At 71.2% G+C, this 53797-nt stretch carries 62 protein-coding genes, 3 tRNA genes and 1 other RNA gene (1 of these 66 cut by a window edge); 22 read left to right on the forward strand and 44 right to left on the reverse strand.

What is annotated here, in order from left to right; all coding sequences use genetic code 11:
• Positions 1-411 (forward strand): HNH endonuclease signature motif containing protein (locus IEQ44_RS03540; protein WP_193637069.1); only part of this gene is annotated, 411 nt, incomplete at its 5' end.
• A 44-nt stretch (positions 412-455) separates the two neighbouring features.
• Here IEQ44_RS03540 and IEQ44_RS03545 read toward each other — a convergent pair.
• The 6 genes from IEQ44_RS03545 to IEQ44_RS03570 all read right to left on the reverse strand — a co-directional run bounded on the left by IEQ44_RS03545 (position 456) and on the right by IEQ44_RS03570 (position 4366).
• On the reverse strand, positions 456-1022 hold the full coding sequence (locus IEQ44_RS03545; RefSeq protein WP_193637070.1) for a sugar O-acetyltransferase: 567 nt from the start codon (positions 1020-1022) through the stop codon (positions 456-458).
• Positions 1023-1112: 90 nt separating this feature from the next.
• A complete protein-coding gene (locus IEQ44_RS03550; RefSeq protein WP_319804468.1) occupies positions 1113-1691 on the reverse strand; it encodes a sugar O-acetyltransferase in 579 nt (192 codons plus the stop codon).
• 5 nt (positions 1692-1696) lie between these two features.
• Complete coding sequence (locus tag IEQ44_RS03555) at positions 1697-2758, reverse strand: adenosine deaminase (RefSeq protein ID WP_193637071.1); 1062 nt, start codon at positions 2756-2758, stop codon at positions 1697-1699.
• 39 nt (positions 2759-2797) lie between these two features.
• Positions 2798-3052: a hypothetical protein gene (locus tag IEQ44_RS03560; RefSeq protein WP_193637072.1), complete on the reverse strand. Its 255-nt coding sequence runs from the start codon at positions 3050-3052 to the stop codon at positions 2798-2800.
• Positions 3052-3861, reverse strand: coding sequence for a DsbA family protein (locus IEQ44_RS03565; protein WP_193637073.1), 810 nt, complete (start codon positions 3859-3861; stop codon positions 3052-3054). Before IEQ44_RS03565 ends, IEQ44_RS03560 begins: the two co-directional genes overlap by 1 nt.
• Positions 3815-4366 carry a MauE/DoxX family redox-associated membrane protein gene (locus IEQ44_RS03570; protein WP_193637074.1) on the reverse strand — a complete coding sequence of 184 codons (552 nt, stop codon included), beginning with the start codon at positions 4364-4366 and terminating at the stop codon, positions 3815-3817. Before IEQ44_RS03570 ends, IEQ44_RS03565 begins: the two co-directional genes overlap by 47 nt.
• 112 nt (positions 4367-4478) lie before the next feature.
• Between IEQ44_RS03570 and orn the strand changes: the two genes are divergently transcribed.
• Both orn and IEQ44_RS03580 read left to right on the forward strand, forming a co-directional pair.
• The gene (gene orn / locus IEQ44_RS03575; RefSeq protein WP_193637075.1) at positions 4479-5117 is read left to right on the forward strand and encodes an oligoribonuclease; all 639 of its coding nucleotides are present in this window, start codon (positions 4479-4481) and stop codon (positions 5115-5117) included.
• Between the two features lie 42 nt (positions 5118-5159).
• Positions 5160-5235, forward strand: a tRNA-His gene (locus IEQ44_RS03580).
• Between the two features lie 54 nt (positions 5236-5289).
• Here IEQ44_RS03580 and IEQ44_RS03585 read toward each other — a convergent pair.
• Positions 5290-7389, reverse strand: coding sequence for an ATP-binding protein (locus tag IEQ44_RS03585; RefSeq protein WP_193637076.1), 2100 nt, complete (start codon positions 7387-7389; stop codon positions 5290-5292).
• Between IEQ44_RS03585 and IEQ44_RS03590 the strand changes: the two genes are divergently transcribed.
• From IEQ44_RS03590 to IEQ44_RS03600, 3 genes are all read left to right on the forward strand, one after another.
• Entirely contained in the window at positions 7380-7526 is a 147-nt protein-coding gene (locus tag IEQ44_RS03590) for a hypothetical protein (protein ID WP_193637077.1), read from the forward strand. The genes IEQ44_RS03585 and IEQ44_RS03590 overlap by 10 nt on opposite strands.
• A 136-nt stretch (positions 7527-7662) precedes the next feature.
• Positions 7663-7735: transfer RNA gene (locus tag IEQ44_RS03595), tRNA-Lys, on the forward strand.
• A gap of 218 nt (positions 7736-7953) precedes the next feature.
• Entirely contained in the window at positions 7954-9600 is a 1647-nt protein-coding gene (locus IEQ44_RS03600) for a sensor histidine kinase (RefSeq protein WP_193637078.1), read from the forward strand.
• 31 nt (positions 9601-9631) lie between these two features.
• On the opposite strand, the gene IEQ44_RS03605 is transcribed toward IEQ44_RS03600, so the two are convergent.
• Both IEQ44_RS03605 and IEQ44_RS03610 read right to left on the reverse strand, forming a co-directional pair.
• Positions 9632-9931: a GroES family chaperonin gene (locus IEQ44_RS03605; RefSeq protein ID WP_193637305.1), complete on the reverse strand. Its 300-nt coding sequence runs from the start codon at positions 9929-9931 to the stop codon at positions 9632-9634.
• Positions 9932-9986: 55 nt separating this feature from the next.
• Entirely contained in the window at positions 9987-10238 is a 252-nt protein-coding gene (locus IEQ44_RS03610; RefSeq protein WP_193637079.1) for a DUF3618 domain-containing protein, read from the reverse strand.
• Between the two features lie 162 nt (positions 10239-10400).
• On the opposite strand from IEQ44_RS03610, the gene bcp reads away from it, so the two are divergent.
• The gene (gene bcp / locus IEQ44_RS03615; RefSeq protein ID WP_193637080.1) at positions 10401-10871 is read left to right on the forward strand and encodes a thioredoxin-dependent thiol peroxidase; all 471 of its coding nucleotides are present in this window, start codon (positions 10401-10403) and stop codon (positions 10869-10871) included.
• A 16-nt stretch (positions 10872-10887) separates the two neighbouring features.
• Here bcp and IEQ44_RS03620 read toward each other — a convergent pair whose 3' ends face one another.
• Together IEQ44_RS03620 and IEQ44_RS03625 are read right to left on the reverse strand one after the other, a co-directional pair.
• Entirely contained in the window at positions 10888-11703 is an 816-nt protein-coding gene (locus IEQ44_RS03620; RefSeq protein ID WP_227486881.1) for an ABC transporter permease, read from the reverse strand.
• Positions 11700-12662 carry an ATP-binding cassette domain-containing protein gene (locus tag IEQ44_RS03625; protein WP_193637081.1) on the reverse strand — a complete coding sequence of 321 codons (963 nt, stop codon included), beginning with the start codon at positions 12660-12662 and terminating at the stop codon, positions 11700-11702. Before IEQ44_RS03625 ends, IEQ44_RS03620 begins: the two co-directional genes overlap by 4 nt.
• An 18-nt stretch (positions 12663-12680) precedes the next feature.
• Between IEQ44_RS03625 and IEQ44_RS03630 the strand changes: the two genes are divergently transcribed.
• A tRNA-Leu gene (locus IEQ44_RS03630) sits at positions 12681-12763 on the forward strand.
• Positions 12764-12878: 115 nt separating this feature from the next.
• Positions 12879-13763: a bile acid:sodium symporter family protein gene (locus IEQ44_RS03635; RefSeq protein ID WP_193637082.1), complete on the forward strand. Its 885-nt coding sequence runs from the start codon at positions 12879-12881 to the stop codon at positions 13761-13763.
• 22 nt (positions 13764-13785) lie between these two features.
• Here the strand turns inward: IEQ44_RS03635 and rdgB are convergent, their stop codons facing one another.
• Both rdgB and rph read right to left on the reverse strand, forming a co-directional pair.
• Positions 13786-14427 (reverse strand): RdgB/HAM1 family non-canonical purine NTP pyrophosphatase, encoded by a 642-nt coding sequence (rdgB, locus tag IEQ44_RS03640; RefSeq protein WP_193637083.1) that lies wholly within the window; start codon positions 14425-14427, stop codon positions 13786-13788.
• Between the two features lies 1 nt (position 14428).
• Positions 14429-15205 carry a ribonuclease PH gene (gene rph / locus IEQ44_RS03645; protein ID WP_193637084.1) on the reverse strand — a complete coding sequence of 259 codons (777 nt, stop codon included), beginning with the start codon at positions 15203-15205 and terminating at the stop codon, positions 14429-14431.
• 124 nt (positions 15206-15329) lie between these two features.
• Here rph and IEQ44_RS03650 point away from each other — a divergent pair, with 124 nt between their 5' ends.
• Positions 15330-17078: a hypothetical protein gene (locus IEQ44_RS03650; RefSeq protein ID WP_193637085.1), complete on the forward strand. Its 1749-nt coding sequence runs from the start codon at positions 15330-15332 to the stop codon at positions 17076-17078.
• 138 nt (positions 17079-17216) lie between these two features.
• Here the strand turns inward: IEQ44_RS03650 and IEQ44_RS03655 are convergent, their stop codons facing one another.
• The 3 genes from IEQ44_RS03655 to IEQ44_RS03665 form a co-directional block, all read right to left on the reverse strand.
• Entirely contained in the window at positions 17217-18026 is an 810-nt protein-coding gene (locus IEQ44_RS03655) for an ABC transporter permease subunit (protein ID WP_193637086.1), read from the reverse strand.
• Positions 18023-18961 (reverse strand): ABC transporter ATP-binding protein, encoded by a 939-nt coding sequence (locus tag IEQ44_RS03660; RefSeq protein WP_193637087.1) that lies wholly within the window; start codon positions 18959-18961, stop codon positions 18023-18025. The genes IEQ44_RS03655 and IEQ44_RS03660 overlap by 4 nt, the downstream gene beginning before the upstream one ends.
• Before the next feature lie 75 nt (positions 18962-19036).
• Positions 19037-19801: an MBL fold metallo-hydrolase gene (locus IEQ44_RS03665; RefSeq protein ID WP_193637088.1), complete on the reverse strand. Its 765-nt coding sequence runs from the start codon at positions 19799-19801 to the stop codon at positions 19037-19039.
• A 138-nt stretch (positions 19802-19939) separates the two neighbouring features.
• Between IEQ44_RS03665 and IEQ44_RS03670 the strand changes: the two genes are divergently transcribed.
• A complete protein-coding gene (locus IEQ44_RS03670) occupies positions 19940-20980 on the forward strand; it encodes an alkaline phosphatase family protein (protein ID WP_193637089.1) in 1041 nt (346 codons plus the stop codon).
• A 7-nt stretch (positions 20981-20987) separates the two neighbouring features.
• On the opposite strand, the gene IEQ44_RS03675 is transcribed toward IEQ44_RS03670, so the two are convergent.
• Genes IEQ44_RS03675 through clpS form a run of 5 tightly spaced genes read right to left on the reverse strand, consistent with a single transcriptional unit; the run spans position 20988 to position 23618 of the window.
• Positions 20988-21938: a PLP-dependent cysteine synthase family protein gene (locus IEQ44_RS03675; protein ID WP_193637090.1), complete on the reverse strand. Its 951-nt coding sequence runs from the start codon at positions 21936-21938 to the stop codon at positions 20988-20990.
• Between the two features lie 7 nt (positions 21939-21945).
• Positions 21946-22218, reverse strand: coding sequence for a MoaD family protein (locus IEQ44_RS03680; protein ID WP_193637091.1), 273 nt, complete (start codon positions 22216-22218; stop codon positions 21946-21948).
• A 46-nt stretch (positions 22219-22264) separates the two neighbouring features.
• Complete coding sequence (locus IEQ44_RS03685; protein WP_193637092.1) at positions 22265-22684, reverse strand: M67 family metallopeptidase; 420 nt, start codon at positions 22682-22684, stop codon at positions 22265-22267.
• 47 nt (positions 22685-22731) lie between these two features.
• A complete protein-coding gene (locus IEQ44_RS03690) occupies positions 22732-23316 on the reverse strand; it encodes a DUF2017 domain-containing protein (RefSeq protein WP_193637093.1) in 585 nt (194 codons plus the stop codon).
• The gene (clpS, locus tag IEQ44_RS03695) at positions 23316-23618 is read right to left on the reverse strand and encodes an ATP-dependent Clp protease adapter ClpS (RefSeq protein ID WP_193637094.1); all 303 of its coding nucleotides are present in this window, start codon (positions 23616-23618) and stop codon (positions 23316-23318) included. Before clpS ends, IEQ44_RS03690 begins: the two co-directional genes overlap by 1 nt.
• 46 nt (positions 23619-23664) lie before the next feature.
• Here clpS and IEQ44_RS03700 point away from each other — a divergent pair, with 46 nt between their 5' ends.
• The 4 genes from IEQ44_RS03700 (at position 23665) to IEQ44_RS03715 (ending at position 27627) form a co-directional block, all read left to right on the forward strand.
• Positions 23665-24966: a nicotinate phosphoribosyltransferase gene (locus tag IEQ44_RS03700; RefSeq protein ID WP_319804470.1), complete on the forward strand. Its 1302-nt coding sequence runs from the start codon at positions 23665-23667 to the stop codon at positions 24964-24966.
• Between the two features lie 235 nt (positions 24967-25201).
• Positions 25202-26176 carry an endonuclease domain-containing protein gene (locus IEQ44_RS03705; RefSeq protein WP_193637096.1) on the forward strand — a complete coding sequence of 325 codons (975 nt, stop codon included), beginning with the start codon at positions 25202-25204 and terminating at the stop codon, positions 26174-26176.
• A 73-nt stretch (positions 26177-26249) separates the two neighbouring features.
• Positions 26250-26828, forward strand: a complete 579-nt coding sequence (locus tag IEQ44_RS03710) for an isochorismatase family protein (RefSeq protein ID WP_193637097.1) — start codon at positions 26250-26252, stop codon at positions 26826-26828.
• Positions 26821-27627: an enoyl-CoA hydratase gene (locus IEQ44_RS03715; protein WP_193637307.1), complete on the forward strand. Its 807-nt coding sequence runs from the start codon at positions 26821-26823 to the stop codon at positions 27625-27627. Before IEQ44_RS03710 ends, IEQ44_RS03715 begins: the two co-directional genes overlap by 8 nt.
• 13 nt (positions 27628-27640) lie before the next feature.
• On the opposite strand, the gene IEQ44_RS03720 is transcribed toward IEQ44_RS03715, so the two are convergent.
• Entirely contained in the window at positions 27641-28285 is a 645-nt protein-coding gene (locus IEQ44_RS03720) for a hypothetical protein (RefSeq protein ID WP_193637098.1), read from the reverse strand.
• 138 nt (positions 28286-28423) lie between these two features.
• Positions 28424-29344 (reverse strand): LysR family transcriptional regulator ArgP, encoded by a 921-nt coding sequence (locus tag IEQ44_RS03725; protein WP_193637099.1) that lies wholly within the window; start codon positions 29342-29344, stop codon positions 28424-28426.
• Between the two features lie 72 nt (positions 29345-29416).
• On the opposite strand from IEQ44_RS03725, the gene IEQ44_RS03730 reads away from it, so the two are divergent.
• On the forward strand, positions 29417-30016 hold the full coding sequence (locus IEQ44_RS03730; RefSeq protein ID WP_193637100.1) for a LysE/ArgO family amino acid transporter: 600 nt from the start codon (positions 29417-29419) through the stop codon (positions 30014-30016).
• A gap of 31 nt (positions 30017-30047) precedes the next feature.
• Here the strand turns inward: IEQ44_RS03730 and IEQ44_RS03735 are convergent, their stop codons facing one another.
• The 6 genes from IEQ44_RS03735 to IEQ44_RS03760 form a co-directional block, all read right to left on the reverse strand.
• Positions 30048-30689, reverse strand: a complete 642-nt coding sequence (locus IEQ44_RS03735; RefSeq protein ID WP_193637101.1) for an IclR family transcriptional regulator — start codon at positions 30687-30689, stop codon at positions 30048-30050.
• Between the two features lie 51 nt (positions 30690-30740).
• A complete protein-coding gene (locus tag IEQ44_RS03740) occupies positions 30741-31160 on the reverse strand; it encodes a PaaI family thioesterase (RefSeq protein WP_193637102.1) in 420 nt (139 codons plus the stop codon).
• Between the two features lie 12 nt (positions 31161-31172).
• Positions 31173-32981 carry a DEAD/DEAH box helicase gene (locus IEQ44_RS03745; protein ID WP_193637103.1) on the reverse strand — a complete coding sequence of 603 codons (1809 nt, stop codon included), beginning with the start codon at positions 32979-32981 and terminating at the stop codon, positions 31173-31175.
• Positions 32978-33244 carry a DUF3039 domain-containing protein gene (locus IEQ44_RS03750; RefSeq protein ID WP_193637104.1) on the reverse strand — a complete coding sequence of 89 codons (267 nt, stop codon included), beginning with the start codon at positions 33242-33244 and terminating at the stop codon, positions 32978-32980. Before IEQ44_RS03750 ends, IEQ44_RS03745 begins: the two co-directional genes overlap by 4 nt.
• 55 nt (positions 33245-33299) lie before the next feature.
• The gene (locus IEQ44_RS03755) at positions 33300-33896 is read right to left on the reverse strand and encodes a YqgE/AlgH family protein (RefSeq protein ID WP_193637105.1); all 597 of its coding nucleotides are present in this window, start codon (positions 33894-33896) and stop codon (positions 33300-33302) included.
• Between the two features lie 116 nt (positions 33897-34012).
• Positions 34013-34531, reverse strand: a complete 519-nt coding sequence (locus IEQ44_RS03760; protein WP_193637106.1) for a hypothetical protein — start codon at positions 34529-34531, stop codon at positions 34013-34015.
• A gap of 161 nt (positions 34532-34692) precedes the next feature.
• On the opposite strand from IEQ44_RS03760, the gene IEQ44_RS03765 reads away from it, so the two are divergent.
• Positions 34693-35346 (forward strand): TetR/AcrR family transcriptional regulator, encoded by a 654-nt coding sequence (locus IEQ44_RS03765; RefSeq protein WP_193637107.1) that lies wholly within the window; start codon positions 34693-34695, stop codon positions 35344-35346.
• On the opposite strand, the gene IEQ44_RS17595 is transcribed toward IEQ44_RS03765, so the two are convergent.
• The 4 genes from IEQ44_RS17595 to IEQ44_RS03785 form a co-directional block, all read right to left on the reverse strand.
• Complete coding sequence (locus IEQ44_RS17595; protein ID WP_193637108.1) at positions 35336-36331, reverse strand: DUF3048 domain-containing protein; 996 nt, start codon at positions 36329-36331, stop codon at positions 35336-35338. The two genes, IEQ44_RS03765 and IEQ44_RS17595, sit on opposite strands and share 11 nt — an antisense overlap.
• A gap of 89 nt (positions 36332-36420) precedes the next feature.
• Positions 36421-37179, reverse strand: a complete 759-nt coding sequence (locus IEQ44_RS03775) for an SDR family NAD(P)-dependent oxidoreductase (protein ID WP_193637109.1) — start codon at positions 37177-37179, stop codon at positions 36421-36423.
• 115 nt (positions 37180-37294) lie between these two features.
• On the reverse strand, positions 37295-37966 hold the full coding sequence (locus IEQ44_RS03780; RefSeq protein ID WP_193637110.1) for a M15 family metallopeptidase: 672 nt from the start codon (positions 37964-37966) through the stop codon (positions 37295-37297).
• Between the two features lie 153 nt (positions 37967-38119).
• Entirely contained in the window at positions 38120-38572 is a 453-nt protein-coding gene (locus tag IEQ44_RS03785) for a MarR family winged helix-turn-helix transcriptional regulator (protein WP_319804471.1), read from the reverse strand.
• A gap of 49 nt (positions 38573-38621) precedes the next feature.
• Between IEQ44_RS03785 and IEQ44_RS03790 the strand changes: the two genes are divergently transcribed.
• Together IEQ44_RS03790 and IEQ44_RS03795 are read left to right on the forward strand one after the other, a co-directional pair.
• Positions 38622-39038 (forward strand): organic hydroperoxide resistance protein, encoded by a 417-nt coding sequence (locus IEQ44_RS03790; RefSeq protein WP_193637112.1) that lies wholly within the window; start codon positions 38622-38624, stop codon positions 39036-39038.
• Positions 39039-39129: 91 nt separating this feature from the next.
• Entirely contained in the window at positions 39130-42228 is a 3099-nt protein-coding gene (locus IEQ44_RS03795) for an efflux RND transporter permease subunit (protein WP_193637113.1), read from the forward strand.
• A gap of 76 nt (positions 42229-42304) precedes the next feature.
• Here the strand turns inward: IEQ44_RS03795 and IEQ44_RS03800 are convergent, their stop codons facing one another.
• The 3 genes from IEQ44_RS03800 to IEQ44_RS03810 all read right to left on the reverse strand — a co-directional run bounded on the left by IEQ44_RS03800 (position 42305) and on the right by IEQ44_RS03810 (position 43956).
• Complete coding sequence (locus IEQ44_RS03800) at positions 42305-42688, reverse strand: hypothetical protein (RefSeq protein ID WP_193637114.1); 384 nt, start codon at positions 42686-42688, stop codon at positions 42305-42307.
• A 160-nt stretch (positions 42689-42848) separates the two neighbouring features.
• Positions 42849-43451: a hypothetical protein gene (locus tag IEQ44_RS03805; RefSeq protein WP_193637115.1), complete on the reverse strand. Its 603-nt coding sequence runs from the start codon at positions 43449-43451 to the stop codon at positions 42849-42851.
• A 106-nt stretch (positions 43452-43557) separates the two neighbouring features.
• A complete protein-coding gene (locus IEQ44_RS03810) occupies positions 43558-43956 on the reverse strand; it encodes a hypothetical protein (RefSeq protein WP_193637116.1) in 399 nt (132 codons plus the stop codon).
• 147 nt (positions 43957-44103) lie between these two features.
• On the opposite strand from IEQ44_RS03810, the gene IEQ44_RS03815 reads away from it, so the two are divergent.
• On the forward strand, positions 44104-44985 hold the full coding sequence (locus IEQ44_RS03815) for a mechanosensitive ion channel family protein (RefSeq protein WP_319804472.1): 882 nt from the start codon (positions 44104-44106) through the stop codon (positions 44983-44985).
• A complete protein-coding gene (locus tag IEQ44_RS03820; RefSeq protein ID WP_193637117.1) occupies positions 44982-45392 on the forward strand; it encodes an Rv3103c transmembrane domain-containing protein in 411 nt (136 codons plus the stop codon). The genes IEQ44_RS03815 and IEQ44_RS03820 overlap by 4 nt, the downstream gene beginning before the upstream one ends.
• Positions 45393-45458: 66 nt before the next feature.
• Here the strand turns inward: IEQ44_RS03820 and ssrA are convergent.
• From ssrA to ftsE, 7 genes are all read right to left on the reverse strand, one after another.
• Positions 45459-45829, reverse strand: a transfer-messenger RNA (tmRNA) gene (ssrA, locus tag IEQ44_RS03825).
• A 124-nt stretch (positions 45830-45953) separates the two neighbouring features.
• Positions 45954-46448, reverse strand: a complete 495-nt coding sequence (locus IEQ44_RS03830; RefSeq protein WP_193637118.1) for a thioesterase family protein — start codon at positions 46446-46448, stop codon at positions 45954-45956.
• A gap of 57 nt (positions 46449-46505) precedes the next feature.
• The gene (locus tag IEQ44_RS03835; protein WP_319804473.1) at positions 46506-47420 is read right to left on the reverse strand and encodes an amidohydrolase family protein; all 915 of its coding nucleotides are present in this window, start codon (positions 47418-47420) and stop codon (positions 46506-46508) included.
• Between the two features lie 9 nt (positions 47421-47429).
• A complete protein-coding gene (smpB, locus tag IEQ44_RS03840) occupies positions 47430-47909 on the reverse strand; it encodes an SsrA-binding protein SmpB (protein WP_193637119.1) in 480 nt (159 codons plus the stop codon).
• Positions 47910-47951: 42 nt separating this feature from the next.
• Complete coding sequence (locus tag IEQ44_RS17825) at positions 47952-49208, reverse strand: peptidoglycan DD-metalloendopeptidase family protein (RefSeq protein ID WP_193637120.1); 1257 nt, start codon at positions 49206-49208, stop codon at positions 47952-47954.
• A gap of 55 nt (positions 49209-49263) precedes the next feature.
• Positions 49264-50175 carry a permease-like cell division protein FtsX gene (gene ftsX, locus IEQ44_RS03850; RefSeq protein WP_193637121.1) on the reverse strand — a complete coding sequence of 304 codons (912 nt, stop codon included), beginning with the start codon at positions 50173-50175 and terminating at the stop codon, positions 49264-49266.
• A 3-nt stretch (positions 50176-50178) separates the two neighbouring features.
• On the reverse strand, positions 50179-50868 hold the full coding sequence (gene ftsE, locus IEQ44_RS03855) for a cell division ATP-binding protein FtsE (RefSeq protein ID WP_193637122.1): 690 nt from the start codon (positions 50866-50868) through the stop codon (positions 50179-50181).
• 112 nt (positions 50869-50980) lie between these two features.
• Between ftsE and IEQ44_RS03860 the strand changes: the two genes are divergently transcribed.
• A complete protein-coding gene (locus IEQ44_RS03860; RefSeq protein ID WP_193637123.1) occupies positions 50981-53593 on the forward strand; it encodes a hypothetical protein in 2613 nt (870 codons plus the stop codon).
• Between the two features lie 33 nt (positions 53594-53626).
• On the opposite strand, the gene prfB is transcribed toward IEQ44_RS03860, so the two are convergent.
• On the reverse strand, positions 53627-53797 hold the 3' end of the coding sequence (prfB, locus tag IEQ44_RS03865; RefSeq protein WP_193637124.1) for a peptide chain release factor 2. Its footprint extends 948 nt past the window's final position; only the last 171 of its 1119 coding nucleotides appear in the window; its start codon lies off the right edge, out of view — the gene reads right to left on this strand; it ends in the stop codon at positions 53627-53629.

Raw genomic sequence — 53797 nt, forward strand, 5'->3', positions numbered from 1 at the left:
GCACTGAAGACCGGTCTCGGGGTCGCGTCGCTGGACAACGGCACCCCCGGTGACGGGTTCGACACCCTCACCGCCGCCCAGGCCCGGCGCCTGGCGTGCAACGCCCGGATCATCCCCGCCGTGCTCGGCACCCACTCCGAGATCCTCGACCTCGGCCGCGGCGCCCGGCTGTTCACCAAAGCCCAACGTCGGGCCCTGTTGCTACGGGACAAGACATGCCGCGCCGAAGGATGCACGATCCCCGGCACCTGGACCGAAGCCCACCACCTCATCCCGTGGTCACACGGCGGCGCGACCGATCTCGACAACGCACTGTTGCTCTGCTCACGGCACCACCACCGAGCCCACGACGACACCTACGACATGACCCGACTCGCCTCCGGCGACTACCGCTTCCACCGACGGAGGTAGGCATGCCGACGCCGAGACACCGTTACACAGGGCTGGCGGTTCGTTCAGAGCTGGCGGATCACCCTCGCCGGGTTGCCCACGGCCAGCACGTTCGCGGGCAGGTCACTGGCGACCACTGCACCTGCGCCGACGACGGTGTTCTCCCCGATGGTGACGCCGGGACACACGATCACGCCTCCCCCGAGCCAGACGTTGTCGCCGATCGTGATGGGTGCGCCGCCTTCCCACTTCGCGCGCCGTCGTTCGGCGTCCAACGGATGGGTCGGGGTGAGAAGTTGGACGTTGGGGCCGATCTGCACGTCGGAACCAATCGTGATGGGCGCGATGTCCAACGCGACGAGGCCGAAGTTCACGAAGGTGCGGTCACCGATCGAGATGTGGGTGCCCAGGTCGACCCGCATCGGCGGACGGATCACGACGCCCTCCCCCACCGATCCCAGCATGCTGACCAGCAACGCGTGCCGGGCCGCCGGATCACCGGAGGGCGAGGAGTTGTAGCCGGAGGCCTTGGCGGCGGCGGTGTCGGTCAGCTGGTCGACGAGTTCGTCCGCGACGTACTCCTCACCGGCGAGAAGGCGGTCGAGCATGGGCGACGTCGCGGTGGAGTCCATGTCGCCACGCTAACGGCCGCGACCCACCCGGAGTCCTGGGCGCTGACGGATCACTCAGTGCGGGCGGATCAGTCAGAGCGGGCGGACGACTCAGAGCTGGCGGATCACCTTGGCCGGGTTGCCCACGGTGAGCACGCCCTCCGGCACGTCGGTAGCGACCACGGAGCCGGCGCCGACCACCGATCCGGAGCCGACGGTGACGCCCGGGCAGATGATCACGCCGGGGCCCAGCACCACGTCGTCGCCGATTGTGATCGGGGCCGCGCCCTCCCACCGCTCCCGGCGCTTCTCCACGTCGAGGGGGTGCACGGCCGTGACGAGCTGGACGTTGGGACCGACCTGGACCCGGGCACCGATCCGGATCGGTGCCCGGTCCGCTGCCACGAGGTTGGCGTGCACCACGGTGCCTGCGCCCAGGTGCAGGTTGCTGCCCAGGTCGACGTGGAGGGGCGCACGCACCTCCACGCCCTCACCCAGGGTGCCGACGAGGTCGGCCAGGAGCGCACGGCGCGCCTCCTCGTCCTCCACGGGGCTCGCGTTGAAGCGCGCGGCGCGTTGCTGCCCCCGCGCGAGGGCGGCACGCACGGTGCCGTCGACGACGTAGGGCTGACCGGCGACCATCCGGTCACGCATCGTGGGGATCAGGGGACGGGTCCGGGAGTCAGGCACGAGCCTCACTCTGCCCGGTCGGTCGCGGCGGTCGCCGTCCAGGCCTCCACCTCGGCGCGCAAGTCACGCTTCAGCGCGTCGGGCGCGAAGGAGGCGTCGACCGCGGCCAGGGCCAGGTCGGCCACACCCCGCTCGTCCAGCCCGAGCAGGTCCGCGGCGATCTCGTACTCGGCGTTGAGCGTGGTGCCGAACATGGGCGGGTCGTCGGAGTTGATCGTGACCACCACCGCCGCGTCACGGAAGGTCGCGAGAGGGTGCTCGGCCAGGGACCCCACCGCACGGGTCGCGACGTTCGACGACGGACAGACCTCCAGCGGGATGCCTCGCTCCGCCAGGTGGGTCAGCAGCTCCGGGTCCTGCGCCGCGGTGGTGCCGTGGCCGATCCGTTCGGCGCCCAGGAGGTCCAGGGCGTCCCACACGGTCTGCGGCCCCGTCGTCTCCCCGGCGTGGGGCACCGAACGCAGGCCGGCTGCGCGCGCGGCGTCGAAGTGGGGCTGGAACTGCGGGCGGGGCACCCCTACCTCAGGACCGCCCAACCCGAAGCCGACCAGTCCCTCGGGGGCGTGGTCGAGGGCGAAGCGCAGAGTCTCCTCCGCAGCGGGCAGGCCGGACTCCCCCGGGATGTCGTAGATCCACTGCAGGGTGATGCCGAAGTCCCTCTGCGCGGCGACGCGGGCGTCCTCGATGGCCTCGGTGTAGGCCTCGATCGCCATCCCCCGCCCGGGGTCGTGCGGCAGCACCGAGGTGTAGGGCGTGCAGGTCAGCTCGGCGTAGCGCACCTGCTGCCCCACGGCGAGCTCGCGCGCGACCTCGTAGGTGAGCAGACGGATGTCCTCCGGCTCCTTCAGCAGGTCGACCACCGCCAGGTAGACCTCGATGAAGTGCGCGAAGTCGCGGAACTCGTAGAAGCGCCGCAACTCCTCCGGATCGCTCGGCACGTTGCCCGGGTGCCGAGCCGCGAGCTCGGCAACGATCCGCTCCGAGGCCGAGCCGACGTGGTGCACGTGCAGCTCGGCCTTGGGCAGCCCGGCGATGAAGTCGCCCAGCCGGCGGTCGGGGTGGTCCATCCGTGTGCTCCTCACCTGAAGGCTGTCACCTGAAGGCTGTCATCTGAAGTACAGCGCCACGGCGAACGGGATCGCCGCGACCAGCAGCCACGGTGTCAGCACACGCAACTCGTTGAGCACCCGCACCCCGATGATCGAGAGCAGGGAGACGATGGTGGAGATCGTCGTCAGGACCCAGAAGGCGTCGGGACGCCCCAGGGTGACGGCCAGGATCAGCAGCCCGCCCACGAAGTGCAACGCCGTGGTGAGCACCAGCGCGGAGACGATCCACCGCTGCACCCGCACGACGTGCATCAGTCGTCACTCTCCTCGGGCAGCGCCTGGCTCAGCTCGGCGATGCGGGCCGCGGCGGCGTCCGGCTCGAGCTGCTCGTCGTCGATGAAGATCGTCGGCGTGCCCCTCAGGCCCCGCTTCTCCGACTCCTGGGTCGCTCGCTTGAGCCACTCCACGTAGGAGCCATCCTCGACCGCCTCGCGGATCTCCGACTCCTCCGCCCCGGACTCGACGGCCAGGTCGATCAGCCAGTCGTTGTCGGGGTAGCCGCCCTGACCCTCGCTGGGCTGCTGGGCGAAGAGGTTGCGGTTGTACTCGGCGGCGACCTCCGGCCCGGCCGTGTCGAGCACCGCGGCGACGGCGTTGCCGGCCCGCTCGGAGTAGTCGCCGTAACGGTCCAGGATGACCACCGGGTAGTACGTGACACGCGCCGCACCGGCCTCGGCCAGGGCGACCAGCGACGGGTCGACGGCTGCCTCGAAGCTCGCGCAGGCCGGGCAGAGGTAGTCGGCGTAGATGTCGATCTGGGTCTCGGCGTCGTCCTCCCCGATGGAGAAGCCGTAGGTGTCCGTGGCGTTGGCGGGCTCGAGCGCCGGCGCGGAGGTGCGGTTGACCTGGAAGAGGACGCCACCCACGATCAGCGCGAGCACGGCGGCGACGACGCCTCCGACGATCAGGCGTTCCCGGCGCTTGCGACGGGCGGCCTCTGCCTTCGCGGCCGCGGCCTGACGGGCCGCCTTCTCCCGTCGGGCCTCGCGCTTGGCCTCCGTGCTCGCCTTCTGCTCAGCCCGGCTGCCCGGCATGTTCTTCTTGGGGGCGTTCTTCGCCATCCTCGTTCCTTTCCGGTGCCCGCTCGGACGAGCGGAAGAGCAGGTTGTCCACGGCCAGCCGGGTCCGCGGTCGCCAGACCAGCCAGGCCGACGCCAGCAGGAGCCCCACGTCGCGCGCGATCTCCTTGGGGTAGTCCTCCATGGCGCCCTCCTTGGCGCCTCCCCCGCCGAAGCAGCCGCAGTCGATCTCGATGCCGCGCATCCAGACCGAGGCGATGCCGACGATGAAGACCGCGAAGAGCACCGCGGAGGCCAGGCCGGCCCATCGCGTGAGCACGCCGAGGATGAGCATCACGCCGACGACGACCTCGACGATCGGCAGCAGGTGGCCGACCAGCGGGACGACCGCCTCAGGCAGGGCCTGGTAGGCGCGGACGGCGCTGATGCTCTCGTAGGGATCGGGCAGCTTGATGGCGCCGGCGACCACCCACACACCGCCCGTCACCAGACGGGCGAGGGTTCCGATCCAGGGGAGTGCCCCCTGCGGCGCGCGGGACGGTTGCACGTTCCCCACCCTAGGGCAGCAAGGGTCGGCACCACCGGGGTCTGCCCACGTACGTCACGCACCTCACACCGGCGGCCGGTGACGTCGGCGGCGGCGAGTAGTGTGATTGCCCGTGAACGACCGACTGGTGTGGATCGACTGCGAGATGACCGGCCTCGACCTCGAGAACGACGCCCTGATCGAGGTGGCGGCCCTCGTGACGGACTTCGAGCTCAACGTGCTCGGCGAGGGGGTCGACGTCATCATCAAGCCCCCTGCGGAGGCTCTCGACCAGATGATCGACTTCGTGCGGACCATGCACGAGACCTCGGGGCTCCTCGAGCAGCTCGAGTCCGGCACCACGATGGCCGACGCCGAGGCGCAGGTGCTGGCGTACGTCCGTGAGCACTGCCCCGACGGCAGCCGACCGCCGCTCGCCGGCAACACGATCGGCACCGACCGCGCCTTCCTCGCGCGTGACATGCCCGCTCTCGAAGGCCACCTGCACTACCGCAACATCGACGTCTCCTCGATCAAGGAGCTGTCGAAGCGCTGGTTCCCCCGCGCCTACTTCCAGGCGCCGGAGAAGCGCGGCAACCACCGGGCGCTCGCCGACATCCAGGAGAGCATCGAGGAGCTGCGCTACTACCGGGAAGCGGTCTTCGTCGCTCCCCCCGGTCCGGACTCCGCGACCGCGAAGGAGATCGCGCACCGGCACGCCGGCGCGCTGACCGGGCTCGCGTCACCCCCCGATTCCGCGTCGCGCGCCTGAGTCCTCTATGCTTCTCAGCGACTTGTCCAACAGGTCGCCATGGTGGGTGTAGCTCAGCTGGTAGAGCGTCGCGTTGTGGTCGCGGATGTCGCGGGTTCGAGCCCCGTCACTCACCCCAGTCAGCAGGAGCCCCCGGTCGATGACCGGGGGCTCCTGCTGGCGTCGGGGGTGCTCACCCCGTGGGGCGCGGCGCCTCCTGCGGGGCGGCGAGCTCGACCAGGGGGACGCCGGCCTGCTCCACCACCGCCAGAGAGCTCTCCAGCGGGAGCCTGATCTCGAAGGTGGTGCCGGCGTCGACCGTCGAGTCGACCCCGATGCTGCCGCCGTGGGAGTGAACTACGGCGCTCGCGATGGAGAGCCCGAGCCCGCTTCCCTGGGTGGCGCGTTCGCGGGCCGCGTTGGCCCGGAAGAAGCGCTCGAAGAGACCGCCGACCTCCTCGGGCGGGATGCCGATCCCGGTGTCGGCGACCGTCAGCACCGCGTCACGGTCGTCGACGACGAGGTCGACCGTGATGCGTCCGGGCACGTCGGTGAACTTGACCGCGTTGTCCAGCAGGTTGAGCACGACCCGGGTCAACCGGTCGGCGTCACCGATGATCCGCACAGGTTGCTCCGGGAGGGCAGTGCGCACCTCGAGGCCACTGTCGGCCAGCGGAGGCGTGACCCGCGCCAAGGCATCCCCGACGACGTCACGCAGGTCGAGGCGGCCGGCGTCCACGGCCAGCGCATCGCCCTGGATCTGGGAGAGCACCAGGAGGTCGTCGATCAGGGCGAGCAGGCGACGGGAGTTGCCCCGCACCCGCGCCAACGCCCGGAGCTGGTCACTCTCGAGAGGACCGAACCCGCCCTCCTCGAGCACCTCCAGGTAGCCGAGGATCGCGGTGATCGGGGTCCTGAGCTCGTGGCTCACCCCGGAGACCAGGGCGTCCTTGACGTGGTCGATCTCCTTGAGGTTCTCGACCGCGACCCGTTCGGCGGCCAACGCCTCCTCGAGGGCGAGCTCACGCTTCACCCGGTCGGTGACGTCCTCGGCCGTGCTGACGTAGCCCACCAGCTTGCCGTCGGCCCGGCGGATGGCGGTGATGGAGAACTGCAGCGTGAGCGGTGAACCGTCCTTGTGCAGGAACTCCACGTCGACACTCTCGGCATGACCCGTGGCCAGCTCGTGGGCGACCGCCGCGAAGGCAGCTCTCGTGCCCAGCATGTCGGCCAGACGGACGATCTCGGCGACGCTGATGAGCTGGCTGGGCGAGCGTCCGTGCAGCTCGGCGGCCGAGTAGCCGAAGAGCTCCTCGGCTCCCGGGTTGAAGAGGTCGATGTGTCCCCGGGCGTCGGTGCCGATGATCGCCACCGCTGCACTGGAGACCAGCTGGCGCACCCGGGCCTGCTCCTGGCGCGCCAACCAGGACTGGCGCCGCTGGACGCCCACTGCCAGGGAGAAGGGGATCGTGGTCAGGGCACATGCGGCGACGAAGAGCGCCAACGCCATCGTGGTCAGCTCCGCCCGGGCCAACGACATGGAGGCGTCGACGGCGAAGGGCCCCAGGCCGCGCACCGTCATCGTGTGGGCGATGGTGGCCACGACGAGCAGCTGCACCAACGTCTCGCGCATCGGTGCGCGCAGCGCCGACCACCCCAGGAAGGGGATGACGCAGAAGAGGATGCCGGGCCCCAGGTCCAGCGGCAGGAAGGCGAAGACCGTGAAGGTCACGGTGCACCACCACTGGATCACCCGCTCGGTGAGCGGCGCGACGCCGGGGAAACGGGGCCGCCCCATGAAGTGCGGCAGCAGCACCATGTAGGTGGCGAAGTGGGCCAGGCCCACGCCGCCCACCGCGATCCACCACTGCACGTGGTCGGTGAGCACGGCCACCACGCCGGTCATTCCCGCGGCCAGGGCGGCACCCACGAAGGAGTGGGAGACGAAGCGGCGCAGGTCGTCCTCGGTCAGCAGCACAGCGCGACGGCGAGCCCCCTGCCCCACGCCGTGGGCGACGTACGCCGATCCGACGGCAGCCGCGAGAGCCCATCCGAGGGCGACCACGAAGGGACGGTCGTGCACGAGGTACTGCGCCGTGGTCACTGCGACGGTGCCCACGAAGAAGTAGCCGCGGGCCCACCGCGGCACGAAGAGCCAGGCACCGGCGAGCAGACCCACCGGAAACGCCTCGGTCACCAGCAGCGGCGTGGGCTGCACGTGCACCAGGTAGACGGAGATGACCACGGTGCACAGCACCAGCAGGGCGAAGGCAAGACGCGGCCGTGCCGTCATCGCGCCACCCCTCCCTGGGTCTCCCGGTGGTGAGCCCCTCCGACCTGCCACCTCGGTCATTGTGCGTCGGCGCCGGGGCGCTCCGGGGTCAACTGACCCAGGCGCGGCCGACCGACGGAGCAGATGACCCGAAGTGACTAGCCCCGGATCGACGATGGGTTGACTCCCGCGACCGGCCGGCCGGCCGACTGACCGACCGGGCGGGCCCGATTTTGGTGGCCAGATCCCCCGGTGCTAATCTTTCTTCTCGTTGCCCGGCAGGCCGGGCGACGGGCGCCATTAGCTCAATTGGCAGAGCAGCTGACTCTTAATCAGCGGGTTCGGGGTTCGAGTCCCTGATGGCGTACAGCACAGAAGGCCCGACCTCACCGGTCGGGCCTTCTGCTTTGTTCCACGCAGGAAGGCTCGCTGTCCCATGCCCTGTCTCACGCCCCGCGGCCGTGCGTGTTCCACGCCACGTCGCCAGTGACAGTCGCCCCGTTCGCCCACATGACGTCGCCGTTTCGGGCCACAATGGCCGTCGCGTCCGGGTCTCGGACGCCGACCAGTCAGGGAGGAAGTCGGATGTCGGGAGCAGGACGGCCCCTGCTGCTGCTCGTCGGGCTCCTCCTGCTGGGCGTCCTGGCCGACGGGGCCAACGCGCCGGGGGCCTCAGGTCTGGGCCTCTTCCCGCTGGGCGGTCTGGCCCTGGTGCTGCTGCACTGCCCCGAACCGCTGCGGCCGGCCGTGGGCGCCCTCTCGGGCGTCGCCACGGCCTCCCTCCTCTGGCAGCTGGGCACCTCCCCCGTCCTCTCCGTGGCCTTCGCGGGCTCGGGAGTCGCCGCCGCCGTGCTGGCGTTGCGCGTGGTCCGAGCCTCTGACGGGCCGCTCCAGATGCGGACCGAGCGCGACCTGCTGCGCGTGATCCTGGCCGCCAACCTGGGCGGACTCCTCGTCGGTGTCACCGCGGGTCTCGCAGCAGCCGTCGTGGGGATCGACGAGGTGGCTGCCCTGACGCTCGGCGCATTCGTCAACATGACGGCCTCGCTGGTCCTCTTCCTCCCCCTCGCGACCCACGGCCTGGAGGCCCCCTCCCTGGCGCAGTGGTCCGAGCGGGTCACGCAGTGGGTCTGCCTGGTCCTCGCCACCGTCGCCGTCTTCTCGACACCCTGGACGACGGAGTTCCCCTACGTGGTGCTGGTCCTCCTCATGTGGGCCGGCCTGCGCCTCTCCCTCCTCGAGACCCTCATCCAGCTGGTCGTCGTGCGCGTGATCGTCACCTTCTTCACCGCGCAGAACATCGGGCCCTACGTCGGCGCCACGCACAACCGCACGCTTCCGCCCGACCTGGAGATGGTCTACGTCCAGATCTTCCTGATCACCTCCTCGGTGGCAGTGGTGGCGCTCAACATCAGCAGCGCCCGCGCGCGAGCGGAAAGCCAGCGAGAGGCCGTCGCGGAGGCTGACGCCGTCGCGGAGACCAAGCTCAACACGGTCTTCGAGGCGTTGGAGGCGGAGCGCTCGGCCCTGGAGGAGATGCGCGAGGTCGACCGGGTCAAGGACGCGTTCGTCTCCACGGTGAGCCACGAGCTGCGGACCCCGATCACCAACATCATCGGCTACACCGAGATGCTCGAGGACGGCGACTTCGGACGCCTGAGCCCCGACCAGAGCGAGGCCACCATCCGCATCGGCGACAACGGCCGCCGACTGCTCGCCCTGATCAACGACCTGCTCGACCTCTCGGCGCTGCGCTCGGCGAAGATGGAGATCTCCCGGGCGCCGGTCGACCTTGTGAAGGTGGTGCGGGCCGGCGAGCAGGCCATCCTCCCCCGGTTGCGGACCGCCGAGGTCAGCCTGGAGATGGACGTGCCGTCGGTGCCGGTGGTCATCAGCGGCGAGGCCGAGAAGCTCGAGCGCGTCGTGGTCAACCTGATGTCCAACGCCGTGAAGTTCACCCCTCCGCTCGGCCGGGTGACGGTGCGGCTGTGGCAGGAGGCCCGCTGGGCGATCATCGAGGTCGCCGACACCGGCTACGGCATCCCGGAGAAGGACCTCAACCGGCTCTTCTCCCAGTTCTTCCGTTCCTCGGTCTCGCAGGAGAAGCACATCCAGGGCACCGGCCTGGGGCTCTCCATCGTGCGCTCCATCGTCGAGGGCCACGGCGGACAGATCGAGGTCACCTCGACGGTCAACGTCGGCACGACGTTCTGGGTCTACCTGCCGGTCTGAGCTGCAGGGCCAGACACCACCGGGGGCTGACTCAGAGGTAGAGACCAGTCGAGCCACCCTCGAGGCGCTCGGAGGCCACGGCGTGCACGTCGCGCTCGCGCATGACGACGTAGGTCTCGCCGTGCACCTCGACCTCGGCCTTGTCCTCGGGGTCGAAGAGCACCCGGTCGCCCGCCTGCACAGCCCTCGCCTGAGGACCCACCGCCACCACGCGCGACCAGGCCAGCCGGCGCGCGCCCATCGCCGCCGTTGCGGGGATCACGATCCCACCCGACGAACGACGTTCACCCGCCTGCTCGTCGAGCTGCACCAGCACCCGGTCATGGAGCATCTTGACCGGGGCCTTGAACCCCGACCCGTGGTCGGCGGCTCCCTGCGAGGCGGGCTCAGTCACGGGCGATCTTGCGCACCACCGCGAAGAGCACCACGAAGCCGGCCACGCCCGCGGCGACCTTCAGGATGTTGTCGGTGCGCGGCGCACCGGTGTCGAGGTCGACGAAGTGCGACTTGAGCGTGGTGACCTCACGGCTGACGATGGTCTTCGGGTGCACGCGGTAGAGCAACTGGTCCAACGTGTCGGTCAGTCGGTCCCGAGCCTGCTCGATCTCCCGCTCCAGGGCGGCAACGTCATTGGTCACTCCGGCAGGTTACCAACCCGCGCGAGCCCGGGGCGGGGCAGGCGGATGCCGAGACGCCGGGTGCTGCTTGGGTAACGTCGGCGTCGACCACCCGACCCGAGCCGACCACTTCTCGAGCCGACCACCCTCGAGCCACGCTCGATCCACCCCGGAGGAACTCCCGTGAGCCACCGCCTCTCCCCCGGCGACACCGCCCCCGCCTTCACGTTGACCTCCGACACCGGCGAGCAGGTCTCGTTGGCCGACTTCTCCGGCCGTCGCGTGATCGTCTACTTCTACCCCGCGGCGATGACGCCCGGTTGCACCAAGCAGGCGTGCGACTTCACCGACTCCCTCGACGCGCTGCAGGCGGCCGGCTACGAGGTCATCGGGATCTCGCCCGACAAGCCGGAGAAGCTGGCGAAGTTCCGCGAGCGCGACCAGTTGACGATCACCCTGCTCTCCGACCCGGAGAAGGAGACCCTCACCGCCTACGGCGCCTTCGGCGAGAAGAAGCTCTACGGCAAGGTCGTCCAGGGCGTCATCCGCTCGACCGTGGTGGTCGGGCCCGACGGCACCGTCGAGGTCGCGCAGTACAACGTGAAGGCGACCGGCCACGTCGCCAAGCTGCGCCGCGACCTCGCGCTCGACTGACCCGCCCCCGGTCGCCTCAGGCGACGTCGCGGCGCAGCGTCGTGACGCGACCCAGCAGCGCGAAGGCCACGGCGTACGCGAGGAGCACGAGGCCACCGGCCCACCGCGAGAGCAGGTCCGCGCCACCGATGGCCGTGTAGATGCTCGCCCCGACGAGCGCCTCCGCGGCCGCCCCCGGCAGGTAGAGCGAGACCTGTGAGGCCACGTCGCCGAGCGCGGCGAGGCCCAGGCGCAGGAGCGGCTCGAGCAGCTGGGTGAAGGCCAGGATGATCACGATCGAGGCAACCTGGTTGGGCACCAGCGCACCGAACCCGACCCCGACCATGCCCCACAGGGCGAGCGCCAGCACCGTCAGGCCGAGCGTCTCCCACGCCTTCAGGGTGTCGAGGTAGGTCGGGGTGTCGGTGAGGAGGGAGACGCCGGCGCCGGCCAGCGTCACCCCCGCCACGCTGCAGAGCCCCAGCACCGCCCCGAAGCCCGCCTGGACCGCGATCTTCGCCAGCAGCAGCCGGCTGCGGCTGGGGTCGACCAGCAGGCTCTGGGTCAAGGTGCCGTGCCGGTACTCGCCGGTGATGGCGAGCGCACCCAGCACCAGCGGGAAGACGTAGCCCATCGACGCGGGCAGGCCGTAGATCGACATCGTCATCGCCTCGGACGACAGTCCCTCGGCGGCCAGGCCGCCCTCCTCGACCGGCACCGAGACGCCGAAGGCCATCACGGCCCCCATGAACGCCAGGTAGAGGAAGGCGCCGCCCGCCAAGATCCACCACAACGGGGTGGAGGTGACCTTGCGCAGCTCGACGCGGAGCGCCGCCCGGATGTGCCCGCTCATGCCGCAGCCTCCCCGTTGTTGTTGCCCTTGTCGCCCGGTTGGCCCGCGTCCTGCTCACCGCGGGCGACGAACTCGAAGAAGGTCTGCTCCAGGTTGGCCTCGACCGCGGTGAGCTCGTGCAGCTCGAGGCCTGCGGCGAAGGCGGCGGCGCCGACCTCGGCCGCGCTCGCCCCCCGCACCCGCAGGACGTCGTTGGCGCGTTCGACCCTCCAGCCCAGGCGTTCGGCCGCCGCACCCAGCGCCGCCGGGTCGGGTCCGCTGACCCGCACGTGGGAGTCGGAGAGGTGCACCATCTCGGTGAGGCTGGAGGCGTGCACGAGGCGCCCGTTGGCGATCACCACGACGTCGTCGACGCTCGCCTGCACCTCGGCCAGCACGTGGCTCGAGACCAGGACCGTGCGCCCCTGGCCGGCGAGGAAGCGCAGCAGGTCGCGCAGCCAGATGATGCCCGCGGGGTCGAGGCCGTTGGCGGGCTCGTCGAGCACCAGCACACCGGGGTCGGCCAGCAGGGTGCCGGCCAGCGCGAGGCGCTGCCTCATGCCGAGGGAGAAGCCACCGACCTTGCGCTCGGCCGCGTCCGCGAGACCGACCTGACCGATCACCTCGTCGATCCGGGCGTCACCCACCCCGAGGTGCGGCGCGAGCGTACGCAGGTGGGCGCGCGCCGTGCGGCCGGGGTGGAAGTTCGCCTCCAGCGACGCTCCGACCACCCGGCCCGGGTTCGGGTGCTCGACGTAGGGGCGTCCGCCCACCAGCGCCACGCCGGAGTCGGGCCGCACCAGGCCCAGCAGCATCCGCAGCGTGGTCGTCTTGCCGGACCCGTTGGGACCGAGGAAGCCGGTGACGCGGCCGGGCGCCACGTCGAACGTGAGGTCGTCCACCGCCCTCACCGCACCGAAGGTCTTGGTCAGGCCGCGGATCTCGATCGAGGTCCCGTTGGCGGGGTGTGGGTCTCGCATACCTACACTTTCGTTCGGGCCGGAGTGGTGGAACTGGCAGACACGCAGGATTTAGGTTCCTGTGCCCGCAGGGCGTGGGGGTTCGAGTCCCCCCTTCGGCACCCCACGACGACGTGGCGACGTGGCGACACCGTCACGTCACGATGCCAGATCGATTCGTCCAGAGAATGACCAAGTCCGCCCACCGTGACGTGGATCACTCTAGTGTGCGGCGACATGGACTCTGCGTTGACTGCGATCGGCCTGCCCGTCGCCCTCGGCATCATCATGTTCGGCCTCGGGCTCGACCTCACCCCGGAGGACTTCAAGCGGGTCGGCCGGCAACCGAAGGCGGCGGTCATCGCCCTGGTCTGCCAGCTGGCGCTGCTGCCCCTGATCTGCTTCGGACTCGTCGTGGCCCTCGACCTGGAGCCGCTGCTGGGCATCGGCATGATGCTGCTGGCGGCCTCTCCCGGCGGCACGACGGCCGCGCTCTTCAGCCACCTCTTCCGGGGCGACGTCGCACTCAACATCTCGCTGACGGCGATCAACTCCCTCGTCGCCATCATCACCCTGCCGCTGATCACGGGCCTGGCGATCAGCTACTACGGCCGCAACGACGAGCTCGCGATGCCGCTGGTGGAGGTCATCCAGGTCTTCGCGATCATCCTGGTGCCGGTGGGGATCGGCATGCTCGTGCGCGCACGCCGCACCGCGTTCGCCCAGCGGATGGACAAGCCGGTCCGCATCGCCTCCGCCGTCATCCTGGCGGTCATGGTGCTGGGCGTGATGCTGGCCGAGCGCGCCAACATCACCGACTACCTCGCCCAGATCGGTGCGGTCGCCGCCCTCTTCTGCGCCACCAGCCTGGTCGTGGGCTACCTCGTGCCGAAGGTCTTCGGGGTGCCGGGCCCCCAGGCGATCGCGTCGTCGATGGAGATCGGCGTGCACAACGCGACCCTGGCGATCTACATCGCGGTGGAGGTGCTGGGCGAGACCAAGGCCTCGGTCCCGGCCGCGGTCTACGCGATCATCATGTTCGTCTTCGCCGCCCTGTGGGGCAGCTTCGTCTCCCGTCGCGAGTCGACCCCGGCCGAGCGGCCCGCCCCCGCCAACGTCTGAGGGGCGTGGCGTCCGGACCCGGTCAGCTGGCCGCGTCGCGCAGGTCGGCCGCGACGAGCGGGGCGATCTCGCGCAGGGCCCGACCTCGGTGCGAGATGCGGTCCTTCTCCTGGGGAAGGATCTCCGCCGAGGTCAGGCCGGAGGTCGCATACTCCTCCGGCACGAAGAGCACGTCGTAGCCGAAGCCGCCGTGACCACGGGTCTCGCGGATCACCCGTCCGGGCATCCGTCCCTCCACGACCCGCTCGACGCCGCCGGGCGTCACCCAGGCGACGGCGCAACGGAAGTGGGCCCCGCGTCGTCCGTCGGGCACGTCGTGCAGCTGGTCGAGCAGGAGCTGGTTGTTGGCGGCGTCGCTCTTCATCCGGCCCGCCCACCGGGCCGACAGCACCCCCGGCATCCCGTTGAGGGCGTCGACGCAGAGGCCGGAGTCATCCGCCAGGGAGGGCAGCCCGGTGGCTGCGGTGCCGGCGCGCGCCTTCAGGAGGGCGTTGCCCGCGAAGGTCGGCTCGTCCTCGGCGGGCTCGTCGTAGTCGTCGACGTCGTCGAGGCCCAGCACCCGCACTCCCGGCACGTGCTCGGCGAGGATCCGCTGCATCTCAGCGATCTTCTTCGGGTTCCGCGAGGCCAGGAAGAGCTCGTGGCTCACGCCGGCGGCCCCCATGTCACTCCCCCAGACCGAGGGCGTGGCGCTGCAGGCCGGTGAGGTCGGCGCAGCCCTTCGCGCCGAGCGCCAGGAGGGCGTCGAGCTCTGCGCGGTCGAAGGGCACTCCCTCGGCGGTGCCCTGCACCTCGATGAAGCGGCCGTCGCCGGTCATCACGATGTTCATGTCGGTCTCGGCCCGCACGTCCTCCTCGTAGGGCAGGTCGAGACGGGGACGACCGTCGATGATGCCGACGCTGACGGCCGCCACCGACCCGGTCAGCGCCTCGCCGCGCAACGCCCCGCGCGTACGCAGGTGCTCCACCGCGTCGTGGAGGGCGACGTACGCGCCGGTGATCGCCGCGGTGCGGGTGCCGCCGTCGGCCTGGAGCACGTCGCAGTCGAGCTGGATGGTGTTCTCGCCGAGCGCCTTGTCGTCGATGACCGCCCGCAGGGAGCGGCCGATGAGGCGCGAGATCTCGTGCGTGCGCCCGCCGATGCGGCCCTTGACCGACTCACGGTCCGAGCGGGTGTTGGTGGCCGAGGGCAGCATCGCGTACTCGGCGGTGACCCACCCCAGGCCCGAGCCCTTGCGCCAGCGCGGCACGCCCTCGGTGACCGAGGCGGCGCAAAGCACGCGGGTGCGGCCGAACTCCACCAGCACCGAACCGGCCGGGTGGTCCTGCCACCCGCGGGTGAAGCGGATCTCGCGCAGCTGGTCGTCCGCGCGTCCGTCGGCCCGGGTGGCTGCCCCGCCTGCGTGGGCGGGGGCGGGGGCGGCGCTCGAGGTGTCGTCCATGGCAGAGCAGCCTAGGCGAGCCACCACGGGTTGGTCGCATCCAGCAGATCGAGGTGCCAGTGTCGGTGGGGCGTCCTAGAGTGCTGAAGGCCAGGCAGGCACAGCACGTACGGGGGGGGACGAGATGGCAGGGACGACTGGACGCTCGCGATCGGCCGCGATCGTCGCGGCGGTGCTGATGACGCTGGCCGTCGTCCTCACGTTGGGCAGCCCACTCCCCGCCCAGGCGAAGCCGCGGGTGACGCCCCCGGCCTCCCCGGCTCCCGGAGAGGATCCCGTGCTCGGCGCCGGTCAGCTGGTCGAGCTGGCGAAGGGCGCCCGCGACGTCCGGGTCGAGGAGTCGCCGCACGGCGCCCACGTCGCCGTGTCCTGGACGGTGCGCGCCGGCGGGCGCAGCGTGCTCTGGGCCCGGGTCAAGCGCGGCTCCACCTGGGGGCGGAAGGTCCGGCTCAGTCCACGCAAGGCGGACGTCGTGCGCCACGACGTCGACCTCGACTCCGACGGCTCCCTGCTCGCGGCCTGGGCCGAACGGCGCGGCAAGGTCCACTCCGTCGTCGTGCGCCGCGTCGCGGGCAACAAGGCAGCCCGCCCGGTCTCGTTCCGTGCTCGGGCCCGCGGCGGACCGCAGGTCGCTGCGGGTCCGTGGCGTGACGCGGTGGCGTGGGTGACCCGGCACCGCCGCACCCTGCGCCCGGTGACCTCCGCCGACGTGGGCGCCGGTTGGTCCGGTCCCGAGGTATTGGGACCCCGGCTGCGGACGCCCGTCGTGGCCGACTCCCTGGCGCTGGACGCCGACTCCCGCTACATGCACCTGACCTACCTCACCCGCGACCGCGGCGCGGAGGACCCGGACCGTCCCGACCAGAAGGTGCTGGCCGCCACCGCCTCCTGGTCCGTCCTGTCCCCCACCAGCGACCGGTGGGCCACCCGCCACCACCTGGGTCCGCTCCAGCGGCTGGAGCGTCCCCGCGCGCCGATGGTGGCGGTGGACCGGTCCGACGTCGCGACCCTCGTGTTCCACGACAACGCCGGCCCCCTGGCCTCGGGCGCCCGCCCCTACCCGGTGGTGCGGCTCTTCGACCCGCGTCGGTCCGGCACCCTCACCTCCCGGCTCGACGACCTGAGGTCGCTCGAGGTGACCGGCGACGACGGCCGGCCCCGGGTGCTGGCCGGCGTGCGCCACCGCGAGGGCCACGTGCTGGCCGCCTTCGACACCAGCACGGGCCTGGCCCCGCTGCTCAAGCAGGTCACCTCCCCCGAGGTGCCCGGCGACTTCGACCCGCGCGACTGGCCCACCTACTCCGCGTGCACCCCTGCGCGTCACTGGTTCTTCGTCTGGTCGGGCGACTGGGCCGAGATGCACTGCCTCGACAACGAGGCCGGCGACCACGTCGCCCTGCTCAACGACGCGTTCGACCCGACGCGTCCGGTCTCACGGGTCGACCCCGACCCCGCCCTCCCGGGCTCGACGGTCGAGGGTGCCGTACCCGACCCGCTGGTGCCGATCATCGTGCTCACCGAGGACCTGCCGCGCACGACGGCCGACGCGGTGTGGCTGCTCGACCACACCGCCGGGGGCACCGAGCCGCGGCCAGCGCGGCTGCGGATGAAGCAGGTACGCAGGCCGAAGCTCACCGGCAAGGCCCGGGTCGGCGCGACGCTGCGCGCCCGCCCCGGCACGTGGCGGGCGGCGCCCGCCCGGGTCACCTTCCGATGGTTCGTGGGCAAGCGGCGCATCGCCGGCGCGAAGGGGGCCACGCTGACCCTCACCCCCGCGGTGGCGGGGACGCGGATCCGCGTGACGATGACCCTCACCCGCGCCGGACACGCGCCCGTGCGAGTGACCCGACAGTCCGCGCGGGTGCGCCGCTGACGAACTGCGCCGCTGACGGAGCTGCGGGTCAGCTCGCCCCGTCCCGGGTCACTCGGCCCGGGTTCACTCCGTCTCGGTTCACTCCGTCTCGGGTCACTCCGTCTCGGGTCACTCCGTCTCGGCTCACTTCATCTCGGGTCACTTCATCTCGGTGCGCCACACGCGCACCATGCCGATCGCGAAGGGCAGCACAATCCACAGCAGGCTGACGACCCCGAGCTGGGCCCACTGCTCGCCCGACAGCGACGGCGAGAGGCGCTCGCCGGTGAGCGAGTCGTAGCCGTACAGCGGCCCCTGGGCCATGGCGATGTCGATCCAGGCGCCGTGCTCGGCGAGCCAGCTCCAGAACGACGCCACAAGGTTGACCACCACGGGCAGCGCGAAGAAGAGCACGATGGCGCCCGCCGAGTTGAGCAGCAGGAGGCCGAACCCGACGCCCTGCAGCACTGCCATCACCTGCAGCAGCGTCAGGTTGACGATCCTCAGCACCTCGGTGTCGGCCCACGGGTCCGCGGCCCCGCCGACCACGGCAGCCAGGGCGCTGACCAGACCGGCCAGCACCACGGCCGCCAGCCCGAACAGCAGCGCCGCCACCGTCTTCGCCGCGATCACCTTGCCGCGCGACGGCTCCAGGGCGAAGGTCGTCAGCGTAGTCCGCTGGCCCCACTCCTGGGTGACCAGCAGGATGCCGAGCACCGGCAGGAGCAGCATCTGCGGGGTGTTGGTGTTCTCGAAGAAGCTCAGGAAGGTGCGGTCGTCGATCGAGTCCCGGGTCAGCAGGAAGCCCATGAGGACCACGCCCGCGGTGGCCACGGCGATGATCCCGATCAGCCAGCGCCCGGCGCGGGTGTCGGTCATCTTGCGCAGCTCGACCTTCACCAGCCTCCCGAAGGGCACCGGCGAGGTGCCGGAGACGTCGAAGGTGCGGGTGGGTGCGGTGGTGCTCATGCCGAGACTCCTTCTGCCGAACCTGCTGGTGCCGGAGCTGCCTGGTGGTCGCGCTGGGTGGGGGCGGTCAAGGTGAGGAAGAGACGTTCGAGCCCACCCTCCGAGGGACGCAGGTCGACCAGCACCACCCCGTGCTGGGCGGCGGCGCGACCGACCGCACGGGGTTCGGCGTCGACCCGGAAGCCCTCGCCCGCGACCTCATGCGTCAGTCCGGCGCTGCGCAGCGCCGTGGCGAGCGCGTCGCGGTCCTCACCGGTGACGAAGCACCCGGACCCGCCGGCCTGCTCGAGCAGTGCCCTCTTGTCGCCCTGGGCGACGATCCGGCCGTTGCCGATCATCACCATCTCGTCGGCGACCAGCTCCACCTCGTTGAGCAGGTGGGAGGAGAGCAGCACGGTGCCGCCCTGGTCGGCGAACGTCTTGAGCAGGCCACGCATCCAGTGGATGCCGGCGGGGTCGAGACCGTTGGCCGGCTCGTCGAGGATCAGCACCGACGGGTCACCGAGCAGCGCGTTCGCGATGCCGAGCCGCTGACGCATGCCCAGGGAGTAGTTGCGCACCCGGCGCTTCGACTCGGTGCCGGTGAGGCTCACCAGCTCGAGCATCTCGTCGACGCGGCGCGACGGCAACCCCATCGTCGCCGCGGAGAGTGCGAGCACCTCCCGGCCCGTGCGTCCCGCGTGCTGCGCCGAGGCGTCGAGCAGCACCCCCACGTGGCGGCCCGGGTTGGGGATGTCGGGGTAACGCATCCCGCCGATGGTCGCGGTGCCGGAAGTGATCGTGGTCAGCCCGGTGATCATCCGCATGGTGGTGGTCTTGCCCGCACCGTTGGGGCCGAGGAAGCCGGTGACCCGGCCGGGCTCCGCGACGAACGAGACGTCGTCGACCGCACGGAACCCGCCGTAGCTCTTGCTGAGTCCTTGGACAGAGATCATGACCCCACCCTGTCAAACGAGGTGGCCCACGTCACGGAGGGGGTGCGGAGGCGAGCCCCTGCCTCGTGTGCCTGCTCAGAAGGTCGTGAAGTCGTAGACCGCCCCGGCCCGGGCCAGCCCCAGGTCACCGTCGTAGTCGGCCTTCGCCTCGTCGTGCACCACCTGGGGGTCGTGCCAGGGCGGGACGTGGGTCAGCACCAGCCTCGGGACACCTGCGGCGTTCGCCAGCTGGGCGCACTCCTTGCCCGTGAGGTGGAGGTCCGCAGGGTTGTCGGCACCCTCCTCGAAGGACGCCTCGGCGAGCAGCAGGTCGGCGCCGGTCGCGGCCCGTACGACTCCCTCGCAGGGGCCACAGTCTCCGGTGTAGGCCAAGACCTTGTCCTGCCAGGTGACGCGCAGCGAGAAGGCCGGCACCGGGTGCACGACGGGAAACGGCTCGACGGTGAACGGACCGATCTCGACCGGGCCCTGCCACGTGCGGAAGTCGAACTCCTCCCGCATGCCCGGGTCAGTGGGCAGGTCGTACGCCCGCGCCATGCGGTCGGCGGTGTCCTCGGGACCCCAGACCGGGATGCGGGGCTGCGGACCGGTCGGGTGGTAGCGACGCAGCACGTGGTAGCCGCACAGGTCCAGGCAGTGGTCGGCGTGCAGGTGCGAGAGCAGCACCGCGTCGATCTTGAGCGGGTCGGCGTAGCGGTGCAACGCTCCGAGCGCGCCGCTGCCGAGGTCCATGAGGACGCGCCAGGTGCGACCGTCGTGCTCGGCCTCCAGCAGGTAGCAGCTGGCCGGCGAGTCGGGCCCGGGGTAGGACCCCGAGCAGCCGACGACAGTGAGCCTCATGGGTGCCTTCCCTTCGCGCCGCGGTCCGCGCCGAGAGGTCGCGTCCGTGGACAGGTTATGTGCTCGAAGCGTGCAGCGGGGGCCGGCGCGACTGATCTCACGTCCGCTCGACGGACAGCACCGACGTACGGTGGAGAGGTGCGGACCCGAGCCACCGTCCTCCTGCTGGCCTCGGTGCTGGCTCTCCCGACGACGCCGGCGCCGGCCTCGGCGGTGCCCTCCCCCGGCGCTCCGCAGCCCGTCACCCGGACCGCAGACCCGGCCACGGGAAGCGTCCTGGTGATCTCCGTCGACGGGCTCTCACCCCGCGCGCTGACGCAGCTGGGCCGTGCCGGAGCACCGCACCTGCACCGTTTCCTGCGGCAGGGTGCCTCGACGCGCAACGCCCGCACGGTGGTGGAGTCGACCAGCACCCTGCCCAACCACACCAGCATGGTGACGGGCCGGCGCGTCGACGCGTCCACGGGCGGGCACGGGGTGACGTGGAACCACACCGCGCAGGCGGAGGCCGAGACGGTCCACCGGGCCGCGGGCGAGCACGTCGACTCCCTCTTCACCACCCTGGACGCTGCCGGCGCCGAGAGCGCGGTCTTCGTCGGCAAGCCGAAGTTCCGGCTGTGGCAACGCTCATGGGGCCGCACCATCGACCGGATGACGGTCCGGCGCGACGACGCGCGGCTGGCCCGCGCCGTGCGTCGTGACCTGCGCCGCCACCGCCGCGAGCTGCGGTTCTGGCACGTGGCCACCCCCGACCGGGCGGGCCACCGGGCCGGCTTCCGCTCCCGTCGTTACCTCGCGGCCGTCGAGCAGGTCGACGCGATGCTCGGCCGCCTCCTGCGTACGCTGCGCCGCCCCGGGTTGCGCGGCACGGTCACCGTGCTGCTGACCTCCGACCACGGGGCCCACGCCGGGCGCAGCCACGACGACGAGGCGACCAGGGGCAACCAGCGGGTCATCTTTGCAGCGCTGGGCCCGGGCGTCTCCCGGGGCGCCGACCTGTACGCCCTCAACTCCGACCACCGCCGGGCGCCCGGGCGAAGCCAGCCGGGCTACGACGCCGAGGTGCCTCCGGTGCGCAACGCCGAGGTCGCCAACCTGGCCCTCGACCTGCTCGGCCTGCCGGCCGTCGCCGACAGCGAGATCAACGCCGCGCAGGACCTGGTGCTGACGTCGCCGTGAACCCCGCTCACGCCCAGAGCTGACCGTCGAGGCGGTCCTCGGCCTCGTCGAGCGTGCCCTCGTAGGCGCCCGTCGAGAGGTACTTCCAGCCGCCGTCGCAGACCACGAACGCGATGTCGGCCCGCTCCCCCGCCCTGACCGCGGCCTGGGCCTGGCGGATCGCCGCGTGCAGGATCGCCCCGGTGGAGATGCCGGCGAAGATGCCCTCGAGCTCCAGCAGCTCACGCACGCGCTTGACCGCGTCACGCGGACCGACGGAGAACCGGGTGTCGATCAGGTCGGCGTCGTAGAGCTCGGGCACGAAGCCCTCGTCGAGGTTGCGCAACCCGTAGACCAGCTCGCCGTAGCGCGGCTCCGCGGCCACGATGCGTACGTCCGGCTTGGCCCGCCGGAAGAAACGGGAGACCCCCATCAGCGTGCCTGTCGTGCCGAGACCGGCGACGAAGTGGGTGATCTCGGGCAGGTCCGCGAGCAGCTCGGGAGCGGTGCCCTCCTCGTGCGCGAGCGCGTTGGCGGGGTTGCCGTACTGGTAGAGCATCACCCACTCGGGGTGCTGCGCGGCGAGTTCCTTGGCCACCCGCACCGCCTCGTTGGAGCCACCGGCGGCGGGCGAGGAGATGATCTCCGCGCCCCACATGCTCAACAGCTGACGACGCTCCTGGGAGGTGTTCTCCGGCATCACGCAGACGATCCGGTAGCCCTTGAGCCTGGCCGCCATCGCCAGGGAGATCCCGGTGTTGCCGCTGGTCGGCTCGAGGATGGTGCACCCGGGCCGCAACGTGCCGTCGGCCTCCGCCATCTCGACCATCTTCAGGGCCGGACGGTCCTTGATCGATCCAGTGGGGTTGCGGTCCTCCAGCTTGGCCCAGAGCCTCACCTCCGGCGACGGCGAGAGGCGCGGGAGCCCGACCAAGGGCGTACCGCCGACCGAGGAGAGCAGGTCGTCGAAGCGGGCCATCGCGGGGTCAGCCGCCAGCGACGGCCGGCAGCACGACGACCTCGTCGCCGTCGCTCAGCGGGCTCTCCAGCCCGCCCAGGAAGCGGACGTCCTCGTCGTTGACGTAGACGTTGACGAAGCGGCGCAGCTTGCCGTCCTCGAGCAGGCGGTCGGCGAGGCCGGGGTGCCGGGCCTCCAGGTCGTCGATCAGGGCAGCCAGCGTGGCGCCCTCGCCGGTGACGGCCTTCTCGCCCCCGGTGTGGGTGCGCATGATCGTCGGGATCTTGACCTCGATGGCCATGGGGTTCCTCCTGTGCGGGATGGTGTGGGGCAGGGGCAAGCCGGGCTCAGTCGACGACGTCGACGTCCTCCTCGGTGACGACGCCGTCGACGATGCGGTAGGAGCGGAACTCCACCGGCCCGTCGTCGGAACCGTGCTCGCGGGTGCTGACCAGGACGTAGTGGGCGTTCGGCTCGCTGGCCAGGTCGACGTCGGTGCGACTCGGGTAGGCCTCGGTGGCGGTGTGCGAGTGGTAGACGACGACCGGCTCCTCGTCGGCCGCCCACATCTGCTTGTAGAGCGCCAGCAGCTCGGTGGAGTCGAACTCGTAGAAGGTCGGGCTGCCGGCCGCGTTGACCATCTCCACCAGCCGCGCCGGGGTGTCGCTCCCCTCCGGGCCGGCGACGATGCCACAGGCCTCCACGGGGTGCTCGCGTCGAGCATGGTCGACGATGGCGTCACGCAGGGTCCGGGAGATCGTCAGCACGCCGTCAATCCTAGGTGAGCGGCCCGTGCCCTTCCCCGAGCAACTCGTCAGCCGGTCACGGCGCTGACCAGCGTCTCCTGGAGGTAGCCGAGCCACTCGTAGATGTCGTGGGCGGCCGCGCGCGGGTCCTCGTCGGGCAGCGCCTCCCAGAAGTCCTCGTCACCCTCCTCCACCCCGAGCCGGGCGGCCAGGGCCAGGCGCAGGTCGGTGAAGCCGCGCAGCCACGCCGCAGCAGCGGCTTCGTCGAGCTCCACGTCGATGACCAGGTCGAGGTCGTCGAACTCCGGCGGGAGGCCGCCCTCCTCGAGCGCGGAGATGATGCTCATCGCCGTGCGCTCCTTGGCGTCACGCAGCGTCGGCTCGGTGTAGCGGCGGAACTCACCGGCCGCCTCGGGGTCGTCGGCGTAGGCCGTCGGGAAGAGGCGCAGCAGCACCGGGTCCTCCGGCTCGTCGACCGGCCCGGAGAAGTTGAACATCGCCTCCAGCGGGTCGAGGTGCTCGTCCACCTCGGGCTGCTCGTCGCGCAGCAGCTCCACCAGCTGGGCGGCCAGGCTGCGCAGCAGGTCGGCCTCGAAGCCGGAGAAGTTGGCGATGACCAGACCGGTGCCCAGGTGCCGCGTGAAGCCACCCATCAGGCACGCTCCATCGTGGCCCAGAGCCCGTAGCCGTGCATCGCCTGGACGTCGCGCTCCATCTCCTCACGGCTCCCCGTGCTCACCGCCGAGCGGCCGTCCTCGTGGACCTCCATCATCAGCTTCTCCGCCTTGGCCTTCGAGTAGCCGAAGTGGGTGCGGAAGACGTAGGTCACGTAGGACATCAGGTTGACCGGGTCGTTCCACACGACCGTCACCCATCCGCGGTCGGGGCGGAGGATGTCGTCGACGTGCAGGTCCGGCTCGACCTCGACGGGGCTGGGGGATGACACGCCTTCCATCGTGGCACAGGGTTGGACCACGCCCCCGGGTGGCACAGTGGTGGGCGTGAGCGACACCGCCTCCTCCACCGCCCTGCTGACCGACCACTACGAGCTGACGATGCTCCAGGCCGCGCTGCAGGCCGGCACGGCGCACCGACGCTCGGTCTTCGAGCTCTTCCCCCGCCGCCTGCCGGAAGGTCGCCGCTACGGCGTCGTCGCCGGGGTGGGCCGGGCGCTGGAGGCCATCGAACGGTTCCGCTTCGACGACGAGGTCCTCGGCGCGCTCGACGCCGGGGGCGTGGTCGACGAGCAGACGCTGGCGTGGCTGGCCGACCACACCTTCACCGGTGACGTGTGGGGCTACCCCGAGGGCGAGGTCTACCTGCCCTACTCCCCCCTCGTCGTGGTCGAGGGCACCTTCGCCGAGGCGGTGCTGCTGGAGACGGTGCTGCTCTCGATCTACAACCACGACTCCGCGATCGCCTCGGCGGCCTCCCGGATGACGTGGGCGGCGGGCGGTCGCCCCTGCATCGAGATGGGCTCGCGCCGCACCCACGAGGAGGCCGCCGTCGCGGCCGCGCGGGCGGCGTACGTCGCCGGCTTCGAGGCGACCTCCAACCTGGCAGCCCTGCAGCGCCACGGCATCCCCACCACCGGCACGTCGGCGCACAGCTTCACCCTGCTCCACGACACCGAGCGGGACGCCTTCACGGCCCAGGTCACCTCCCTGGGGCGCGGCACCACGCTGCTCGTCGACACCTACGACATCGCCGAGGCGGTGCGGACGGCCGTCGACGTCGCGGGTCCCGAGCTCGGTGCCGTACGCCTCGACTCCGGCGACCTGGGGCTGCTCGCCCACGAGGTGCGTGCGCAGCTGGACTCCCTCGGCGCGACGGGCACCAAGATCATCGTCACCAGCGACCTCGACGAGTACGCGATCGCGGCGCTGGCCGCGGCCCCCGTCGACGGTTACGGCGTAGGCACCCAGCTGGTGACCGGCTCGGGCCACCCCACCTCCGGCTTCGTCTACAAGCTGGTCTCCCGCGAGGGCGACGACGGCCAGATGGTGCCGGTCGCGAAGCGGTCGAAGGACAAAGGCTCGGTCGGCGGCCGGAAGTACGCCCTGCGTCACCTCAGCGCCGACGGCGTCGCCGAGGCCGAGGTCGTCGGCATCGGGACGCCACCGCGTGACGACGGCGACGACCGCGAGCTCCTGGTCCGCCTCGTGCGCGACGGTGCCGTCGTCGGCCACGAGCCGCTCAGCGCCGCCCGGGAGCGCCACCTCACCAGCCGGGACGAGCTCCCCCTCCCGGCCCGGATGCTCAGCAAGGGACAGCCCGTGATCCCGACCCTCCACCTGGACTGAGCGGCGCCCACCACGCACCCACGGAAACTGTCGAGTTGATGGCGCGACACGCCGGCTGACACCCCATCAACCCGAAAGTTGCGGGGCGGGTTCCGTTGCTGGGCAGGTCCAGTCACGGAGCGGGGTCCACGTCGGACGGCTGGGATGCGCCACCGGGCCTCCACACCCTCGGCGTCCTCCCCATTCCGGCGGCGGGCACGCCCCAGCACCACGGCCAGGGCCCTTGGCTGGGCAGATGAAGATCCGACTCACCACCAGCGGCCGGACCGCTGGGCCCGGGTGGACGCGGGTGACCCGCGGTGCCCACCGCCGGGTGGACTCAGCCGATCCAGCCACCGACGACCTGGGCGCGTGGGCCGCTGTCCTGCCGCCTCGCGCGGCCTTCACCCACGTGACCGGTGCCCGGCTCCTGGGTCTCTGGCTCCCGCCGTTGCCGCGCGGCATCCCGGTGACGGTGCAGGTGCCGACCGGCACGACCGCTCCCCAGCGACCGGACCTCCGCGTGATCAGGTGCTCCCGTGGGAAGGGCGGCACGGAGGTGCTCGGCCTGCGGGTCGCGCCCGTCGACGAGGTACTCCTCACCCTCTGTCGCGACCTGGGACCACTCGACGCGTTGGTCGCCGTGGAGTCGGCGCTGGTCCTGGGCGTGGCCAACTTGGCGGACCTTGAGCGTGCCGCCCGGGCCCGACGTCGCGGGGCGCCGCTGCTGCGCGCCCTGCTCCCCCTGGTGGATGTACGTTCGGAGTCGCCGTGGGAGACGATCCTGCGGGAGTTCCACCGGTGCGTGGGAGCACCCGTGACGCCCCAGTTCGTGGTGCGGGACAGCGTCGGGAGCTTCGTGGCGCGCGCAGACCTGCGAGTCGGCGACACCCGAGTCCTCCACGAGTACGACGGCCACCACCACCTCGACGTCGACCGCCAGCGGGCTGACCTGCGACGTCACCGCCGTCTGGTGGCCGCGGGGTGGATCCGTCGCGGCTACACCAGCGACGACCTGCTCGTGCATCCCCACTCCGTCCTGCGGGACGTCGACGACTCCCTCGGCCGACGTCACCAGCCCGGCCGGGTCGCGGCGTGGACGGACCTCCTCAGCGACTCCGCCCGGACTCGATCGGGACGGCTCCGACTCCTCGGGCGTCTGGTGCCGCTCTCGGGTCCTGACCCCGCCTCCAGGTCCACCCCTCAACCCCCACGAAAATTGTCGCGTTGATGGCGCGACACGCCGGCTGACACCCCATCGCCACGACAGTTTCGAGCGAGGGGTCCGGGGCTAGGGTGACTCCATGAGGCGCGCACTGATCGTCGTGGACGTGCAGAACGACTTCTGCGAGGGCGGGTCGCTGGGGGTGAAGGGTGGCGGTCACGTGGCCCGCGAGGTCGCCCAGCTGATGCGCCGGTTACGCCAGCAGGAGCGCGGCGCGCCCGACTACGCCTACGCCGTCGCGACGAAGGACCACCACATCGACCCCGGCGAGGGCCACTGGTCCGCCGACCCCGACTACGTCTCCACCTGGCCCGTCCACTGCGAGGTGGGCACCGAGGGAGAGGAGTTCCACCCGGCCATCGAGGGCGAGCTCTTCGACGCGATCTTCCTCAAGGGAAAGCACTCCGCGGCCTACTCAGGCTTCGAGGGCAGCACGGAGGACGGGGTCGCGCTCGGCGAGTGGCTGCGTACGCACCACGTCAGCGAGGTGGACGTCTGCGGCATCGCAACCGACCACTGCGTGCGGGCCACCGCCCTCGACGCGGTGCGGGCCGGCTTCTCCACGCGGGTGCTCACCTCGCTGTGCGCCGGCGTCGCCCCCGGCACCACCCAAGCGGCGCTCGTCGAGATGGACGAGGCGGGTGTCCGCGTTGACTGACCGCCACGCCGACCCCACGGCGGCCACCGGTCCCGACCTGGTGGTCGAGCGCGCCAACGGCGTGCTCCGGCTCGTACTCAACCGGCCGACCACCCTCAACGCCGCGTCGGCGGCGATGGTGGAGGCCCTCTCGGCGACGCTCGAGCAGGCCGTCGGGGACGACGACGTCCGCGCCGTGGTGCTCACCGGCGAGGGCCGAGCCTTCTGCTCGGGCGCCGACCTCGCCGGTCTCGACCCGGCCCAGGTGGCCGACGGCTCGGCGATGGTGGCGGCCAACCGCGCCATCCGTGCGATCACCGGTCTCGACAAGCCCGTGCTGGCCGCCGTCAACGGCCCTGCGGCCGGCTTCGGCTGTGCCCTGGCCCTGGCCTGCGACGTGGTCGTGGCGCACCCGAGTGCCACCTTCAGCCTCACCTTCACCCGGCTGGGCCTGATGCCCGACGGCGCCTCGACCGCCACCGTCGCCGCCTCGGTGGGGCGGGCGCGGGCGATGCGGATGGCGCTGCTCGGTGAGCGGCTGGACGCCAACGAGGCCTACCTGCACGGCCTCGTCTCCCACGTGACCACCGAGGACACCTTCACCGACCTGGTCGGCGCACTCACCGAGAAGCTCGCCGAGGGCGCGCCGTTGGCCATGGCGGCCACCAAGAAGGCCATCAACGCGGCCAGCCTCCCGCACCTCGAGCAGGCCCTGGAGACCGAGCACCGCGGCCAGATGATGCTGGCCCGCACCGCCGACCTGGTGGAGGGGATGACGGCGTTCGTCGAGCGGCGCTCCCCAAAGTTCCGTGGCGCCTAGGCGAACCAGAGCTTCACTTGCAGCCGTGCTTCAGTGCCAGCGCCGTGAGACCACGGCTTCCTTCCCCTGCGCCGCAGCGGACAAGGCCACTGCCGCGGACTGCGTAACTCTTCCAGCGCCCGTCACGGTAGTGAATGGTTGCGGGTTCGGCACGACGGTGTCGCCAGCAATAGCGGTACCGGAACGTTCCCTTGACCTGCGTACGGCCGGCAAAGGCCACAAAATCTTGGTTCTTCTTGGTGGGATTGCTGTAAGAGCTCGTGACCGTGATCGTCTTCGTCTCAGTCCTCTTGCCGACTCCGGCCAGCCCGAAGCCTGCCTTGGTCCCGGCCTTGGCAAGAATCAGTTTCTTGACCGACGCCTCGAGGCCACCTGATCCCTCGTAGTGGACCTTCACCTTCAGGGTCCTGGTCCATTCAGACTCACGAGTCACGACCTTGCTGTTCTTACCGGTGGGCGGCAATGCGTGAGCCTGGAGGTGGGTGAGCTTCGGCCTCTTGGTCTTGACCTTCACCCGGTAGTTGGCCTTGTACCCGTACTTGCCTCCAGCGTCGTTGCACGTTTTCCCCGTGTCCACGCCATCGCCGCTCGCCCGGGCCGGCGAGACGGGCACAGTGAGCAGGACCAAGGTCAACGCTGTCGACAGCAGCATCGTCACACTTCTCATGACTCCCTCTCCGTTTCGGAGCAAACTAGTGGCACCTCCGTCATGTGGGTCACCCCGCCCACATGTCGATCTGCCTGCCGTCAGGTTGTTCGGGAGCGGTCGCCGCTGACGTTCTCGCGCTGTGTGCAGTCACCGCCCCAGCCAGCTCCGCGCCTCGGTCGTGACGGCGGCGGTCAGGTCGGCCATGACCGGCGACTCGAGACGCCAGCGTTGCCAGTAGAGCGGCACGTCGACGTGCCGGCCCGGTACGATCTCCACCAACCGCCCGGCGCGCACGTCGGCGCGCACGTCGGTCTCCACGAGCATCCCCCACCCGATGCCGCGACGCACCGCGTGGTCGAACTGGTGCACCGACGGGATCCAGGTCGTGGGCGGCGCCAGGTGACGGCGGGTGACCTTGCGCAGGAAGTCGTGCTGCAGGGTGTCGTCGCGGTCGAAGGCGACCATGGGGGCCCGCTCCAGCGCCGCGGGGGTGGGGCCCTCAGCCAGGTGCTCAGTCATGAACTCCGGCACCGCGACGGCGACGTAGCGCATCGCCCCGAGCCGTTCGACCGTGCAGCCCGGCACCGGCCGGGGGTCGGAGGTGATGGCCGCCATCACCTCACCGCGACGCAGCCGTTCGGCCGTGCGGGTCTGGTCCTCGCGCAGGATCTCGAAGGTGACCCGGTGGCGCTGCCGCACCCGGACCATCGCCTCGACGAACCAGTCGTAGAGGGCGTCGGTGTTGACCGCCAGGGGCACGGCCGTCCAGGGCGCGTCCTCGGTGGCCTCCTCGTCCGGGTCGTCGACCAGCTCGGCGTAGGCCTCGCGCTCCAGCATCTCGGTCTGGGCGGCGAGACGCACCAGCACGTGGCCGGCGTCGGTGGCCTCCAGCGGCTTGGTGCGGTGCACCAGCACACGGCCCACCCGGGTCTCCAGCGCCTTGATCCGTTGGCTGACCGCCGAGGGCGTGACGTGCAGTTCCTTGGCGGCTGCCTCGAATGTGCCGAGGCGCACCGCGGTGGCCAAGGTGCGCAGCGCGACGGGGTCCAGCTGGGTGAGGTCTTTCATACTTAGACATACTAATGATTCCCCAGAATCCTTCGCTGGATTGATGACTCTCCGCTGCCTACGATTTGTTGCGTGCTCAACGTGCTCTTCACCGGTCTCTTCACCGGACTCGCCCTCATCGTCGCCATCGGCGCCCAAAACGCCTTCGTCCTGCGCCAGGGGATCCGTGGCGAGCACGTGCTGCCGATCGTGCTGACCTGCCTCGTCTCCGACCTCGTCGCGATCACCGCGGGCGTGGCCGGCCTCGGCGCCGTGATCGAGCGGTGGCCCGGCGCGCTGCCGGTCGCCCAGGTCATCGGCGGCATCTACCTGCTCGCCTTCGGCCTCCACGCCGCACTGCGCGCCTGGCGCCCCACGGGCCTCGACGCCGGCACCGGGTCGCGCATGAGCGGACGTACGGCCGTGCTCACCGCCCTGGCGCTGACCTGGCTCAACCCGCACTTCTACCTCGACGCGATCGTGCTGCTCGGCACGGTGGCCAACTCCTTCGGCGCCGACCGCTGGTGGTTCCTGACCGGCGCGCTGCTCGCCAGCACCGCCTGGTTCTTCGCCCTGGGCTACGGCGCCCGCCTGCTGCGCGGCCTCTTCGCCAAGCCCACCTCGTGGCGGGTGCTCGACGGCGGCATCGCCGTGGTCATGGGCGCGCTGGGCGTCACCCTGCTGACCCACTGAGCCACCGACTCGCTGACCCCACGAGAGTCACTCAGCGCAGGCTTAGGGCCACCTCGCGAGCCGCCCGCACCACGCGCGGCGCCACCACCGACTCGTCGACGGGGCCGCCGAGGGTCACGATCCCGACGGAGGCCTCGAGCCCGGCCACCCCGCGCACCGGGCAGGCCAGCCCGTGCGCACCGGACTGCAGCTCCCCGGTGGTGACCGCGTAGGGCGTCGTCGTGTCGCCGTCGCGCAGCAGGCAGATCGCCTTGCCGGCCGCCCCCTGGGCGACCGGGTGACGCGACCCGATGCGGTAGGAGACGTGGTAGTCGGTCCACGACGGCTCCACGACGACGAGCGCCACGGCCTCGTCGCCGTCGGCGATGGTCAGGTGGGCGGTGCAGCCCACCGTCTCGGCGAGCTGGCGCAACGGCGGGACCGCCCGGTCACGCAGCAGGGGGTGGACGGCGCCCGAGAGCGCCAGCACCCCCATGCCGAGGTGGAGCTGGCCGCGCTCGCTGCGACGCACCAGGCCGTGCTGCTCGAGGGTGGCGACCAGTCGGTGGGCGACGGTGCGGTTGACGTCGAGCCGCCCCGCCAGCTCGGTGACCGTCAACCCGTCGGGGGTGGCGGCGAGCACCCGGAGCACGCGGATGCCCCGGTCCAGTGTCTGGGAGGTCTCCGAGGCCATGGGGGCCAATGTAGCCACCCGGGGCCTGGAGCCGCCCGGAGCTTGATCCGGTCAGGAGAAGATCATGCAGGTGGAGGTCGCCTGGGCGACGAGCCGGTCGGCCGCGTCGTAGAGGTGGGCCTCGGCCAGCGCCGTACGCCTGCCGCGGTGCGCCACGCTGCCGACGCAGCGCAGGCGGCCGGACTCCTCGGTCACCGCTCGCAGGAACTTCACGTTGAGGTCCAGGGAGGTGTAGGTCTCCCCCGCCGCCAGGGTGGAGTGCACCGAGCAGGCGGCCGCGGTGTCGAGCAGGGTCGAGATCACTCCCCCGTGCATCATGCCGATCGGGTTCCAGTGCTTGACCGGGTCGGGGGTCAGGTAGACGGTGACCGAGCCCCGCTCGACGTCGAAACCGTCCATCTCGAGAGTCGTCGCGATCGGGACCGGCACGACGCCCTGCGCCACCCAGGTCAACTGCTCGTAGCCGTCCATGGCCTCCGCCTCTCAGGAGCTCTTCTTCAGGGCCCACTCACGGATCTTCTCGATCCGCGCGGTGAGCTGGTCGGCCGTCGCAACTGCGGCCGCGGGGCCTCCGCACTGCTTGCGCAGCGCGGCGTGGGTGATGCCGTGCGCCTGACCGGTGCGGTGGTACCAAGCCGCGACCAGGCCGTTGAGCTCACGGCGCAGCACGCCCAGCTGCTCGTGCTGGGAGAGCTTCTCGACGTCGCGGGTGGCCTGGATGGCCTCGCGCGCCTTGGCGGCCAGGTCCTTCTTCTGGCGTTCGCGACGCTCGCTCTGCCGCGAGTGCAGCAGGTCACGCACCTGGTCGGGCTCGAGGAGACCGGGGATGCCGAGGAAGTCCATCTCCTCGTCGGAGCCCACGTGCACCTCGCCCGCGTGGCCGAACTCGCCGCCGTCGTAGAGCACCCGGTCGAAGGTGGCGCTTGAGTCGAGCGCTTCGAAGCTGCCCTCGAGTTCGGAGGAGGCCGATTCGGAGGCGTTGGCCCGCGCGATCAGCGCGTTCTCCGCGGCGAAGATGTCGTCCTCGTCGGTGATCTTCTTGCCGAGCACGTGGTCGCGCTGGACCTCCATCTCGGAGGCGAAGCCCAGCAGGTTGGGCACCGAGGGCAGGAAGACCGAGGCGGTCTCCCCCTTCTTGCGCGCCCGGACGAATCGGCCCACGGCCTGGGCGAAGAAGAGGGGCGTGGAGGTCGTGGTCGCCCACACGCCGACGGCCAGGCGGGGCACGTCGACCCCCTCGGAGACCATCCGCACGGCCACCATCCACCGGTCGTCGGAGGTCGTGAAGGCCGCGATCTTCTTCGACGCCGCCTTCTCGTCGGAGAGCACGACCACCGGCGCCTCACCGGTGATGGAGCGCAGCAGCTTCGCGTACGCCCGGGCGCTGTCCTGGTCGGTCGCGATGACGAGGCCGCCGGCGTCGGGCACGTGACGACGCACCTCGCCCAGGCGCTTGTCCGCGGCCTGGAGCACGGCCGGCATCCACGACCCCTTGGGGTCCAGCGCCGTACGCAGCGCCTGCTGGGTCAGGTCCTTGGTGAGCGGCTCGCCGAGGCGGGCGGCGATCTCGTCGCCGGCACGGGTGCGCCAGCTCATCTCACCGGAGTAGGCCATGAAGAGCACCGGGCGCACGACGTGGTCGGCCAGCGCCTCGCCGTAGCCGTAGGTGTAGTCGGCCCGCGAGCGCGGGATGCCGTCGGGACCGGGCTCGTACTGCACGAACGGGATGGGGTTCACGTCGGAGCGGAACGGGGTGCCGGTCAGGGCCAGGCGTCGCGTGGCGGGGTCGAACGCCTCACGCACGCCGTCTCCCCACGAGAGGGCGTCGCCGGCGTGGTGGACCTCGTCGAGGATCACCAGCGTGCGGAACCGCTCGGTGCGGATGCGCATGGCCAACGGGTTGACCGCGACGCCGGCGTAGGTGACGGCGATGCCGACGAAGTCCTTCGACGTCCTGCCCTGCCCCGCGGAGTAGGCGGGGTCGATCGGGATCCCGGCCCGGGCTGCGGCCTCGGCCCACTGGGTCTTGAGGTGCTCGGTGGGAGCGACGATGGTGATCCGGTCGACCACCCGGCGCGACAGCAGCTCGGAGGCCACGGTCAGCGCGAAGGTCGTCTTGCCCGCCCCCGGCGTGGCGACGGCGAGGAAGTCGCGCGGGTTGTCGGTGAAGTACTTGGTCATCGCCTCCGACTGCCACGCACGCAGCGACGTGGCCGTGCCCCACGCCGCACGCTCCGGCCAGGCCGGAGGAAGTGCGGGAGGTACGGAGGCGGCGTCAGGCCGGTCCGTCACGCGTCGGAGCCTCCGCCCGAGCCCGGGTTGAGGGTCTCCCAGATCTCCTTGCACTCCGGACACACCGGGTACTTCTCCGGGGTGCGACTCGGCACCCAGACCTTGCCGCAGAGCGCGATGACGGGCGTGCCCATGACCATCGCCTCCGTCAGCTTGTCCTTCGGGACGTAGTGGGAGAAGCGCTCGTGGTCACCGTCCTCCACAGGGTCTGTGCGACGGTCCTCGAGCGTGGAACCGGAGGGCTGGAAACCGAACTGGGTCATGGTCCGGCCAGTGTAGGCCAGTGGCCCGACACCGCGCCTGCCCGACGGGGTCAGCTCAGTTGAGGCCGGAGTCGGCAGGACGGGTCGAGTGCCACGCGAGCTCGCCGGGCTGGCGACGCAGCACGGCACGGCCCAGCCCTTCCGCCTCGACGCCGAACGGGTCCTCAGGGCGGGAGGGCACGACGTACCACGCCCCCTCGGCGATCTCGTCCTCCAGCTGCCCCGGGCCCCACCCGGCGTAGCCGGCGAAGATCCGCAGCCGCGACAAGGCGGTCTCCACCAGGTCGGTCGGTGTCTCCAGGTCGAGCACCCCCAGACGACCCACAACCGGGCGGAACCCCTGGGGCACCTGCTCGCTGTCGCGCAGCAGCGCGAGTGCCAGCGCACCGTCGGCGCCCACCGGGCCGCCGCGGAAGAGCACCTCGGGGGCGTCGACCAGGTCGCGCCACTCCTCGAAGACGGTCGCCACCAGCAGGGCCGAGGGCCGGTTGATCACGACACCGAGGGCACCCTCGTCGTCGACGTCGAGCACCAGCACGACCGACTCCGCGAAGTTGGGGTCACCCATCTCCGGCTGGGCCACCAGGAGCACGCCCGGGCGCACGGGGGTGACGTCGTGCGTCTGCCGCCCTGCTCGGTCCTGCGCGCCCATGTCTCCATCATGACGCGCCAGGTGTACAGAAGACAGCCCCGGCTCCGGTGCGTGGGAGGGAGGGAGGGATCGCGGCGAACCGCGACACACCGGATCGGGGCTGTCTGTCCTGGGGGTCAGGCGGCGAGGGCCGCCCGGAGCCGCTTGAGCAGCGGCGGGGGTGCCGGTCGCTGACCGGGGCGGTAGTGGCGTCGACCCTCGGCCTCGAGGGCGGCGCCCACAGCGACGGCCTCGAGGTCCGTGCCCGTAGGGGGAACGGGCCAGCCGCTGCGGCCGGCGAGCCACTGGTGCTCACGGTCGCGGCGACGGACGAGGACGACCCGACGTCGTTCGTCGGCCGACTCCCACTCGCGGTCGAGGACCATGCGTACGCCCGGGAGCGCGCGCACCGTGCGCCGCCAGGCGCGGACGACGGCGGCCCGGGGGTCCTCGGCGTCCTCGTCCAGGCACCGCTCGACCTCGGCTGCGAGCGTTGCGCGCCACCGCACGTGGAGCACGTCGGCGAGCGTCCGGGCGTCCCGGAACGTCTGGTCGACGCCGGGCACGTCCATCGGGAGCTCCCCGTCGAGGCGACGGTCGACCTCGGCGAGGACGGCGCGCAGCACCTGGTCGCGGCGGGGCGGGGTCCAGGTCATGGTCCCTCCTTCCACGAAGGTGTGCGAGCCGACCGCCCGGAGTCCGGTGGGGACCAGGCGACATACCGAGAGTACGGTCGGGTACGCGCGACTTCAACCAGATGGACGGTGACGCCTGTTACATCCGTCGTCGTGGACCTGCCGAGACCTATGCTCGAACGATGAGCAGCACCACGCCCGTCAACGGCAGCACCAAGGACGACCTCGTGCAGGTCGCGCGGCGGCTCTTCAGTGAGCAGGGATACGCCACGACCTCACTGGACGCGGTGGTGGCGGGCGCCCGTGTCACCAAGGGCGCCCTCTACCACCACTTCGACGGCAAGCGGGACCTCTTCCGCGCCGTGCACGCCGACGTCGAGGCCGAGGCGGTACGCCGCATCGACGCCGCCGCAGGTCTCGAGACGGACCCGTGGGCGGCTGCGCAGTCGGGGCTGCGCGCGTTTCTCGAGATCGCCCGCGAGCCCTCCTACCGCCGCCTGATCATCCAGGACGGCCCCGCTGTGCTCGGGATCGCCCACACCGAGGCGTCGGCGCGCACGACCTACACCAGCGTGCGACGGCTCGTCGCGGCCGCACTGGGGGCCGGCGTCTGGTCGGTGCCGGAGGCACTCGTGGAGACCTTCGGTCGGATCGTCTTCGGAGCCCTGAGCTCCGCCGGCGCCCGGGTGGCCACCAGCCAGGACCCGGGCGCCGAGGCGAGTCAGGTCGAGCTCGCCGTCGGCCTGTTGATCGCCGCCCTGCGTCGCGTCAGCACCGAGCACGACTCCCTCGAGGACGCCGTGGCCGCGATCTCGGCCCCGGGCCTCACTTCTTGAGCGTGACCTTGGCGTCGTCGACCGGGAGCAGCTCCACCCAGGTCTTGCCGACCGGCACCTTCAGCTCCTCGCCGTTGGCCTCGAGCTGGAGCGCGCCGCTGCGGCCGTCCTTGCTCCAGGTGGCGTCGATGACCTTGCCGCCGTGGAAGAGCTGGGCCTGCCCCTCGCCCTCGAAGACACTCTCGGGCACGAAGTTGCCGGCCATGTCGGTGTAGCCGGCGTCGGCGACCTTGACCCGGATGACGAGCACGTTGGTGGCGGGGAACTCGTCACCCTGACCGGCCAGGCCGTTGACGTTGGCGTAGGTGCCGTTGCTGAACGCCCACGAGGTGGTGTGGTTGCCGAAGTCGACGTCGAAGGCCTTCGCAGGCTTGCCCTGCGGCAGGTCCTCGGGCGCACCGAAGACGAAGTAGTCGTCCGGGCGGGCCGGCTTCGCCTTCTTGCCCTTCGCCAGCGTCTTGAGGTCGGCCATCACGCTGTAGGTCTGCGAGCGGGAGGGGTCACGTCGGAAACCGGCCACCCCCTCCTCGATGAAGGTGACGCCCGCCCGGGCGAGACGGGCCTTGGTCTCCTCGGCCGCACCGCTGGTGACGAGCACGCCGTCGACCGGGGAGACGATGCCGATGTCGGTGGCCCGCATCGAGCGCACCGGGCCGACCTCGGTGGGCAGGGTGGAGTAGAAGAAGGCGGCCAGACGCGTCATCCGGCCCTCCACCATCTCCTCGAAGACCAGGTCGGCCTTGCCCAGACCGACCTGGGGCGAGGCGCTGGAGGTGTTGTCGATCTTCGCGACCAGCACGGGGTGGTCGCGCTCCGCGGCCTTGCCCTCGGCCAGCTGCTCACCGGTCAACGGCCAGGTCGCCGGCTCGACCTTCTCGGTGACGGGGTCGGCCGAGGGCGACTCCTTCTCCTCGCCTCCGCTGCAGCCTGCAAGCAGGAGGGCAGCCGAGACGAAGGCGGCGGTGAGGGCGGAACGAGAACGCACGTGCAACTCCGATCGTGAAACTACGAGGGCACCAGTGTCAGGGCGCGGACCCCGCCGGCGGGGTAGAACGCGCCCGAAAGTGACCTGCATCAACTGACGAGCTTGGCCCCGCCGTCGACGGTGAGGGTCTGACCCGTGACGTAGGACGCCTCGTCGCTGGCCAGGAAGGTGACGGCCGCGGCGATGTCCTCGGGGAACCCGACCCGGCGCACCGGGTTGTTCTGGGCGTTGAGCTCGCGAAACTCCTCCACGCCGAGGCCCAGGCGGGCCGCGGTCGCGTCGGTCATCTCGGTGGCGATGAAGCCCGGCGCCACGGCGTTGACGTTGACGCCGAAGGGTCCGAGCTCGATGGCCAGCGTGCGGGTGAAGCCCTGGATGCCCATCTTGGCGGCGGAGTAGTTGGCCTGGCCACGGTTGCCCCACGCCGACACCGAGGAGAGGTTCACGACCTTGCCGTACTTCTGCTCGACGAAGTGCTTCTGCGCGGCCTTGGTCATCAGGAAGGCGCCCTTGAGGTGCACGTTCATGACCAGGTCCCAGTCGGTCTCGGTCATCTTGAAGAGCAGGTTGTCGCGGGTGATGCCGGCGTTGTTGACCAGCACGTGCACCCCGCCCAGCTCGGCGACGACGCGCTCGAAGGCGCGCTCGACCGCCGCCGCGTCGGAGACGTCGCAGCCGATGCCGACGGCCTCGCCCTCGAGGCGGTCGGCCGCCTCGGCGGCCGCGGCCTCGTCGAGGTCGATGATGGCGACCTTCGCGCCCTCGGCGGAGAACCGCTGCGCGGTCCCGAACCCGATGCCGCGAGCGGCTCCGGTGATGACAACGACACGACCGTCGAACCGACCCATCGGGCATTCCTCCTACGTCGGGGCCGGGGCCTCTCCGCCGGCGCCGCCCGACACTCTAGGGGCTGTCGGGCAACGACGCACCGTGCAGGGAGGCCAGCAGGGACGGGCGCATCGACTAGTGGCAGACCGTGCGCCGGCACTCCGGGGAGGAGAGCAGCTCACGCAGCGGGCCCCCACCGGCACCGGCCACCGCATCGAAGTGGTGGGCGTCGGCCCGACCGTAGGTCCAGCGGAAGCCGTGACGCGCGAGCAGGCGTACGACCTCGTGCTCCCGACTGCGCCACGCGACCCGCGGGTGGCTGCGGTGCACCCACCACCGGTTCGGCACCACGCCGGTGCGCGAGAAGTAGGGGTTCTCCCACGGGTTGAGGTCCAGCGAGCGCCCGTAGGAGTGCGGCGAGCGCACGGAGGGGTTGCCGACCACGCCTCGACAGTTGAAGACCGAGGTGTTGTCGGCCGCCATCGAGCGGTAGTCGTCGGCGCCCCCGAGGCGGCGGGAGTAGCCGAACCGGTCGACCCGGTGCATCGACCGCACGGGGATGCGGCGTGCGTGCATCTCGGTGAAGGCACCGTCGAAGTTCCAGTGGTTGACCTCGACCAGGCGCAGGCCCGCCCGTCCCACGGGACACCCCTTGCGCCAGGACCGGCCCACCATCGAGCGCCACACCCGCGCGGGGACGCGGCCGTGGCCCGCCACCTCACCGTGCGCCGCGGACGTTGCGTGAAGGAGACCCCGCCCTGGGCATCGGTACGCCGCCGCGCGACGGTGCGCCACTTCTTCGTCCATCCCTGGGGTCGCTGCACCTTGCGCTGGAGCCGCACCACGCCGCGGACGGGCTCGCTGTTGGCGGCGAGCCACATGGCACTCACCCGCATCCGACGATGGTGGACCGTCCGGCGCCTCCTGTCACCACCAGTCGGCTCTCCACCACTCGACACTTCAGGCGCGTTCGCGACGCTCGAGCTCGCCCAGCACGTGGTCCAGGAGGCGGCGCAACGTGACGACGTCATCCGCGGCCATGTTCATGCCCTCCACCAGCCGCGCGGGGACGTCGGCCACCCGCGTACGCATCTGCCTGCCGGCGTCGGTGAGCGCGACCAGGACGCGGCGTTCGTCGACGTCGTCGCGGGTGCGGGTCACGAGGCCGGCGGCCTCGAGGCGCTTGAGCAGCGGGGTGAGCGTGCCCGAGTCGAGGTGCAGCCGCTGGCCAAGGTCGCCGACGCCCACCGGCCCGTCGGAGTCCCAGAGAGCCAGGAGGGTGAGGTACTGCGGGTAGGTGAGTCCGTGCTCCGCCAGCAGGGAGTGGTAGCGACGGGTCAACGCCCGGGACGTCGCGTAGAGCGGCAGGCAGATCTGCTGGTCGAGGGCCAGCTGGGGGAAGTCGTCGTCCACGGGACGAGAATACCCTTGTCCAACTAGATTGTGCGCAATACAGTTGCGCATGACACCTATGTACACCGCCAGCGCCGTCGCGACCGGGGACGGCCGCAACGGACGCGTCGAGTCCACCGACGGTCTCCTGGCCGCCGACGTCCGCATCCCGACCGAGATGGGGGGCCCGGGCGGCGCCACCAACCCCGAGCAGCTCTTCGCCGCCGGATATGCCGCCTGCTTCCACTCCGCGCTGCGGCTCGTCGCGCAGCAGACGGGGGCCGACGTCTCCGACTCCGAGGTCGTCGCCGACGTCTCCATCGGTGACAACGGCCAGGGAGGTTTCGGGCTCGCCGTCGCCCTCGAGGTGACCCTGCCCAAGGTCGAGCGCGAGGTCGCCGAGGACGTCGTCGCCAAGGCTCACCAGGTCTGCCCCTACTCCAACGCGACCCGCGGCAACGTCGAGGTCACCCTCACCGTTGCCTGACGCAACCGTCACGGCGGGCCGCTAGGCTCTGCGCGCACGAGCCACCTCGTGCTCCACAACTCCACACGTCCCGAACAGGAGCACTTCGCTCGTGGGCTCACTCGCCTCGTTCTCCCTGCGCAACCGCGCCTTCGTCGCCCTCTCCACGGTGATCGTCGCCATCTTCGGCTTCATCTCCCTGGGCTCCCTCAAGCTGGAGCTCATCCCCAACCTGCAGTTCCCGGCCGTGGGCGTCATCACCCCGTACGCCGGCGCCTCACCCGAGTCGGTGGAGCAGGAGATCACGGTGCCCGTCGAGTCGGGACTGACCGGGATCGACGGCCTCGAGTCCGTCACGTCGACCTCGTCGTCCGGCTCCTCGACGGTGCTCCTCCAGCTCGAGTACGGGACTGACCTGGACCGGGCCGTGCAGCAGGTGGAGGCCGAGGTGACCGGCCTGCGGACGCTCCCGGAGTCGGTCGAGCCGATCGTCTTCGCAGGTGACTTCGACCAGTTCCCGATCATCCAGCTGTCGGTCACCTCCGACCTCGAGCCCAGCGTGCTCGCCGAAGAGCTGGAGCAGGTCGTCCAGCCCGAGTTCGAAGACATCGAAGGCGTGCGGGAGGTCCAGCTGACCGGAGCGCCGACCAACCGTGTCGAGATCACCCTCACTCCCCGGGCCCAGGCTCAGGGCGTGACGGGCCAGCAGGTCTCCTCGGCCCTCGACTCCGCCCAGATGGTGCCGGCCGGCAGCCTCGACGCCGGCGACCGCTCCCTCTCGGTGCAGGTGGGCACCACGCCCACCACCTTGGCGCAGCTCAAGCGGATCCCGGTCTCGCTGCCCGACGGCAACGGCACCCGTCCCCTGGGCTCCCTGGCGGACGTACGCGTGGCCGAGGCCGCGCCGACCTCGTTCGCTCGCACCAACGGCGAGCCCAGCCTCTCCGTCGCCATCACCAAGAGGCCCGACGGCAACACCGTCGACATCTCCGAGGCCGTCAACGAGCTCATCCCCGAGCTCGAGGAGAAGCTGGGTGACGGCGCCGAGTTCTCCGTGGCCTTCGACCAGGCGCCCTTCATCGAGAAGTCCGTCGAGGACCTCAGCACCGAGGGTGGACTCGGCCTCATCTTCGCGGTCTTCGTGATCCTCGTCTTCCTGCACTCGCTGCGCTCGACGATCGTGACCGCGATCTCGATCCCGCTCTCGCTGCTGGTGACCCTGATCGGCCTGTGGGTGGGCGGCTACAGCCTCAACATCCTGACCCTGGGCGCCCTGACCGTGGCCATCGGTCGCGTGGTCGACGACTCGATCGTGGTGATCGAGAACATCAAGCGACACCTCGCCTACGGGGAGGGGAAGACGGCGGCCATCGTGACCGCCGTGCGCGAGGTCGCCGGCGCGATCACCTCCTCCACCATCGCCACCGCCGCGGTCTTCCTCCCCATCGGCGTGGTCGGCGGGCAGGTCGGCGAGCTCTTCCGGCCCTTCGCGATCACCGTGTCGCTGGCCCTGCTCGCCTCGTTGCTCGTCGCGCTGACGATCATCCCGGTGCTGGCCTACTGGTTCCTCAAGGAGCCCGAGGTCAGCAGCGACGCCGAGGCCGCCGCGCTGCGTGCCGAGGCGGAGGAGAGTGACGACCACACGTGGCTGCGCCGCCTCTACGACCCCGCCCTGCGCTGGTCGCTGCGCAAGCCGTGGCTCGTCGTGGCCATGGCGTTCGTCCTGCTGCTGGGCACCGTCGGACTGGCGCTGACGCCCTACCTGAAGACCTCCTTCCTGGGCAACACCGGTCAGAACACCCTCGCGGTCACCCAGGAGCTGGAGGCCGGCGCCAGCCTGGCGCGCAAGGACGCCGCGGCACGCACCGTCGAGGAGGTGCTGACCGACGTCGACGAGGTCGACACGGTGCTCACCACCGTGGGCGGTGACCCGCTCGCGGCCGCCTTCGGCGGTGGCGGGACGTCCTTCTCCGTCACCCTCGACGAGGAGGCCGACGCCGACCTGGTCGCCGACGACCTGCGTACGCTCCTCGAGGACGCTGACGGTGACGTCACCGTCAGCGCCGGCGACACCGGCTTCGCCTCCGCCCTGGAGGTCACGGTGAGCGCCACCGAGCAGGACAACCTGCTGGAGGCCGCCGAGCAGGTCGAGGCCGCCCTGGAGGGGATCGACGGGATCGGCGACGTCACCTCCGACGCCGCTCCCGCCCAGCCGATCCTCGCCGTGCAGGCACGTCAGGCCGCCGAGGCCGGGGGCCTGACCTCCGCCGCGGTCGGCGGGATCCTGGCCCAGACCCTCTTCCAGCCCCCGGTCGCGCGGGTGACCCTGGACAACGAGCCGCTGGACGTGGTGCTGGTGACCGGACCGAAGCCGACCTCGGTGCAGCAGCTCGAGCAGCTGCCCGTCGGCCCGGGCGGCACTGCCCTGACCGCGGTCGCGGAGGTCGAGGAACGCAAGGTGGCCGCGACCATCTCGCGCCTCGACGGCGACCGCACCGTCACCATCTCGGTCGACCCGGCCTCCGACAACCTCGGCGCGGTGACGGCGGAGGTCAACGAAGTGCTCGACGGACTCGACCTGCCCGAGGGCACGGACGTGTCGCTCGGCGGTGTGGCCGAGGACCAGGCCGAGGCGTTCGCCCAGCTGGGCCTGGCCCTGGTGGTGGCGGTCGCGATCGTCTACATGGTCATGGTCGGCACGTTCAACTCGCTGGTGCAGCCGCTCATCCTGTTGGTGTCCGTGCCGTTCGCGGCGACCGGTGCCCTGCTGCTGCTCATCGTGACCGGGGTGCCGCTCGGCGTCGCCTCCCTGATCGGCGCACTCATGCTGATCGGCGTCGTGGTCACCAACGCCATCGTGCTGATCGACCTGGTCAACCAGCGACGCAACGCAGGGGCGTCGATCCTCGAGGCGTTGTACGAGGGCGGCGGCAAGCGACTGCGGCCGATCGTGATGACCGCGCTGGCCACCATCCTGGCCCTGACCCCGATGGGTCTGGGCCTGACCGGTGGCAGCGCCTTCATCTCGCAGCCGCTGGCCATCGTGGTGATCGGGGGCCTGATCTCCTCCACCCTGCTCACCCTGCTGCTGGTGCCGGTGCTCTACCTGCTGGTGGAGCGTCGCAAAGAACGGCGCACGAGCCGGCGTCGGGCGAAGCGGGCCTCCAAGGAGGCCGCGGTCCGCGACGAGGCCGGTCCCGCCACCGCCTGAGAAGCGCAGCCACGACGCGCGACGGCGCCTGTCCCCGGTCGGGGGCAGGCGCCGTCGGCGTGTGGCGAGGAGATCGTCAGCGCCGCTTGATGACCCGCGAGCAGGCCTTGGGTCCACCGATCTTCTTCACGGTGACCTTGAAACGGTCCTTGCCGCGGGTGTCGCGACGCTTCTTCTCGATGTCGACCACGTCGCCGTCGCTGTCGGCGCGGTGAACCTTCTTGTGGAACACCTTGCCGTTGTGGCGGAGGGTGACCCGGTAGCGGCTGCCGGGCTTGGCGTCGTCGACGTCGACCTCGACCTCGAAGCGGCGGTCGTCCTTCTCGACGTCGAAGTCGACCTCGGCGCCGCCGCAGCGGAACTCACGGTCGGCGGCCTGGGCGGGAGCCGCCAGGGCCAGGGGGCTGGCGAGCAGTGCGGTGGCACCGAGGGCGGCGACGGTCTTGCGCAGGGTGAACATGGGAGTCCCTTCCGTGAAATGTCTCGTCAGGTCTTCATGCCCGGCGAGGAGCGATGTCACCAACGAGACTGGTCGACGGCGATGAACCCACCGTGAGAGCCACGTGAAAGAACTCTTACCCGCCCGGGCTGTCGTGTCCTGCGGCGTCGGGACGCGAGCCTCAGCGTCGCCGGGGCTCCCCCAACGCCTCGTCGGCGTCGATGGGATGCACCTCGCCGTGGCGGTCAAGACGCCAGAACTGGTCGCGGGCGTCGCGGAAGGTGCACTCGACCGACACACCCTGGCGGGCACCCTTGCTGTCGCGGATCCACCGGATCCACGACTCGCGCCCCTGGGCGGTGAGGGCGATCCGCGCCCCCTCGTCGCTCGTCGGGGGCAGCTCGCGCACCCAGCCGACCATCTCCGGGCGGCGGCGCCCCAGCGCCACGAAGGCGCGGACCTCGTGCACGGCGAACGGGGAGGAGTTGGCGACGAGCACCTTCGGGGAGCTCTGGCCGGCCCACACCCGCACGGCCCGGGCCTGGGTCTCGTCGCGGTCGGCCGTTGCACCTGCGCCGGCGGAGACCTGGGAGGGGGCAGTGCTGCGTGACGAGGTCGACCGCGACGACGTGCGTGAGCGGGAGGAGCTGCGCGACGAGGAGGGTCGCCCCTCGGCCATCCAGTTGGCGACCAGCAGGCCCGCAACGGCAAGGGCGACGAGCCCCAGGGTGATGACCCCGCCGCCGACGGCGTGAGCCATCCCCACGACCACGGTTGTGTGCATGAACTGAGTCACTCCCTGTCTCGACCGACGGCGAGACTAACCCGCGCCCACGACGCGACGGAACCCCAGTTAAGGGGTTGCTGTCACTCGCGCGCGGCGTCGGAAGTCAGCGCTGGATCGGCACGAGGGCGCCGTCGCGGCCGCAGCGCCAGTACTGGCCGGCGTCGTCGCGGAACGTGCACTCCACCTCGACCTCACCGAACCCCTTGCGGTGCTGCCACGAGATCCAGCGCTCACGCCCGTCGGCCGTCAACGCCACCTGGGCCGCCGAGTCGCCGGTGGGCGGCAGGGTGCGGATCCACCCCACGCAGTCGGCACGCCGCCCCAAGGTCACGAAGGCCTGGACGTCGTGCACGGGACGGTCGGACCGGTTGGCGACCAGGACCTGCAACGCCTCCCCCTCCGTCCACGTCTCCACCCGGGGCGCCGGGACGGAGGCCGCGTCGGGGACCGGGCGTCCGGATCCGCGGGCGCGGCGGGTGAGGTCGATCAGGGCGTTGAGCACGGCGGACTCCCGAAAGTCGCAAAGCTGACGCGACCACCATTCCCCCTCCGGTGGCTCCCCAAACAGAGGCGTCTCACATTTCTGGACGACCTCCCTGGCCTCGCGCTGGGACGCAGGACGGTGGCCCCCGGCCGGTACGGTGACGGCGTGGAGACTTCTGCCTTCTCCGAGCTGCTGCTCTGGGTCCGCCGCGAGGGCCTGGAGATCGTCATGCTCCTCACCGGCTCCGTGCTGGTCGCCAGGCTGGTGACGTGGAGCGCCACGCGCTGGACCGGACGCATAGAGCGCAAGGAGCCGGACACCGGCAACCTAGTGCGCTCGGAGGAGGCCAAGCGCAACCACGCCCTGATCCAGCTGCTCGCCTGGGTTGCCGTGGTGGGGGTCTACATCGTGGCCGCTCTGTTGGTGCTCCAGGCGCTCGGCGTCTCCCTGAGCGCCGTGGTGCCGGCGGCGACCGTGGCCGGCGTGGCGCTCGGGTTCGGGGCCCAGCGCATCGTGCAGGACCTGTTGGCCGGCTTCTTCCTCTTCGCTGAGCGGCAGTACGGCTACGGCGACCTGATCCGCCTCGAGGCGCTCGGCGTCGGCACCCCGGTGATCGGCACGGTCGAGGAGTTCAGCCTGCGCACCACCACCGTGCGTACGCCCGAGGGCGAGGTGGTGATCACGCCCAACGGGCAGGTGATCCAGACGACCAACCTGTCGCGCGGGTGGGCGCGGGCGGTGATCGACGTGCCGCTGCCGGTGACGGTCGACGTCAACCACGTGACCGACGTGCTGCGTGACGTCGGGCAGGCAGCGTACGAGGACGAGCGGCTGCGCGCCCTCCTGTTGGATGTGCCGACCGTGATGGGCGTGGAGTCGATCGAGGTCGACCAGTTCAAGGTGCGGGTGGTGGCCCGCACGCTGCCCGGCAAGCAGTTCGCCGTGGGGCGTACGCTGCGCGCGATGATCACGCGCCAGCTCCTCGCCGAGGGCATCCGTACGTCGGCCCAGCTGGCGACCGGCGAACCGACGGGCTCCTCCTCATGAGCGCGAAGCGCTGGTCCTGGCCACGCCGCGGCCCCCGCCCCTCCACGGTGGTGCTCGCGGTGATCTTCGTGGCCGCTTTCGTCACCTATCTCTTCGTGCGCCCTCCGGAGCCCGTGACCGACCCGGGCGTCGACACGCCCCGCCAGGGCGAGCCGACACGCACCCAGGAGCCGGAGCCCGACCAGGAGTGGACGCCGACGCCGCGCCCCACCCGGAGCCCCTCCCCCACGCCGACCCGACCAGGCGACGAACCGACCGAGCCCACCGAGGAACCGACCGAGAGCCCGACCTCGGGGCCGACGGGGCGTCCCAGCCCGAGTGGCAGCACGTCGCCCGCGCCCTCCCCGTCGCCCACCGACGCCCCGGAGGAGACGGCTCCGCCCCCGGTGCCCGACCCCACTCCGTGAACGACGAAGGCCCCCGCCGAGGCGGGGGCCTTCGTCATGGCCAAGAGGGCTGGTGGTGAATGGTGCTGGTGGAGCTGCGGGGAATCGAACCCCGGTCCTCGAGCGCCGATCCAGGTCTTCTACGGGTGTAGTCAGTGCTGTCGCTTTTCTCGGCCCCGGTGCTTGCGCTGACACATCACCGACGGGCTCAGCCAGGAAAAAGTCCCTGCCACCCCTCCTGACAGAGAGTGACAAGCAAGTCCTCTAGATGAGGCCTGGGTCCGGGACGAGGACGGATGCCCGGTCAGACCCTTCGATCACTGCTCAGGCAGCGAGAGCGAAGTCGTTGCGCTTAACGTTGGCAACTATGGGTTTCCAGCGATCGTTTACGAGATGACGCTGGCTTCTCGACCCGCTTCCCCTGGAACTAACGTCCCAAGTCGAAACCGATCAGCCCCTCTTGAGTTTTCAAACCGAACTGCTCAGCAGTCTACGGGTCACAACCAGCGGACCGCGACCGGTTATTCCCGGCCGCGGCCCGAGCGGCTGTCGGACGGCCCGGGTGGGCCGCCCCGGCGGTGATCAGCGCAGCGACATCGCGCCGGAGGTCTCCGCCGCGAACGGGAGGTCCTGGTGCTCCTTGATGCGGGCGTCCAGCTTTTCGGCCACGTCGGCAGGCCAGTCAGACGTCTTGCGGGTCTCGAGGTCCACGTGGAGGAAGATCTCCTCCATGATGAAGCTGACCCGCTGGTGGGTCTCGTCGAGCAGGTAGACCAGCACGTGGGCGGCACGGTCGGAGCGGCCCAGCAGACGCACACGCACGGAGAGCCGGTCGCCGGTGCGCAGCTCGTGCGGGTAGGTCATGTGGTGCTCGGCCGTGAAGACGGCCTGCCCAGCGATGTTGGGCCACTGCATCGGGATGCCGAGGTCGACGAGCGACTCGTCGAGGCCCTCGGAGGCGATCCCCACGTAGTGGCGGATGTTCAGATGTCCGTTGATGTCCTCGAAGCCCTGGGGCACGACCTGCTCACAGAAGGCAGGCAGCGCGGAGAGCTCCTCATAAGTCGGTGCAGCCACCCGGGCATTCTCACACGTCGCCCGGGCGTTCTCGCTCGCCGCCCACGTGTCGCCGCGTCAGCGACCGAAGAGGCGCGTGCCGTTCTCCCAGCAGACGGCGCGCAGCCACTCCTCCCCCAGCCCCAGGCGCTCCAGCGACTCGAGCTGGTGGGCGTAGGGGTAGGGGATGTTCGGGAAGTCCGAGCCGAGCAGCACCTTCTCCCCCAGCGCCTCCAGACGCGGCAGCAGGTCGGCAGGGAAGACGCCGCCCATCTCGTCGAAGAAGTCGGTGAAGGCCATCGTGGTGTCGAGGCGCACGCGCTCGTAGGTCTCGGCGAGCTCGAGGAACTCGCGATATTCCGGGGCGCCCATGTGGGCGATGACCAACTGGAGCCGCGGGTGACGGCGCAGCAGCTCCGCGACCGGCCCGGGCCCGGTGTACGCGTTGGGCACCGGCCCACTGCCGGCGTGCAGCACCACGGGCGTACCGGCCTCCGCGACGACGCCCCACGCGTCGTCGAGCAGCGGGTCGGTCACGTGGAAGGCGCCCACCTGCACGTGCACCTTGAAGAGCTCGAGCCCGCTGGCGATCCGCTCAGAGACGTACGCTGCCGCACCCGGCTCGGGGAAGAAGGTGCCGCAGTGCAGCGCCCCGGGCGTCCGCGACGCGAAGTCGGCGGCCCAGTCGTTGAGGAACTCGGCCATCTCGGCCTTGTGGGCGTAGGGCAGGGCGCTGAAGTGGCGCACGCCGAACTCGCCCAGGATCTCGGCGAGCCGGACGTCGGTGTCGCGGTAGCGCAGCGGCCACGGGCGACCGATGGCCGGGCCGGCGAGGTCGAACTGGGCGCGCACCTTGGCGAAGACGCGCGGCGGCAGGAAGTGGGTGTGCACGTCGAAGAGGCCCGGCAGCGTCAGGCGCTCGGTCCAGTCGCGGACCGCCGCGGCGTCGGGGTGCAGCTCGACGCGCTGCACCTGCTCGGTCTCAGTCGTCACCGGCGCGGCTCAGTCCTTGAAGCCCTTGAGCCGGCGCTGGACGGCCTGCTCCTTCTCGCGGTTGGCCTGCCGCTCGGCCAGCGCGTGGCGCTTGTCGAACGACTTCTTGCCCTTGGCCAGGGCGATCTCGACCTTGGCGCGCCCGTCCTTGAAGTAGAGCGAGAGCGGCACCAACGTGTAGCCCTTGTCGGTGACCTTCTTCTCGATCTTGTCGATCTCGTGGCGGTTGAGCAGCAGCTTGCGCTTGCGACGCGAGGCGTGGTTGGTCCAGGTGCCCTGGGAGTACTCCGGGATGTGCACCTGGAGCAGCCATGCCTCACCGTTGTCGATCTCGGCGAACCCGTCGACGAGCGAGGCGCGACCCTGGCGCAGCGACTTCACCTCGGTGCCCTGGAGCACGATGCCGGCTTCCCACGTGTCCTCGATGTGGTAGTCGTGCCGCGCCTTCTTGTTCTGCGCGATCAGCTTCGTGCCCTGCTCCTTGGCCATCTGCCCATCCTCTCAACACCGGGCAAGTGGATTTCGCGCGGGTCAGAGCCACTTGCGCGGGTCGACGGTCTTGCCGTTGACCATCACCGTGAAGTGCAGGTGGCACCCGGTGGACCAGCCGGTCGAGCCGACGTAGCCGATGATCTGGCCCCGCCGGACCCGCTGGCCCACGCCCACCGTGTAGTGGGTGGCGTGGTTGTAGATGCTGGCGACGCCCACGCCGGCGAGCAGGCCGTGGTCGAGCACCAGGCGGTTGCCGTAGACCTCGCTGTAGTACGAGGAGGCGATGCGGCCGCTGGCGGTGGCGTAGAGCGGCGAGCCGCAGCCGGCCGCCCAGTCCTGGCCGTCGTGCATGCCCCAGTAGCCGTAGATCGGGTGGCGACGGTAGCCGTAGGGCGACGTCATGGTGGCGCCACTGACCGGGGAGGAGAGCACGCCGGACGAGTTGCCGGGCTTGGCGCGGCTGCCCTGGCGGGCGGCGCGGCGCGCGAGCATCCGGGCGATCCGGTCCTCCTCCTGCTTCAGCTTCGCGAGCGCCCTCTGGTCGGCGGCCTTCGCGCGGGCCGCCGAGGACTGCGCCGTACGCCGCGCGGAGACGAGGGCCGAGACCTGGTCGCGGGCCTGCTTGGCCTCTGCGCGCAGGCCCTCCATCGCCTTCAGGTGGGCGGCGGCGGCCTCGCGCTTGTCCTCGACGTCCTCCTTCGCCTCCTCGACCTGCGCCTCGGTGACGTCGAGGATCACCTCGGAGGCGAGCAGTGCCTGGTAGGACTGGTCCTCGCGGTCGACGATGGCGTCGCGCATCTCCGTCTGCCGGGCCAGGTCGGCCGGCGTCTGGGCGTCCATCAGCGAGGCGAAGGCGATCAGCGCCGGGTCGCCCTGCTGGTAGTACTCCGTGATCGTCGCGGCCACCTGCTCGCGCTGGAGCAGCGCGGCGAGACGGCCCTCGGCCAGCTCGCGGCGGGCGCGTCGCAGCTCCGCGACGGCCTCCTCGAGCTCCTTCTGCATCTGGGCGTCGCGCACCTCGGCGGCGTCGACCTTGGCCTGCGCGGCGGCGAGCACGCCCTGGGCGCGGGAGAGCTCCGTACGCGCCTGGGCCAGGCGAGCGCTCGCCCGGGCCATGCGACGGCTCGAGGAGTGCAGGTCGGACTGGGCGTCCTTGATCTGCTCCTTGTTCTGCCGCTGCTTGTCCTTCAGGTCGTCGGCGCTGGCCTGCGGCACCGCGAGCAGGGCGGCGGACGCCACGAACACCGCGACCGCGGCGGTCACGCGGCGTCGCGAGCGGGGAAGGAAGTGACGCACGAAGGCAGCCTTCGAAGTTCGGGGAAGAGAACGGATCGACCGTAGCCCAGCCGGATCAGACTTTGAGGTATTTCCGCGTGAGCACGAGTGTCGGCAGCAGGGTCAGCAGCGGGCCCAGCAGCGCGATGGCCACCACCGCCGTGCCGAACTCACCTGCCCCGATCCACGGCATGAACTTCAACGCGTCGCCGGCCCGCTGGTGGATGCCGAAGTACATGAAGGCGCCCAGCGCCCCCGAGGCCAGGGCGACGCCGGCCAGGGCGGTGACCAGGGCCTCGAGCAGGAAGGGCAGCGCGATGTAGGTGGTCGAGGCGCCCACCAGCCGCATGATGCCGATCTCCTTGCGGCGGGCGAAGGCCGCGAGCCGGATCGTGTTGCCGACCAGGAGCAGCGCGGCGACGACCAGGAAGCCCGCGATGCCCAGGGCTCCCCACTGCAGGGCGTTGATCGAGCCGTAGATCGGCTTGAGGGTCTCGCGCATGTCGCGGATGCCGGACACGCCGTCGAGCCCGGTCACCGCGGAGGTGATGCCTTCGTACTCGTCGGGGTCCTTGAGCTCGATCCAGACCGACTCGGGCATGTCGTCGGCGGTGGCCGCGGGGTTCGGGCCCTCGAAGCGCTCCTCGCCGACGAGCTCCTTGACCTTCTCGAAGGCCTCCTCCTTGGACTCCAGGTGGAAGCCGGCGACCTCGGGGTTCTCCTCGACGACCGCCACCACGGCGTCGCGCTGGGCGTCGGTCACCTCGCCGGTGCAGGCGGCGTTGGAGTCGTTGGCCTTGCACAGCCAGACCGTGATCTGGAGCTGGGAGCCCCAGTGGTCGGCCGCCTTGGAGGCCTGTTGGTTGAGCAGGACGCCCATGCCCACGAGCGTGAGGGAGACGAAGAGGGTCAGCACCACGGCCAGGTGCATCGACAGGTTGCGGCGCAGCCCCTGGCCGAGCTCGGAGAAGACGTATCGCAGCTGCATGGCTCAGCCCTTCCCGCCGTAGACGCCCTGGGCCTGGTCACGCACGGTGCGTCCGTGCTCCAGCTCGATGACGCGCTTGCGCATCTGGTCGACGATGCCGGCGTCGTGGGTGGCCATGACGACGGTGGTGCCGGTGCGGTTGATCCGGTCGAGCAGCTTCATGATGCCGACCGAGGTCGTGGGGTCGAGGTTGCCGGTGGGCTCGTCGGCGATGAGGATCATCGGCCGGTTGACGAAGGCCCGGGCGACGGCGACGCGCTGCTGCTCACCGCCGGAGAGCTCGTCGGGCATGCGGTCGGCCTTGCCGTCCAGGCCCACGAGCTCGAGCGTCTCGGGCACCAGCTTCTTGATGTCGGAGCGCGAACGGCCCGTCACCTGCATGGCGAAGGCGACGTTCTCGGAGACCGTCTTGTTGGGCAGCAGGCGGAAGTCCTGGAAGACCGTGCCGATGTCGCGACGCAGCCGCGGCACCTTCCAGTTGGCCAGGCGGTTGATCTCCTTGCCGGCGACGTAGACCCGGCCGGAGGTCGGGCGGTACTCGCGCAGCACCAGCCGCAGGAAGGTCGACTTGCCCGATCCGGACGAGCCGACGAGGAAGACGAACTCCCCCTTGTCGATCTCGACCGACACCTGGTCGAGGGCCGGTTGGGGGTGCCCGGGGTAGGACTTGGTGACCTTCTCGAAGCGAATCACGTGGATCGACACTAGCCGAGCCGTGGCTGCTCTCCGGGACGCTCGCCCACGGCATCCTCGGGGTTTCGACGAACCCCCCGTCACAGCGCCCGCGCGCGGATAGATTGCGGGCGTGCCTCTCCCCCGCTCCTGGGCTCGTACGCTCGGCGCCACGACCGCCCTGACGGTTGCCGCCGGCGTGCTCATGGCCCCGTCGACCACTGCCCAGCCCTCCGTCACGCAGTCCTCGGTGGCCCAGCCCTCGGTGGCCCAGCCCTCGGTCGAGGGGGCGAGCAGGGCGAGCGGTGCTCCGTCCGAGGAGACCCGACTGCTGCCCGACGGCGCCCTGGGCGCGCGGGCCGTCCGGGCGCTCGAGCGCAACGGCGCGCTGGCCGAGGCGGCGCGCCGCAACGGACGTACGCCGCGGGCGCTACGAGAGCTGCTGGTCTCCGACCCCACGTTCGGCGTGGACCGGGCCGGCCGCCTGCTGGTGGCCGACGAGCGCCACCCCGACCTGCACGACCACGCGGACAAGGCAGCCGAGGCAGACGGGTCAGACGAGGTCGCCTCCTCCGGCCGCGCCGGCCTGGCAGCCCCCCTGGCCCAGACCCTCGACCTGCACAGCCGTCCGGGATCGAACCGGACGATCTACCTCGACGTCGACGGCCACGACCTCACCGACAGCTGGTGGGAGGCCGACGGCTTCCACGCCGGGTGGGACCCCGCCAAGGACGGGCCCCAGTTCTCCGACGGCGAGCTCCGGCTGCTGCAGGAGGTCTGGGCCCGCGTGGCCGAGGACTACGCGCACTACGACGTCAACGTGACCACCGCCGACCCCGGCCACGACGCCCTGGTGCGGTCGTCGACCAGCGACGACAACTTCGGGATGCGGGCCCTGCTCAGCGACAGCGCCGCCCTGGCCGACGCCGTCGCCGGCCCCGGCACCTCCACCATCGGCATGGCCTACATCGACATCTTCAACCGTGTGGGGGCCGACTCACCCGCGCTCGTCTTCTCTGGGCGGCTCGGCCCTGACGCCGCCGTGGTCGCCGACACGATCACGCACGAGGTGGGTCACACGCTCTCGCTGGACCACGTCTCCGACAGCAGCACGCAGCTGCACCACGCCCTCATGTATCCCAGTGTGGGCCGGGCACCCCGCACGGTCTGGACCCGCGTCGACCTGGACGCGATCCCCGCGCACGGCCTGTCCGTGGTGGCCGACGAGCCCGGCACGTCGCGCGCCGACGCCCCGCTGACGACCACCTCCCCCGTGCACGGCACGATCGCCGCCAGCACCGACGTCGACTGGTTCCGCTACGACGGCTGCACCACCATGGCCGCGACGGCCCGCGTGGCGACGCACGGCCCCAACCTGGACTTGCACCTGTCGCTGCACGACGCCGGTGGCACCCAGCTCGCTGCCGACGCCCCGCAGACCACCTACACCAACGGCGTGCTCGCTGGCCTGGATGCCTCGCTGGAGCGGACCGTCACACGAGGGACCTACTACCTCGCGGTCCGCGGCGCCGGCTCCGCCGCCGGTGGTGGTGCGGGGGTCTACGACAACACCGCGAGCCTGGGCAACTACACCCTCGACGTGAGCGGCTGCGCCTCCGTGCCGGCCACCGCTCCCGGGGCGCCGACCGCTGCCGCCGCCGTGACCACCCAGGACGGCACGACCACCCTGACCTGGTCTCCCCCCACCACCACCGGGGGTGCTCCGGTCACAAGCTACGTCGTGCGGCTGGGCTCCGGAGCGGCCGTGACCCTGCCTGCGACGGCGCGCAGCCACAGCGCCGTCACCGGCGCCGGAGTGCGGGTCACGGCGTCGGTCGCGGCCGTCAACGCCGCTGGCACCTCACCGGCTGCCACCGTGGCCTCGTTGCTCCCGCCCCCGGCGCCAGTGCACGTCGGGATGGAGTCCTACGACGAGATCTCGTGGCTGCCCGTGGTGGTCCAGCAGACCGAGGACCCCGGGACCCACCTCGAGATCAAGGCCGGCGGGTGGACCTGGAGCCCCGTCCCGCTCACCCGCCGCACCCTGATCTACAAGGAGGACCTGCCTCTCGGCAGCGTGTTCGAGGCCCGGGTGACCAACGCGGCGGGCGCCAGCCCGTGGAAGAGCTTCACCGTCGGCGCGACGGCCCCTCCCGCGCCCACTCCCGGCCCCTGGCCCACGCCGAGCCCGACACCGAGCCCGACGGAGTCACCCAGTCCGAGCCCCACGGCCGTGCCGAGCCCGTCCCCCACGAGCAGCCCGTCGCCCAGCCCGACGGTCTCGCCGAGCCCCACCTCGGCACCGACGGCGGCGCCCACCGGCGCTCCGACGCCCGGGCCGACCGCAGGCCCCACGGCCAGCCCGACCGCTGGTCCCACGAGCGCGCCGACAGCCGGCCCGACGACCGCCCCGGTCCCGGCACCGAAGGTGCGTCCCGGGAAGCCGCGTCAGGTCAAGGCGGCGTCCGGCCCCCGCGGCGGCCCGAAGACCGTCCGGGTGCGCTGGCGCGCCCCGAAGGCCTCCGGCAGTCACCCGGTCACCCGCTACCGCATCGTGCTCCGCAAGGTGAACGCCCGCGGCAAGGTCGTCGGCAAGGCGCGCGTCGTCGTGGTCACGACCCGCAAGGCCCGGGTGACCCGGCAGGTTCGCCTCGGTCAGGGCCGCTGGAAGGTGCGCGTCCGCGCGGGCAGCGCGGCCGGATGGTCGGCGTACTCCCGTTGGAGCCGTCCGGTCACCGCTCGCTGAGGTCGGGTGGCCGGGCCCCCGACCCGGCGGGGCTCAGTTGGCGTCGGCCTTGTCGGTGCCGCGGCGCCAGCGGATGCCGGCCTCGAGGAACGGGTCGAGGTCACCGTCGAAGACCGCTGAGGGGTTGCCCGACTCGTGGCCCGTGCGCAGGTCCTTGACGACCTGGTAGGGGTTGAGCACGTAGTTGCGCATCTGGTCGCCCCA

The organism is Nocardioides malaquae (genome assembly GCF_015070385.1).
GTDB classification, from domain to species: domain Bacteria; phylum Actinomycetota; class Actinomycetes; order Propionibacteriales; family Nocardioidaceae; genus Nocardioides; species Nocardioides malaquae.

What these genes read in the sequence shown, in the direction of transcription:
- IEQ44_RS03790 (WP_193637112.1), top strand. Translation starts at nt 38,622, where the DNA reads ATGACACCTATGTACACCGCCAGCGCCGTCGCGACCGGGGACGGCCGC.
- IEQ44_RS03755 (WP_193637105.1), bottom strand. Translation starts at nt 33,896, where the DNA reads ATGGGCGCGCAGGACCGAGCAGGGCGGCAGACGCACGACGTCACCCCC.
- IEQ44_RS03780 (WP_193637110.1), bottom strand. Translation starts at nt 37,966, where the DNA reads ATGGACGAAGAAGTGGCGCACCGTCGCGCGGCGGCGTACCGATGCCCA.
- IEQ44_RS03635 (WP_193637082.1), top strand. Translation starts at nt 12,879, where the DNA reads ATGGACTCTGCGTTGACTGCGATCGGCCTGCCCGTCGCCCTCGGCATC.
- IEQ44_RS03585 (WP_193637076.1), bottom strand. Translation starts at nt 7,389, where the DNA reads ATGACGGCACGGCCGCGTCTTGCCTTCGCCCTGCTGGTGCTGTGCACC.
- IEQ44_RS03655 (WP_193637086.1), bottom strand. Translation starts at nt 18,026, where the DNA reads ATGAGCACCACCGCACCCACCCGCACCTTCGACGTCTCCGGCACCTCG.
- IEQ44_RS03805 (WP_193637115.1), bottom strand. Translation starts at nt 43,451, where the DNA reads ATGCACACAACCGTGGTCGTGGGGATGGCTCACGCCGTCGGCGGCGGG.
- IEQ44_RS03705 (WP_193637096.1), top strand. Translation starts at nt 25,202, where the DNA reads ATGAAGATCCGACTCACCACCAGCGGCCGGACCGCTGGGCCCGGGTGG.
- IEQ44_RS03600 (WP_193637078.1), top strand. Translation starts at nt 7,954, where the DNA reads ATGTCGGGAGCAGGACGGCCCCTGCTGCTGCTCGTCGGGCTCCTCCTG.
- IEQ44_RS03760 (WP_193637106.1), bottom strand. Translation starts at nt 34,531, where the DNA reads ATGACCTGGACCCCGCCCCGCCGCGACCAGGTGCTGCGCGCCGTCCTC.
- IEQ44_RS03620 (WP_227486881.1), bottom strand. Translation starts at nt 11,703, where the DNA reads ATGAGCGGGCACATCCGGGCGGCGCTCCGCGTCGAGCTGCGCAAGGTC.
- IEQ44_RS03625 (WP_193637081.1), bottom strand. Translation starts at nt 12,662, where the DNA reads ATGCGAGACCCACACCCCGCCAACGGGACCTCGATCGAGATCCGCGGC.
- IEQ44_RS03725 (WP_193637099.1), bottom strand. Translation starts at nt 29,344, where the DNA reads ATGAAAGACCTCACCCAGCTGGACCCCGTCGCGCTGCGCACCTTGGCC.
- IEQ44_RS03740 (WP_193637102.1), bottom strand. Translation starts at nt 31,160, where the DNA reads ATGGACGGCTACGAGCAGTTGACCTGGGTGGCGCAGGGCGTCGTGCCG.
- IEQ44_RS03660 (WP_193637087.1), bottom strand. Translation starts at nt 18,961, where the DNA reads ATGATCTCTGTCCAAGGACTCAGCAAGAGCTACGGCGGGTTCCGTGCG.
- IEQ44_RS03565 (WP_193637073.1), bottom strand. Translation starts at nt 3,861, where the DNA reads ATGGCGAAGAACGCCCCCAAGAAGAACATGCCGGGCAGCCGGGCTGAG.
- rdgB (WP_193637083.1), bottom strand. Translation starts at nt 14,427, where the DNA reads ATGGGGGCCGCCGGCGTGAGCCACGAGCTCTTCCTGGCCTCGCGGAAC.
- IEQ44_RS03820 (WP_193637117.1), top strand. Translation starts at nt 44,982, where the DNA reads ATGAGCGCGAAGCGCTGGTCCTGGCCACGCCGCGGCCCCCGCCCCTCC.
- IEQ44_RS03560 (WP_193637072.1), bottom strand. Translation starts at nt 3,052, where the DNA reads ATGCACGTCGTGCGGGTGCAGCGGTGGATCGTCTCCGCGCTGGTGCTC.
- IEQ44_RS03775 (WP_193637109.1), bottom strand. Translation starts at nt 37,179, where the DNA reads ATGGGTCGGTTCGACGGTCGTGTCGTTGTCATCACCGGAGCCGCTCGC.
- IEQ44_RS03555 (WP_193637071.1), bottom strand. Translation starts at nt 2,758, where the DNA reads ATGGACCACCCCGACCGCCGGCTGGGCGACTTCATCGCCGGGCTGCCC.
- IEQ44_RS03545 (WP_193637070.1), bottom strand. Translation starts at nt 1,022, where the DNA reads ATGGACTCCACCGCGACGTCGCCCATGCTCGACCGCCTTCTCGCCGGT.
- smpB (WP_193637119.1), bottom strand. Translation starts at nt 47,909, where the DNA reads ATGGCCAAGGAGCAGGGCACGAAGCTGATCGCGCAGAACAAGAAGGCG.
- IEQ44_RS03675 (WP_193637090.1), bottom strand. Translation starts at nt 21,938, where the DNA reads ATGGCCCGCTTCGACGACCTGCTCTCCTCGGTCGGCGGTACGCCCTTG.
- IEQ44_RS03605 (WP_193637305.1), bottom strand. Translation starts at nt 9,931, where the DNA reads ATGCTCCATGACCGGGTGCTGGTGCAGCTCGACGAGCAGGCGGGTGAA.
- IEQ44_RS03800 (WP_193637114.1), bottom strand. Translation starts at nt 42,688, where the DNA reads ATGTTCACCCTGCGCAAGACCGTCGCCGCCCTCGGTGCCACCGCACTG.
- IEQ44_RS03680 (WP_193637091.1), bottom strand. Translation starts at nt 22,218, where the DNA reads ATGGCCATCGAGGTCAAGATCCCGACGATCATGCGCACCCACACCGGG.
- ftsX (WP_193637121.1), bottom strand. Translation starts at nt 50,175, where the DNA reads ATGCAGCTGCGATACGTCTTCTCCGAGCTCGGCCAGGGGCTGCGCCGC.
- IEQ44_RS03650 (WP_193637085.1), top strand. Translation starts at nt 15,330, where the DNA reads ATGGCAGGGACGACTGGACGCTCGCGATCGGCCGCGATCGTCGCGGCG.
- IEQ44_RS03665 (WP_193637088.1), bottom strand. Translation starts at nt 19,801, where the DNA reads ATGAGGCTCACTGTCGTCGGCTGCTCGGGGTCCTACCCCGGGCCCGAC.
- IEQ44_RS03735 (WP_193637101.1), bottom strand. Translation starts at nt 30,689, where the DNA reads ATGGCCTCGGAGACCTCCCAGACACTGGACCGGGGCATCCGCGTGCTC.
- rph (WP_193637084.1), bottom strand. Translation starts at nt 15,205, where the DNA reads ATGGACGACACCTCGAGCGCCGCCCCCGCCCCCGCCCACGCAGGCGGG.
- clpS (WP_193637094.1), bottom strand. Translation starts at nt 23,618, where the DNA reads ATGGAAGGCGTGTCATCCCCCAGCCCCGTCGAGGTCGAGCCGGACCTG.
- IEQ44_RS03765 (WP_193637107.1), top strand. Translation starts at nt 34,693, where the DNA reads ATGAGCAGCACCACGCCCGTCAACGGCAGCACCAAGGACGACCTCGTG.
- IEQ44_RS03750 (WP_193637104.1), bottom strand. Translation starts at nt 33,244, where the DNA reads ATGACCCAGTTCGGTTTCCAGCCCTCCGGTTCCACGCTCGAGGACCGT.
- IEQ44_RS03690 (WP_193637093.1), bottom strand. Translation starts at nt 23,316, where the DNA reads ATGGGTGGCTTCACGCGGCACCTGGGCACCGGTCTGGTCATCGCCAAC.
- IEQ44_RS03710 (WP_193637097.1), top strand. Translation starts at nt 26,250, where the DNA reads ATGAGGCGCGCACTGATCGTCGTGGACGTGCAGAACGACTTCTGCGAG.